Source organism: Psychromonas sp. (genome assembly GCF_983033635.1).
The window spans coordinates 1-51,947 of record NZ_CEZLMY010000006.1 but is presented as its reverse complement, the minus strand read 5'-3'; the positions used below and the strand labels follow the sequence as shown (position 1 = coordinate 51,947).

Here is a 51,947-nt window from a genome sequence, read left to right as displayed (position 1 = left end):
CTAGCATTCATTTTAACAAGCATAAATGAATAGAAAATTATTGGATTTGGTATTAGTACTATTTTTATAAAAAAAAAGCTGATTTTATTTGCATAGAATCAGCTTTAATACATTCAAAAATACAGCTTAATTATTCAGCTAGATGAACAACTTCTGTTGCAGCCAGCATCAATGCACCAGCTCCATAATCCATGTTATGTTCAAACTTAACATCTCGAGGATTAAAAGCAGGAAGTTGTACCCACCCCATCATGCCATTTTCATGGATTGCAGTTTGCAGTGCAGCCCAAGATGATTCAACAACGGGAAGATATGTCTCTTTATCTAAAATACCGTTATTAATTCCCCATGCAAGACCGTAACAGAACAGTGCTGTCGCACTACTTTCCGGTGCAGGGAAGTTATCAGGATCTAACAAGCTGGTACGCCAGAAACCATCTGCTTGTTGATACTTGATAACTTCTGCTGCCAATGCTGTAAACAGGTCGATATAAGGCTGGCGCTGCTCGAAATCCTCTGGCAGACGCGCCAGAATGCGCGGGCATGCTGCCAACATCCAGCCGATACCGCGCGACCAGAACACCTTCTCACCGTTAGCTTCACGTAGCTCTGCCCCACCGTCACCGAACTCATCACGGTACTTCTGGCCTAGCTCAGTTGGCATGTAACGGTAGTCACGGTAAAACAGGTTCGTTTCAGGATCATAAAGGTGATCAATCGAATCCCAGAACGCCGTATGCATGTAATCAACATACTTGCGCTCGCCGGTCACTTTCGACAAAGCCGCAAAGGCAGGTGGTGCCATAAACAGTGAGTCCACCCACCACCAGTCGCGATGGCCTGGTTTCGGCTCATCAAGCATAATATCGAACGCTTTAATGGTCGGTTCCAACGCTTCAGGGATGTTTATTGTTGGGTAGACGTCCAGATAAGCTTGGGCACAAACATGGTCATCCGCAAAACGCGGAAATGCACCGGTACGAAAACCTGTGTGTAATGTGTAGTTCATGACACCATTCAGATATTCCTGATCGTCAGTTGCCATCCACGCTGCAGAAGCACAAGACCAGAATACGCCACGCTCCCAGTCCGTATCCTTGATAAAGCGAGTCGCGCCACTGCTGCGAATCACAGAACGAGTCTGATTTTCAGACTGATAGCGGTAAACGCGTTTCATTGCCGTTAAAACATCTTGTTTCGTTGCGAATGCCATTTAGCTTGCTCCTTAACGTGCTAACCAACCGCCATCAACAGCGATTGTGTAACCGTTTACATAGTCACTTGCAGGTGAAGAAAGGAATACGATAGGACCGGCTAAATCTTCTGGTGTTCCCCAACGGTTAGCAGGAATACGCTCAAGGATTGCAGCATTACGCGCTTCATCAGCACGCAGTGCTTCTGTATTATCTGTTGCCATGTAACCCGGTGCAATTGCATTAACGTTAACGTTGTACTTCGCTAATTCATTTGCCAGTGCGCGTGTTAGGCCCATAACCGCAGATTTACTAGCTGTGTAAGAAGGTACACGAATACCACCTTGGAAAGATAACATAGATGCGATATTGATAATTTTGCCGCCGTTACCTTGCTTAACAAATTGTTTAGCAACCGCTTGAGATAGGAAAAATACCGTTTTTTGGTTAATGTTGATTACGTCATCCCAGTTTTTCTCAGAAAAGTCTAAGAAATCTTCACGACGAATGATACCTGCATTATTAACTAACACATCTACACGCCCCATCACTTCAACCGTTTCAGTAACGATATCTTGTAACTGATCTTGAACCATCAGGTTAGCTGTAATGTAGTGAAATTTACGGCCTAGCGCTTCGATTTTAGCTTGAGTTTCCGGAGCTGGCATATGACCGACACCCACGATATCGGCACCTGCTTCAGCTAGACCAACTGCAGAGCCTTGACCAAGACCCGTGTTACAACCTGTTACGATGGCTACTTTGCCAGTAAGATCAAAATTGTTCATTTTAATACCCTATAATTAGTTGATTGCAGTGTCACAAATTTGCGACACCGTAAGTTAAGGAGGTTAATAAGATTATTTCAGGTCGCTCATCGCAACATGATCCATATCGTGGAAAGTCTGGTTTTCACCAACCATTCCCCAAATAAAGGTATAAGATGATGTACCTACACCTGAGTGAATAGACCAGCTAGGGCTAATCACAGCTTGCTCATTACGTACAACAATATGACGAGTTTCTTGAGGCTCACCCATGTAATGGAAAGCAATGTTGTTATCTTTCATATCAAAGTATAAGTACACTTCCATACGACGTTCATGAGTGTGACACGGCATAGTGTTCCATAAGCTACCAGGAGCAAGCTCTGTCATCCCCATCAATAACTGACAAGTTGGCAATACAGCAGGGTGAAGATATTTGTAAATTGTACGAACGTTACAGTTTTCCTGGTTACCCAAAGTTTCCGGTGAAGCTTCATCACGTGTAATTTTACGTGTTGGGTAAGCATGATGTGCTGGTGCACAGTTTAAGTAGAAACGAGCAGGGTTACTTGCATCAACACTTTCAAAACGAATCTCTTTTGCGCCCATACCTACATATAGTGCTTCTCGAGCAGCAATTTCAAATGTTTCACCATCAATAATAACGAGACCGGCTTCACCAATATTAATTGCACCTAATTCACGGCGTTGCAGAAAGAAGTCAACACCGATCTCTTTACCGCCTTCAAAAGCAACGGCTTCAGTTGTCGGCACGACACCACCGACAATAATGCGGTCAATGTGGCTATAAGTCAGATTGATCTGACCTTCTTGAAACATATCTTCAATTAGAAACTGTTCACGTAGACCTGCAGTACCTAACTGTTTTGCATGTTCACTATGAATTGGTTGACGAATTTCCATTTTAAACCTCTTAATTTTTTAATTTATTTACACTATTTATTACAAAATACGTTTAAAGTATTGCTCAAAAGTTATACTTTTTTATATGCAAATTTACCTTTAATAACAGTACCTTGCACTTGCATTTCATTATTCATAATCGTAAAGCTTGCATCCATACCTTCAGCAATACTGCCAAGGCGATGCTCAACTCCAAGATATTTTGCAGGGACAGAAGATGCCATTTGCACCGCTTCCCACTCAGGTACCTGAGTCTTAAAGATCATGTTACGTAATGCCTGATCTAAGCTGCATGTACTCCCCGCTAAAGAACCGCAAGCAGTACGAGCTTCTCCATTAGTCACCGAGATAACTTGCGCACCAAGCGTGTAATCGCCATCGGCTAATCCACCTGCGCGCATGCAGTCTGTAATCAATGCGATGCCTTGATAGCCTTTCATTCGATAAGCAAGCTGCATCATTACCGGGTTGACATGAATTCCGTCTGCAATAAGTTCCGCTAACATGTCGTGATACAACACCGCACCGCAACAACCCGGCTCACGATGATGCAATCCACTCATGCCGTTAAACAGATGGACTCCGCAATCAGCCCCGAGATGAAACGCTTCTGTTACCTGCTCAAAAGTCGCATCAGTATGGGCAACAGAGGCTTTTATGCCATGCTCGGTTAGCCAACTGATAGCTTGCATCGCACCATCACCTTCCGGCGCTATCGCAGCACGAATTAAAGAGCCAGCAGCAGCTTCTTTTAGCTGCTCTAATTCAGCAATCGTAGGCGATTTCAAATAAGCAGTAGGATGCGAACCTCTCTGAGGTTCTGTGAAATATGGGCCTTCTAAAAAGCTACCAAATAATTCTGCACCTTGAGCTTGTGACTGTTCTGTATAAGTACGCACTTCAGCCAATGCATTTAGAATATCGTTCCACGGAGCGGTTACTGTGGTACCAACCCATCCGACAACGCCGGTTTCTGGTAAAGCATCAGCAATATTTTGCAATGCTTGCTGTGTTGCATCCATAACATCAGCGCCATGGCGCCCATGAATATGAATATCAATAAAACCAGGTAACAATGACTGACCTTCAAGACGAATGATTTCGCAGTCTGTCGGAATGGTTTTAGTCACAGAAGCTATCTGTCCATTTTCAACGACAACGGCAATATCCGTTTCAATTCCAGTTGCCGTAAATACTCTATCTGCAATTAAGGCATAGCGCATAATTAGAGTCCGTCCACACATTCAACTTCAGGCTCGCAAGCCATAGCAGCTTCAAGCTCTTTACGCATATCTTGTATGCAGGAAGTGCCAATATCTAAAAGAATATCAACAAGTTCCTTAAGGCTGACACCGTCTCGCTCAAAGGCGCCATTAGCGATCATTGGTAAGTTTGTACCAGCAATCACCTCAACATTCTCAGTATCCATAAGAATGGCTGACGCGCGGTTAGAAGGCGATCCCCCCGGAACATCCGTTAAGAACAGAACGCCTTCTCCTGAATCTACATCTTTAGCTGCTTGACGCAATTGCGCCTCTAATTCATCCGTTGACATTGATTCAACAAAATCAACATACTTCATCTGCTCTTGCTCACCAGTAATCGCTTGTACTGCCGATTGCATGCCGGTCGCAAAGTTAAGATGTCCTGAAACAACAATACCTATCATTGGTTTAATCCTCGAATATGAGGGGGAGGGCCCCCTCGAAAAATATTAAAGCTGCTAACTTAGAGAATACCTAAGAAGTGTCCTACGACACCTGCCGCGAGTGTTGCAAAAATCAATACCGGAGGCTTAGCCCAGAATCCTGTTCCTTTCACCATTTTCAGCATAAAGAACACCAATGCCAGAGGCAGTAAATTTGGCATTATTTTGTCAAATAACGTACTTTGCAGTTCAACTGCCTTGCCGCCCAGCTCGATTGTCGCCGTTGTCTGTATCTGAATAAAGGTGGCTGACAGCGCGCCGATAACAAAGATACCCATAATATTGGCGGCTTTTGCCACCTTCTCAGTCGCTTCCCCCAAGTTGACAATAGCAGCGGTGCCCGCTTTATAACCCATAAACATCAAGCCAAAATACACTGTCATATGTGCCAGTTGGTATAATATGAAGAATACAAATGGTCCAGCAATTGATCCGTCCAGTGCAATAGAAGCACCTAATGCAAGTGTTAATGGCATTAACGTCATATGGTCAATGGCATCACCAATCCCACCAGTTGGTCCCATCCCGGCAACTTTCATTACATTAACGGTCGACGGCTGTTCTTTATTTTCTTCCATTGCTACGGCAGTACCTAGCAAGAAAGTGAACAGTTTCGGACTCGCATTAAAAAATTGCAGATGGTTCTTTAATGCTTTAGCTAAATCAGCCTTATTATTGCCATGAATCTTCTTCAGTGCAGGAATAATAGAATAAGCAAATCCCCCTGCCTGCATACGTTCGAAGTTAAAATTACCTTCCATAAACAGACCACGAATTGCACAAATCCAAAGATCTTTTTTGGAGATCACCTGACGTACTGTGGTGTCTTCATATGAATCAATATCATCAACCAAACTTTCGTAAGTCTTAGTGTTTGTATCGGCTAAAGCGCCTACTTCAATATCAGATGCCATCTTCAAAGTCCTCTGCTTGTGTGTTATTCGAATTTCCATTGCTTCCACTAAAGAAGTAGTACAATGCAGCGATTGACGCGCCTATAACGGCAACAGCCATAATTGGAAGGTGAAGATACGTTGTCATAACAAAACCGATAAAGAAAACGCCCGCCACTTCTTTCGACCACATAATTTTAAGCAGCATTGCAAAACCGATGGCTGGAACCATTTTCGCACCAATACCAAGACCTTCGAGTAAGACTGTTGGTGCATTTTCATCAATCCAAGTTGCGCCCTTCTCACCAAAATAAACCGTCGCAAAAGCAACTACCGCATATAACAAGGAACGCAAAGTAATGGTGATATAAAGGAGTCGATCCAGACCGCCAGGATTTGCAGTTTCAGCATATTCGTCAGCTTTGCCCATTGTGAAAGAGGTCATTGCAAAGAAGCCGATTACTAACATCTGCATAATAACGGCAATCGGCATACCAACACCCATTGCCACTTCAGCTGACTGGCCGGTCATAACAGCAAAAGCAACAGCTGCAATCGTACCCATAGTAACATCCGGTGGCTGAGCACCAGCGTTAGGCACAAGGCCTAACCAAGCTAGTTCCAATGTAGCACCAGCCATTAAACCGATTTGCATATCACCCATAATAAACCCTACAACAGGGCCAGTAATAAGTGGACGGTGAATATTCAACGCGACATCGTATTTATCGATACCACAGAAGAATGCCCAGACAGCGACGAGTAGCGCTTCATAAACCATGATTTATTCCTTATATTAAATCTGTGTTTAGTTAATTGGCGGTATTTACACCGCCGCCTGTTCAAGTACGTGTAGTTCTTTTTGATCCGGTGTGTTTTGAATTGTGCATGTCACACCACGTTCAACCAGTCGCTCAAAAGCACTAATATCACTTGCATTTACAGACACTGTTTTAGTTATCTGTTTCTTACCTTCATGAAAATGCATATTGCCGACATTACAGTGAGTAATCGGCACGTTGCCCTCAACTAAACGCGCAACGTCATTCGGGTTATTACATAAAATAAAGATTTTTTGCTTCGGCGAAGCTTTGCTAATAACCTCAATCGTCTTATCGATAGAGAAAAAACGAACAGCATATTCACCACCTGCAGAGGCTTTCATGCCTGCTTGCATAAAAGCGGCATTCGGGCCTTCAGCCGCATCATCATTGGCAACTAAAATAAGATTAGCTTCAGTGTGTTTACCCCAGGTAATGCGAATTTGACCATGTAGCAGACGTTCGTCAATGCGGGTCCAAACAATATTAGGTGCAGTCATAATAGTTATCCCTAGTGTTAATAATTAAAGTTCATGTTGATGAATAGTTACGCCTTGTACAACTCGGTTTACCTCTCCAGTTGGACAAGGATTATCAGGCGTATTACCCAGCGCTAGTGCACGATGAAATGAATACATTTGCGCAAATAGCATATATGGAAATAAAAGCCCTACATCTGATGCTGTATCCATTTCAGGTACATAGATAAAATCACCAGAAATCACTTGCTCATCCTTTTGTGCCGTTATTGCAATTACCTTACTGGCGATCTTATCGCGACGTAATTCACTTAAAAGATCAAGATCATATTTTCGGGTGTATGGATTATTAGAAATAAACACCACGATTAATGTTTTCGAATTTACAATCGATTTTGGACCATGGCGGAAACCTAACGGTGAATCAAAACATGCCACAACTTTACCCGCAGTTAATTCAAGTAATTTCAATGCCGATTCTTGGGCTAAGCCCTGCAAACCACCACTACCTAAATAAATAACTCGTTCAAAATCAATATCAGCTATTTTACTTACATTTGTATTAATTTCTTTGATCAACCCCTCAGAACACTTACAAAGTCTTTCGATTTCTTTCGAATGCTCATTGGTAGTTGACAAAATCGAAAAGCAAGCCAGCATCATCGAAGAAAAACTTGAAGTCATCGCAAAAGATTTATCATTGGTTTCGGCTGGCATCAGTAATGACAACGATTTATTATCCGCCGCACTATTTTTATAAAGCTGACCTTCATTATTACAAGTTAATACCAGGTGATAGCAAGTTGTTAAACACTGGTTGGCCAGATCAACAGCAGCAACACTTTCAGGGCTATTACCTGAACGTGCAAATGACACAACTAGCGTTGGTAAGTCTTCCGCAAAATATTGGTAAGGATTTGACACGATATCAGTACTAGCAAGTGCTTCAACACGACGTCCGGTATCTTTTGACAGTTCAGCAGCTAATGCTTGACCAGCAAAAGCTGAAGTGCCCGCTCCAGTCAATACAATGCGCAGATCTTTATGAGAAAGTACTTTTGCCATAAATAAGTCAATGGCTTTTTTGTTTGCCTGGACAATGTCCTGTGTTTTGCGCCAGCACATTGGTTGCTGCTCAATTTCTTTTGCAGTCCAAAAACCACTGAAACCTTCTAACTCTTTTTCTGCGTAACCCAAATATTGATTCATAATATATTCCTTAACCTTTACTTTGTTTGCAAGCTACCGCGTAGCTGCGTAATACTTGCTGAATTTTATCTAACACTAAACTCTTCGGATCTGAAACTAACAGCCCTTCACGTACAGCTTTAAATTGCTCTGGTAAATATTGGCTTAATAATGGAAGTGGTATTCCAGTACGCGATAAGTTGCCGAATAACTTTTCTTGTGCAGTCTGGATACCCTGGTCTGGCCAGTAATAACGGATGCGGTCACTGAAACTGTAAGTACGAGCAAAACGTTGCTGTGCTTCAGTACCGTGATAATATTTTTCCCAATACCCAGGTGCATCACACATCTGCTGTTCAACTACATCTCTCAAGTTAGAACAATGTGCTTTAACAACAAACTGCTCTTCGATATCACATAGGCTAAAAAGTGCTTCGCGCATTGCGAAAGTAAGTTGAGGGCCTACTTTTAAGATTGCGAAATGTCCTTCAACCAATGCTTTATAAGCTTTATCTGTTTGATAATCGGTAGAATGAGCTTCAAAAGCAAGGTGGTCATAATCATTAACCACAGCACTCAATTGCTGAGCTTTTTCCGGGCAAAAATCAATAACGCCTGTGTGATCAAATTCAACACCAGGTTGAACAACTAAACCGATAACACGAGACCAGCAATCAGAAACGCCAGCTTTAGCAAATGCTTCTTTATGACAAGAGATTGTTTTGTGAGCAGCTTCAGGAGAAGTAACTTCAAGCTCTTCAAGCTCTTCAGCAGCACCGCCTGGAACGGGAACTTCTGTACCGACAACATAAACAAGATCGCTACTGCCAAAGGTTTTAAGTGCAGTGCTTTCGGCAATTTTTGCTAATCGAGCTGCACGTTCTGCAACCACTTCATCAGATAAAGGGGTTGGATCGTCAAGACAAGACATGCTGCAATCGAGGTGAATTTTTTTAAAACCAGCGGCTACGTAAGCTGCAATAAGATCATCAGCTTTGTCCATCGCTTCTTGAGAAGATAGGTCCTGCCAGCGGTTAGGTCCGAGATGGTCCCCGCCTAGAATAAGGTTTTCGGTTGGGAATTTAACTGACTCAGCCAGCTCTAATACGAAATTTCTAAAATCAACAGGTGTCATACCTGTATAGCCACCAAATTGATCAACTTGGTTGGAGGTCGCTTCAATCAATAATAAAGAATCATCATTTAACGCCTGTCTAAGAGCGGCTTCAATAACAAGCGGATGAGCTGAACAAACAGAATAAATACCGTTATTTCCGCCTGTTTTATTACGTTTAATGAGGTTTTGAAGGGTGTTCATATACTAACTCCACAGTTAACATTTAGAATGCAGCTATGGAGTTAATTAATCAGCGGTCTAGCGGTCTTTTTCTACTACAATAACTTCAACTTTCATATCGCGGAGACTTTGTAAGTATTCTTCCGGAATATCTGCATCGGTTACTAAGATATCAATATCTCCGAACTCACGAATCATATGACAGCTTCGTTTACCAAACTTGGTAGAATCGGCAACTGCAATAACTTGTTCAGAAATCTTACACATTAAGCGGTTAAGACTTGCTTCCTGCTCATTATGTGTAGTGATACCAGCTCTTAAATCAAAACCATCAACACCTAAAAAAACTTTGTCGAAACGATAATTTTTTAGACTGTTTTCGGCTTGCGAGCCAGAAAAAGAGAGTGCATTCTTACGAAGCACACCACCAGACATCAAAACCTCTATTCCCGAGGCCGATGCCAACTCCATTGCTACATCCAGACCATTAGTCATTACCACTACATTATTTAACGATTTTAAGTTAGATGCGATTTCTCGCGTAGTAGTACCTGAATCCAGAATAACTGTGTCACCATTCTTAACCAGTTTAGCTGCAGCCCTACCGATAAAAGATTTAACGCCAGCATTTTGACGACGTTTTTCATTTACGGTTAGCTCAGCTATTACACCTGAATTTGGAATTACGGCACCATGAGAACGAATCACATAGCCATTTCTTTCCAAAAAACTCAGATCACTGCGAATAGTGACACTTGAGACATTAAATTGAGCAGCAAGGTCCTCTACCCGGGCTTTACCATCTTGGTTAACCACATTGACGATTTCCGTGCGCCTTTCTATAGCACTTTTCACTTTGCCTTGTCTCCTTACAAAACCAGTGAAATCTCTTTCAGTTGGTTTCGGTATAGTTTACACTTAATTATAAAAGCAGCAAGGTGAAAATCAAAAAAACTTTCAATTTCTTTCAAACACCTTCAATTACCACTCTTGCTCTTGCGTAACATTACGCATTAACCACTATAATATACTTAGAACGCAATATTACCAAATTTAAAACTTACATTTTTGATACAGATTTCACTTTATAGTTATTTCCGAATATATTATAACCTACATTGTTCTTCACTTGCCTTCAAAAGTTTACTTTTACTTTCTTTTTTGTGATCAAAAAGCTAGTCAACAACGTTTCGATCGCTTACGATATGAAACATATTAGCAAGAACAACTACCGTTACAATTAAAAATGAAGAAGATATAAATTTTTTTCTTCATTTATTGTTAAATTTTCACATGTTTCATTTCCTGGAGTTGATTATGTCAATTACCCGTCGCGATATGCTTAAAGGAATGGCTGCTACAAGTGCCGTAGTAGCAACGACTTTAACCGCTGGATGCAGCACATCTACAGTCACAAGTAACACAGCTAAAAATACTGAAAAACCGGCTAAAAAACCTAATTTGTTAATTATATTTCCTGATGAATTGCGCACTCAGGCATTAGGGTTTATGAAGCAGGATCCATCACAAACACCTAATCTAAATAAATTTGCAAAACAAAGTGTTGTACTTAAACAAGCTGTTTCTAATTATCCGCTGTGTACCCCTTTCCGTGGCATGTTAATGACAGGGCAATATCCAACCCGTAATGGTATACAAGGTAATAGTCATACCCCAATGCCAGGTAAATTTGGTGGCAGTGATTTTGGTATTGAACTAAATAAAAATGCACTGACTTGGTCTGATATTATGAAAGATCAAGGATATAGCATGGGTTACATCGGCAAGTGGCATCTCGATGCACCGGAAGCGCCATTTGTACCAAGCTACAACAACCCGATGGAAGGACGTTACTGGAATGACTGGACCGCTCCGGATCGCCGTCATGGTTTTGATTTCTGGTATTCCTATGGTACCTATGACAAACATCTCAACCCGATCTACTGGACCAATGATACGCCACGCGACAAACCGCTAAAAATCAATCAATGGAGTCCTGAGCACGAAGCGGATATTGCAATTAAATATCTGCAAAACCAAGATGGTAAATATCGTGATAACGACAAGCCATTTAGTTTAGTCGTATCGATGAATCCCCCTCATTCACCTTACGACCAGGTTCCGCAAAAATACCTGGATAAGTTTGCAGGTGAAACTTCTGAAAGTCTCAATACGCGACCTAACATACAGTGGGATAAAGAATATACAGAAGGTTACGGGCCTAAATACTTTAAAGAATATATGGCCATGGTACACGGTGTTGATGAGCAGTTTGGTCGTATTATTGATGAACTGGATCGTCTGCAACTGGCTGAAGATACGCTGGTTGTGTTCTTCTCGGATCACGGTAGCTGTCTCGGCGCAAATGGTAAACCGACAAAAAACACCCATTATGAAGAAGCGATGCGCATACCTATGATCTTCCGTTGGCCTGGAACACTAACAGCACAAGAAAATGACATCTTATTTTCTGCCCCGGACATCTACCCGACAATGTTAGGTCTGATGGGGATGAGTGAGCTGATTCCGGATACTGTTGAAGGTACCAACTTCGCAAATACAGTAAAAGGGATCAAAGGTGATAAACAGCCAACTTCGCAATTCTATACATTTACACCATACGGTGCACAATCTTATGGCCGTCGCGGTGTAAGAACAGATCGTTATACGCTGGTTGTGGATCGTAAAATTGCGAAACCATTGAGTTACGTATTACATGACAATCAAACCGACCCTTATCAGATGAGTAACATTGCCGAAGCTAATGAACCACTAATCCACCAGCTGATTGAAGAAGAGTTAATGCCTTGGCTTGAACATACTGGCGATCCTTGGCGTCCGACTGAAGTACCTCAAAGCGTAATGAATGCTTATACCTAGTGCAGTCAGTCACTGCGCGCAGTACTTATTATTCATATAAGTACTGCGCCATGCGGGCGCCAAACAGAACACTGAAGTTAGTACCCACTTTCTACAATTACTAATCATACGAAGGTATTATGAAAAAATTAACTCCCCTTGCTCTGGTCTGTGCATTGGCATTATCCGGTTGTAATTTATTTGCCAGCAGCACAAGCAATTATCAGGATCTGGATCCGAATAAGCTGATCGCCGAACAAGGTACACTGCTTTACAGTGATGACTTTAGCCAAGATATGCAACAGTGGGTAATTGAAAAAACGGATAAAACGCAAGTAACTATTATCGATCAAGCCCTGGATATGGATGATGGCGCGGGTGTTACTGTGTGGTTTAAACATGCTATTAGCACCCCTTCGGTCATTGAATTTAACGGTACCGTTGTAGTAAATGGCGGAGCTAATGATCGTGGTACCGACTTTAACTTCTTCTGGATGGCGGAGGAGCCTGGTAGCAGCGATTTCTTTGCCAAGTCCAAATGGCGTGGCGGTGATATGCGCAAATATGATCCGATGCAGCTGTATTACATAGGTTACGGTGCCAACGAAAACTCCACCACACGTTACCGTCGCTATCCTGGCGATGGCACTCGCCCGCTACTGCCTGAATATGACGTTACAGACCCGCAATTTATGAATGTACCTAATCAGGCCACTAACATAAAAATTATCAGTTTAGATGATGTCACCCTGATCTATAGTAATGACAATCTGCTCTATCAGATCCGTGATGACGCACCGTTCAGATCGGGTATGTTTGGCTTCCGCACCTGGAAGAGCCACTTACGTGCCGATGATTTTAAAGTTTACCAGTTAAATTAATCCGTTATACCAAATGCATTAAAGATGTGAGCTTGTATTGCGCAGGAAAAATTAACACTAGCAAGGCATGAGTTGCAGGAAGTAGTTATTCTCCTTTCAAAACTCATAACGCAGATAGAGTAAATTTTAACCAGCAAGACTGTTCTCCTTTTTGATGCGTTTGCTATTGTTATTCCCCAATTAACATGAGGTTTGTATGTCCATTTCCAGACGTAATTTCATGAAAGGTTTTGCAGGCGCAGCTGCGACCACTGCTGCTTCTACATTACTTACCAGTAATGCAGCAAATGCGACACCTTCCATCCCGCCTAAGGGTAAAGTAAAAAATATTCTTATTATCACAGCCGATCAACTGTCTCGTCATGCGGTTGGTGGTTACGGTAATAAAGAAGTACAAACACCTTCTATTGACAGCATCATTAATAAAGGTACTAAATTCAATGCGGCTTATACAGCCTATCCATTATGCGGGCCGTCACGAGCGTCATTCTGGACAGGTCGTCTGCCTCACCAAAATGGTGTGCATGGCAATAACAGTCCAAATATCCCATCAACTATGCCGACGCTAGGCACGCTTTTTAGCGAAGCCGGTTATGAGGCTGTACACTTTGGTAAAAAGCATGATTTTGGTTCACTTAAAGGCTTTAATTGTGCAGAGCAGATTGAAATAGAGATCGATGCGCCTGATGCCTTCCCGGTTAACTATGACTCACGGGAAGATATTTATGCTGAGCAAAAAAGCGTTGAGTTTTTAAATAAAAAACATGATAAGCCATTTATTATGGCCGTTGATTTTAATAATCCACATAATATCTGTGGCTGGGTAGGTGCGTTTGAAAACCAACGCGGTGATATCCCGGGCATTGGCCCACTGCCGCCGTTGCGGGCAAATTTTGAAAACTTGGATCCGATCACCAATCGTCCAAAAGCAATTCAATACTTATGCTGCACGCACCACCGCATGCACCAAGCAGCCCATTGGAAGGATCTAAACTATCAGCAGTACCTTGCCGCTTATTACCACTATACTAAGGTAGCAGATGACAGCATTACCAAGGTACTGAATGCCTTAACTAAATCAGATGCTGCTGATAATACCCTAGTGGTCTTTTTCAGTGATCATGGCGATGCCATGGGCAGTCACAGACAGGTCACCAAGTATAACTTCTTCTACGAAGAAGCCACCAATGTGCCGTTTGTACTGGCAGGTCCGGGGATCCCAAGTGGCGGGAGCAACAGTGATCTGGTTTCCCTGTGCGATCTGGTGCCAACCCTGTGTGATTATGCCGACATTGCGCCGCCTGCTGATTTGTATGGCCGCAGTGTACTACCGTTATTGCGCGGAGAAACGCCGGCAGACTGGCGTGATGCCATTGTCAGTCAATGGTATACCAGCCGTGAAAAGACCGTACAACCTTCACGTATGTACCGCACCAAAACCCATAAATACACGGTATATCAGGAAGGCGGCGAAGAGTTATTTGACTTAATAGCCGATCCCGGTGAAAGGTTAAATCTGGCCAACGATCCTGCGCATAGCGCGTTATTGGCAGAATACCGAGAGAAATTCACAACTTATACTCATGAATATATCGACCCGTTCACCACTCAGGCGGTGCGCGTAGATCCAGAATGGCGCGATCATAAACCTGGTTACCAAAATCATGAAGGTGCCTGTTCCATCGATCAGTACCTTGCAGAGAAAAAAGCCAAATTGGCTGCTGAAGGTGCAACCGGCCATTAATTAATGGTAGCGCTTAAGATATAAATAAAACCCTGTCGGCTAACGCTGAGAGGGTTTTTTTATGCCTATAGCAGCAAGATATCAATTGCTCACAATAACGAGTCTCAAATGATAAAAAAAACGCTATTGCTCCCTTTTTTACTTTATCCGCCGGCGCCGTATGCGGCTACTTCTACAGTAAATAAAGATAACCTCGTGGAGATAAAGCAACGCTACAATATACAAACAGGTATCCGCGCCGGCGATCAGTTAATTGATAATATGCTTCCGGTCGGCAGTCAGGGAGAGGGGTATCAGATCTATAAAGATCTGCATAATCTTTATAAAGGCAAGCCCAGTTACCGCTTTACAATGCAGGATAATCAAAAAACCAGGGTGGAACTATCGGCCCTGTTTGTGACCGATAAAGATATTGCGGCGCTTTCTCCTAAGCAGGTAGAAGAGCTGATAAATGCCAAATCGCTTTATCATTACGGCCAGGGGAAATCGACCCGTAACGGGGATACCTGGGTTTATAAATACGGATTATTGCTCCCCAAAGAGACAAACAGTCAATCTCAAGGCATTATTTCACAATGGCACGGCATTCCCGATCGCACAAGCGTGTTATCTCCTGATGGAAAAATAACAAACTATTCGCTCAGCGAATTTAATTCCAGCATATTGACTAAGATGTATTTTAAAAAGGATAAAGGTATAGATATCGGTACAGGCAAAGCCAATGGTTATTTTGTGGACCAGGGGGGTTATCCACCTGTTGCATTAAAGATTGCTGATGGCTACCTGTATGTATCTATCCGTTCTGATAGTAAGCGTATTAGCGATAAAACAGATAGAGTCAATCTTAAGCCGGCAGATTCAGGGCCAAAACAAAGTCGCAAACAGAGCAAAACTGTCTCTATCCCCTACACTTTCCCTTTAGCTGAGATACCGAAAGAGCAGTGGCTCGATTTAAAATGGGAGATCACCTGGTCTGAGTTTTATCCTGGCAATGAAAATAATCACAAGGGAGAAAAGGCAACTGAAGGGACTGTTAAATTATGGATTGATAACAAGCAAGTACTTAATTGGCAAGGTATTGTAGGTAATAACGACTATTACCCTCCCTATTTTAAATATGGTATTTATAAAGCAGGGGAGCACGGATTAACTATACAGCTGGCAGGTTTTGAGCAGTATAAATTAACTCGCTAACTGCTCATATAAGATATATTGCAGCAGCCGTAAAACAAAAATGCCAGCCTGATAGGCTGGCATAAAACTTAATCTATTGCAGTATTAGCTAAGGTGAGAAATCGATGGCGCCACAGAAAGGCTGTATTCTTGTCGATACCACATAATGTAGCCGCTTTCCTAATGGTCAAACCGTCAATTAAAACTTGGGCGTACAGCAGCCATTTATCACGTTTACGCAACCTAGCGAGAGGAGATTTAGTGAATGAATTACATGTCTTTAGGCAGTAAGCACATCGATATCTTGGTAGGCCATGATTTCAGCCCCAAGGCCTTAAATGAGTAGATTCGCAATGTGGGCACTTGCGTAAAGTCGCCTTAATAGTTAACACCTCTTCAGTGGAAGTTTCACAAACCTCAAGCGTATGATGAAGACGTTGTCGCTGACTTGGGGATAACTGTTTAAGCTGTTGTAAGAACGGAATAAATTGTTGTTCATTCATGAGTGTAACCCTGCATCGCTATTTACACATGAATTAAGTATGGTCGATTTACAACAGTTTACTCAGACATAGCCAATAAAAACGTCATGAATCTTCATCTCAAACAAATATCGCAAGTAACTGAAAAAGGACGCCATGCTTTTGTCGTGATGGATGGTGCTGGGTGGCATACCGATGATGTAGCCGATGACTTTGGCAATGTCAGTGTCCTCAAACTTCCACCCTATTCTCCAGAGTTGAACCCAATCGAACAGGTATGGATCTGGATGAGACAACACTGTTTAGCGAATCAAGCTTTCAATGATTATAACTATATTGTTGATAAAGTTTGCGCTGCTTGGAATCAATTTTTAGAAAGTAGCCAAAGGGTAGCAAAATGTGTTCAAGAGATTGGATCCAACTAATCAGTTAATTTTACAGATTGGTATAATGCAAGCAGGGCCCCCGTGATAACGGTAAGTAACTCAGGTATCAGCTGAGATAGCTTTAGGCTCGTTAGGGATAGCAATGAATTCATCAGTCTCATTGACGGAAGTCGCTTGTTTACACCAATTATGGGAGGTTGAATCAGCAGTGTTTAATGCCGTTTTGATTTGCCTCGATGAATAATATTGAGATAGTTCAACTGTTTTATCTTTTTAGTGGTGAGGTGTTTTTTCTCTGGGATATTTACGGGTTAAGCGCCCATTGTTGAAATTCAGATGCAAGACTGCTGAGTTTATTTTGATTTGTCATATTGCTAACTTCAATTTGGAATTGGGTTAGTGCGGCCTTTTGCCCGAATTGATCAACAAGGCCGCAAATAAAACAAAAAATGCAGAGGCTGAATTGATTAAGTCAGAGCCATAACACCCAGCTATTTAGTGCCATCGGCTCGGTAATACGCATTTGGCCTCAGCCTTAGGCACGCACTCGTTGAACAATCAATCCTCGTTAAATTCAGCACTATGTAACGAGATATTAACCTTTTAAACTAAATTATCATCTAATTAAGATTACAATTCGAGATAAGATACAATCTTATTTTCTATGGCTTCTGCCCAAATTTGATAACCTTTTGCATTTGGATGCAAAAGATCTGGCATGATATCTTCGTGGAGCATACCGTCCCCATCAAGAAAAAGCGCGTAGATATTAATATATTCAACAAAAGGATACTTTGTTGCTAGTTTTTCGATAAGAATATTTGCTTGGTTATTATTAATACGCTTTTTATCATATCTATCTTTTCCGCGAGGAAAAATGCCATGCAGTAAAATATCAGTTTTAGGGGATTGTCTATGTATTGATTGGATAATTGCTTGAATTCCATTAGTAATTTCAACAGGGGAGTCTCCATGTCCAGTATTGTTGGTACCAGCCATAAGAATGACGAGTTTTGGTGATATTTCATTAAAAATACCATTTTCAATTCGCCATAATATATTTTCAGTAGCATCCCCGCCACTACCAATATTGATAGTTTTTCGGTGAGAATAGTACTTACGCCAAATTTCGGGAGCATACCCTTTCAATGGCCAATGCTCTGTAATTGAGTCCCCGATAAAAAGTAATTTACAATCAGGCATATTTCTGGTTGCTTGAATTTGCCGACCATATTTCTCTAACCACATAACAATATGGTCTTCGTAATTTGGATTGTCAGAACGAATAACCGGTATCGTTGATTTACTACGTACCATTCTTTCTTTTTTACTTTTAAAGGGTAGTTTCTGTGAGTTTTCACTCACAGACTTCACATCAAAATTTTCTACATTTAACTCTGCAGCTTGACTAAAAACAGAGACAAATAATAGGAAGGTGGCCAATAAAGCCAAAAGCCCAGTTAACCTCTTGATTATTAACATTTATTCTACCTTGATAAATTAAAACTTACTGATTAATAATAAATAGATGGTGGCAAAAAGATCTACTTAAACTGAATTCTAATAAATAGTATGCGTAATTTAATCGAAGAAATATTAACGTGACATTTCACGCCATATACTTTTCTTATATCACGGATTAAACAACCATACATTTATACATATAGTCACAGTTTCACATTAGCTAATGCTTCTCCCACTTGTCCGTTGTCGCAACGCAAGCTCAATTTGCCACTCAACAGTTGCTTGTATCTATTCAGCTGGCGGGTTTTGAGCAGTATAAGTTAACTCGCTAACTGCTCATATGGCGTTTCTGATTACAAACAAAAAAGCCCTAGCAGTTAACTGACAGGACTTATCTTAACTGCAACTTATACTATCGATTTACTCAACGGATTCATGGTTAACTTTATATCTAATTTATTAATATATTGTTTAAAAAAAGAATCCTAGAATAAGGTTAGCCAATGATGAACTTAAATTAATTTAAGCCCATCATTGATATAAATTGAACCTAACTCTGATTAATTAAGTCAACTTATTTTACACAGCTTACAAAAAGTGGACTATCTATAGCCGCATTACCAGTTGATGAGCCCACATTATACATACGGATTATATAAGTCTTATCAATATTGTTACCTGCTATGTACTTTGTCGCAGAAGCATAAGTAACACGAGGTGTAGTATCTGTTGCTCCTGTATCATCAGTACTGACCGGCCAACCGAATACCCGACTCATATAAATATCTTTAGCAAAGGCTGTGTTATCACTATCTTTACTATCATAAGTAGATGAAATAACGTTCTTCGTTAAATTATTTAAGCTGTCAGCACCGACTATTGGAGGGTTATTATCGTAGCCTTCATCAACTGAATACATATTATTCAGATAAGTCTCTAGGGCTGATGCACTTCTTGAAAGATATCCCTCTGGTAAGTGCCATTCTCCACTATCTGTATATAAGTTACGACAAACATTCAATGCATCTTTACTGCCAGAGTTATCATGTACAAACAAAGCCCATTCGATGCCATTGATTGGTGTTGAGTGTTGAGCGGTAGGAATACTCGCACCAAAACCTGCTTGTGCTTTTAACGTTGACTCAGCAACAGTTAATGAGCGGTGGTAAGTTGCATCACCAAATTGATATGTTCTAATAGGCTCAACTGCACGTTTACTTGCATCATTAGCATCGACATATAGACCGCCATCTACATCGCTGTAGTCTGCAGCATTAGCACACTTTTCACCATGCTCAGTAGTTAAACAATATTGAACATCTTTACCAATAAAGTTACGCGCATCAAGTCCATCACCGCGGTCTACCCAGTCAAAATCGTTAGCCGTACCTTCACGAACACCAATTTTGTAAGTAACGCCAGTAAATTGAACTGTCGGGTTATCATTAGCTCCAACTTCAGCACCGTTTTGATTGCTTACGTCAACCTTCCATTCACCTGTATCCGCAGCTTCAGTGTAACCGACAACAACCGCAGTCAGTGTTTGATCATATTCCAATACACCGCTTAGTTTAATGCCCATCGGCGTTACATCAGCAGAGCACTCTTTAAGGCCAGGTGTGCCTAATGCTGTTTTTGGTGTCACACAGAAGCTAATCGTTTGACCAACATCTGCTTGAGTAAGCGGGTACTCACAAGCCTGAGCCGGTGTACACTCTGGCTGTTCAACACCTGCTACAATCCAGTTGCCAGTTGAGTCACCTTCGGAAGCCGATTCAGACTGAGTGTAGGTATAGCTGCTTACAAGCACTTCGCCAGCTTCAGCGATACCGCCAACAGACTGAACAGTCGCAACTACATCAGAAGCAACAGGAGGAACTTCCACTTTCATGGTTATATTCATAGCAGCAGAACATGCTTCAATGCCATCGCTTGGATCACCGGTTGCGGCAACAGGCGTTACACAAAAAGTAAGATCGGTATCTTCATCTGCACCTACAGCCAGATAACTGCTATCTGTTGCAGCAGAAATAGCTTCAGAATCACGTTTCCAAACGACTGTTGTTGAGCCCTCAAGATCGCCATCAGCATCAACAAAGTCATAACTACCGGTTAATGTAGCACCGACAAACGGGTCACCCGTAATCGCGGTATTCTGCGCTTCAGGAGCAGATCCCTCTTTCGCTAAAACATTAGCGGTGGCAACAGAACAGCTCTCATCACCTCGTACAGGTTGTTCCTCACTGGTTACAGGACTAACACAAAATTTAACCGCTTTACCTTCGCTTTGGTTTGCTAATAATACTAATGTCTGGGCAGATGCATCAGCAATTAAGCTGTTATCAGCATACCAGGTAAATACTGTATTACCCTCACTGATACCATCGGCATGCGTATAATCATAACTACCCGTTAAGGTATCACCAACTGTTGGCGTGACATTATCTAACTGAACATTATCTGCCACAGGTTTTTCACCTAGCACATCATTAACTACACGTGCCGCACTACAGTCTTCTTCACCAACATTACTAATAGAACCTTGTGCCACTGGGATAACACAAAACTTAACATTTTCTCCCATTAGCTCATAAGTTAATTCAAGAGTTTGTTCTGTGCTAAGTTCAGTTTCATTTTCATCGCGCCAGCTGTAAAGGCTGACACCTTCTGGACGTGCAATTGGATTCGGATCAAAATACTGGTATGCACCTTTTGCCTCAAGCCCCACATGCAATGCAGGAATGGTCATCTCACCTTTAATAATCGGCGGGTAAATATTGTTATTATCATCATTAATATCTTTATTGTCTTCTGCACCGCAGCCAGCCAAAAGAGCTACAACGGCTAACGCCAGCGTACTTTTTTTATAGTTCATATTCATATTCATCTCTACTTTTGCATTGTTGTCTTTAAGCATCAAAACTAGGCATATACCCAGGCCACTTTCTTCTCGCCTGACTTACAGACGCTAAACGAAAATTCGTATCTGCAAGTGGTTTGGGTATCGATTAGCCACATTCAAAAATGTAAACACAAGGTTTCGAACCCTTTCGATACTAATATAAACCGCCCTAACAACCTTTGTAAGCTTTCGCTATTGATTTTGTGATCTAGCAAGCGAAAGAATACAAAAACAAGTCAGCGACCAAACGAAACCAAACAAAACGCCTCGAGTGAGGCGTTTTTATTCTGACGAATTATGCCGGGTCCATATCGATCTGCACCGGAATACCATCTATACAATTAACCGTCACAACAGTTCTGGCTCCCTTGCGCTTAACCGCTACATTATCCATTGGCGAAGCAAGCTTCCAGGCACCTTTCAAGGTAACAGAGACCGGCACAACCTGGCTTAAGGTGTGTTTTTCCATATTCAGATCTGGATTTGCCACACTCATCTCCAGCTTATCCGCACTGCCTTTAACCATCACCACAGAGGAGGTACTGATCGAACGTACCCATTGATCTGATGTTCTGACAAAGGTAAATGCGGTATAGCCGGTAACACCCGTTGTTTTATCACGCACGATATGTGCAGCACCATCTTGACGAATAATCTCATAGGGACGACTTTCCTCTTCCTGCATCTGCTCAGCAAGCTGCTGCATTTTTTCCGGTGTCGCATCTAACGTAATGATATATTCATACTCGCCGCCGCTTGGCGCATTACCGTGATCAATCCAGGCAGAAGCAAAGTTGCCAAAGGTTGGTTGTTTTTTCTGATTGTCGCGAGATTCCTGCTCCTGACGACGTACATTAACTTCGCCCCCTTTCACCACATAATAACCATTACCCATACCGTCAATAAGCCAGTCGCCCTTTTCCAACTGAGCTTCAAACGGGAACTCATTGATCAACTGACCATTTAGCCATAATGGCTGGGTTTTATCTGTTAGACCATACTGGAACAGGGTAGTTTCAGTCGGGAACTTACTATTACTGTTAGTAATATTAGAGCCAACCAAAACTAAACGATCCTCAAAACTAAAGACTGACTTCTTCGCAGTAAAGCTTGGATCAATAAAATCAGGCCATTTATCAGGATTCTCTAAAGTGAAACCGAATGCACCATATTTCCCTTTCAGATCCGTAGCACCACTGAAACGGGAGTCATTGAGTAACATCGTTGTATGTTTGCGCGGTGCCTCTAACTTTTCCCAAGGTAAATGAATGGTCGTAGCACCCGGCATACGGTTCCAATCCCAGCCGTTTTCATCATAACCAAACTCTTTTTCCGCACCCCATTTCTGGATCTGTACTGAACCATGGCTCTGATAACGACCATAACGGTTGGCATTATGATATATCTCAGATGACCAGACATAACGGTTAAACCCTTTCATGGTGACCATTTTATCGTTATGACGATAGATGCCCATTGCCGCATAGTTAAAGGTGTAAGCGCCCTGAGGGTGACTTTCTGCTGTAAATTGCTGACTTAAATCGCTTTTCGCCTTTTTAGGCTGCTCTTCAAGCAGACGTAAATAAGCCTCTGCCAACTCCTTATCCACGCCAGAACCATCAACACCCGCAAGGGCTAACCAGCGATAACCTTCAGTAACTTTTTTCAAGCTCACATTAAAGAAAGGACGACGACCATTGGTACCGACACCAGGGTTGGGATTACTGTAAACCCGCGCCGCAAGCATAACCTTTTTCAGGTACTGACGGGCAGGCTCACTCAACTCAAAAGAGCTGTCACTTAACAGATAAGCGATATTCGCAGCGGACTTAAATGCGGCAAACGAATAACCGGGGTAGTTACCTTTATGTCGGAACGCGGTACCATCCGGGCGGAAGCCGTCACCGTAACCTACAGGCGTCTGTTCCATATTACCTGAGATAAATTTAGCAAACTTATGCATCAAAGCAACCTGTCGGTCTTCCCCCTCCTCCGTTAATAACATAGCAATATGGGCAAGAGCCAGGGTATTATAGTAATCCATATCCGAACTCTTCGGGCCGACTCTCATATCAAAACCACGCTCTTTAAACTCACGTGCATACCAGAGTAATGATGCATGGATAGGTTTTAATAAACCTGCTTCATGTAGAGGCTTTTCCATCAGCAACATAGATGAGTACCAACTACGACCTGAATATCCCCAGTGATGGGTTGCCACTAATGAACTACCGTGAGTAAAGCCCTGGTCTAACAGATGCTCTGACATCAGCAGATACTTATCCAGCATCTCCTGGCGTATTTCTGCATCGTCACTGTTATTCCAAACCTGCGCTATTTTTTCCATCAGCTCAACGTATTTACGCAGATTCACATATTCATGGACTAAATGCTTATCTTGTTCGCTAAGTCTCTCTTTCTGATAGATGGTTAACTGTTTCTTGGTAACCAGATGCGCCCCGCTGATAACCCCATCTTCTTTTTTAAGGTTATAAGCCTGGTATTTTTTGCGAATACTTTTTACCATTTTTTTTGATGCTTTAAAATCTGCAAGATAATAATCCAACAGACCCTGTTTAACCTTAGCAAGAGAAGCTACCTCTTCAGCTGTCGCGGCTGGTAACTGCTCAGGCAGTTCATAATCAATTTCCGGCACAGTCTCCGCCGTTTTCACATGGTTATCAGACCATTGATAACGGTAATCATCAATACTGACCATCAGACGGTCAATATATATTTTGCCGGCTTCAGATGCATTCTCGACAGTAAGCGTCAGCCCGTCCATCTCAGCTGAAGTCATACCCTGCATATCACGATGGAAGGCCACTCCTGGTGAACGCCAGCCAGTGAAGTTCAACTTCATGGTAAATTCACTGCCTGAGCCGAACTCGAATTTCAACTCTCCATCACTGGCTTTTTCATTGTAGATCCAGCCAGAAAATACGGTCCATGATTTACGGCCATAAGCCTGAAAAGCTTCTTTAGGCGTGTAGTAATATAATTTTTTATCTAAGGTTAAGCTATCACCCGGCTGCCAGTCCCACTCCAGAGACTGTTTACCATTAATAAAACGTTTGTCTGTTAATTTAATTTGTGAGGTTTCTGACGCACTGATAAATTCAGGCAGCAGCTCTTCTTCAAAAGAGATGATCTGCGCCTGCATCGGATCACGCTGCTTAACTTCAACAACAGCTTCTTGAGCTGCGACTTCTACAACAGGCTCTTGAGCTGTGACTTCAATCGCATTTGCAACTGGAGCAGCTGCAGTTACAGCTTTTGTCTCTGCTAGCACATTATTAGTAAGTAACAGGGAAACTGCTACTGCGAGTGCTTTCTTTTTATTCATGCTTACATTATGAATCATGCCATTTTCCTTCTGAGTAGCCGATTAAGGTTTTATTAACCGACTTCTTCTTAATATAACGGGCCGCGGATAAGCGGCCCAATCGTTCAGTTATCAAGCCCGGATCAGTTCAAGCGCAACGCTCTCTGCTCGTACCGTGGTTACTTTAAGCAAGGTGCTGCCATTACTTTGCACCTTAAGCGTGGTTCCCTCTGGTAATTGCGTGCGGGCTTGCCACTTACCCTGCAGGATAAGTGTGCTAACCACTGGCTGAGACGGATTATCCTTCCATTTACGTGAGTAAATACTGACCTCTTTCTGCCCCCCATTATCATCATACTGGCTCAGATCTTTGCCCTGATAGAGATTAAGATCAGGGTTGACAATTACCATTGACAGCTGAGTATTCTCTTGCTGTGTCATCACCATAAGCGGCACATCGATCTCTTGAATCAGCGCATCCTTGCTCAGCTGCGTCGGCTCAAAAAATGCGTAGGCTTTGCTGTTGCTGGCACGATCCCAGACAATGTGGGCTTGATTATCAAATTTCTCCACCCGGTAAGGGCGCAGTTGATCCGATGCCAATTGCTGAGCATACTTTTCAGCCTGTTGCGCATTACTATCAACTAAAACAGCATATTCATAGCGGCCGGCTTGCGGCGCTTTACCGTGATCAATCACCGCAGTAACAAACTGCCCCGATGTCGCGTTGCTGTTTTTCTGATTGAGTGAGCTTTGTTGGCCAGCTGACAACTGCAGCACAGCATCTCCGGGAACAAAATAGGCGTTGTTATCCGGATCAAGCAGCATATTAATCTTGCGCTTTTCAGTTACCGTCAGGTTCTCACCATTAAGCAGCACAGTGCCGTTTAATAAAGCCTGATCTGTATCGGAACGAAGCGCATGCTGGAACAGAGTCGTCTGCGTCGGATAACGGCCATCTTGCGTTTTAATGCCGGAGCCTAACGCGATAATTCGATTATCAAAGAAGAACACCGATTTATTAGCTGCAAAGCTGGCATCGTATTTAGAATGCCCCTGCAGCTTGATCGCAAACATGCCGTTTCCGCCATCACTTAACGCGCCGGAATAGCTCTGCGCAGACATCAGCATCTCTTCTAAGCCACTGAAGGCATCGACATTTCTCAGCTTTGCCTGCAACTGCTCGAAAGGTAACTGCAGCGCAGTTGTACCCGGCCAGCGATTCCAATTCCAGCCATCATGACTGAAAGCACGCTGACTGCCGTCTTCTTTCATGATTTCTAACTGGCCATAATTGATATAACGGCCATAACGGTTAGCATTGGCATAGCTTTCATTACCCACTAAATAACGGCTGAAACCACGCGCTGCAGCAACCCAACCATCACGACGTTGAATGGACAGATTGGCAAAGTTCATCGCCCAGTTTCCGCTTGGTGACGCTTCCGCCTTAAAGCCATTTTTCTGTAAAAAACGACCAAACTTATCAAGTTTCGGCATCAAGCGAAGGTAACTGGCAGCCATATCTGTATCAATCGCCTGCTTACCATCGGGAGAACCAGCCATTGCCATATGCTGGAATGGCGATAAATCAATTTCCTGCTTTCCATCCGGATGACGCCCTGCAAGCGACATCAGGGTCAGGCGATCATTGCTGTACACCTCTGTCATTGCCACAGCCTGTTTAATTAGCTGATGGGCCGACGGAGAAACCGCATAAGGCGAGTGAGCCAGTACTTCAACTACTGGCGTTAAGCCTTTTACGGCCCCCTTCGCATAAGCAGGATAATGCTGTGCATGGTGAAAAATTGAACCATCGGGTTTAAAACCACCGCCCAGGCCGTGCGAAGTGGTAACCGATTTGGACAGCCAGAAACTGAACTGCTTGAGCCATGCAGCCTGTTTCTCTTCATCCGGTTGTAACAGGATACTGTACAGCATGCCGCGTAGCTGGGTATTCATTACATCAGCATTAAAGTTGGTCATTTCCGATTGCGGGCGATAAATCCGGCCGGTTGCAGAAAACCACGCCATCATGTCACTCACATCAGCCAGCAGCTCGTTTTCTTCGAGCAGATCCCGGCTAATGAAATGAGCCCGGGACAAGGCACGAACGCTATATCCCATATGGTGCGCAGTCCCTAAGCCACTGCCGGAGGTATACCCCTGATCCAGAGCATAACGAGTCAGCTTCAGATACATATCAGCCAGCTCTTGTTTATGCGCATCAGCAGGTGTTTGCTGCATCGCAATTGCCAGCTTTAACATAAACTCGCCATAACTACGCAATGTTACCCCATCAAAGAGAGTATCGAACGCTTGCTGATCCAGCAGCCCTTTATTCACCCCTTTATCAAGGAAGACTTTGAGTCTATTTTTATTTAACAGCGCTTTACCAGTGATCACATCACCCTGCTGCTTAAGTTCATAACTTGCATAGGTTTTAGCAATAGCAGTTAAATCAGCTTGCTGCTGATTGACCATAACTAAATCATCAAGCTGAGTCTTAATCGCTTTTATCGCACTGCTTTCTATCTGCTGATCCTGATAACTGCGATTAGGATCCTGTAAAAACTGATTATATCGATACAGGGCCAGCCAATGGCGGTTTGGAGCGGTGTCAGACGCCAAATTGACATAGGGAACCACTTCGTCTCGGGTCGGCCAGCGCGGATCAACCGGAATACTCAGCATCAGCTGATCAAAATAGAAGGTACCCGCCTTAATTGAAGGGGGAGCCTGAACCTGAAAGAAGTTCATTCCTTCAACAGCAATGCCCTGCATATCTTTAAATGGTATAAGCAGTTGACGCCAGCCGGTAAAGTCAAGGTTAATATCAAACCAGGCTTGCTCAGTGTTATCGGTACCAAAAACAAACTTCAGTTTTTGTTTCTGAGGCTGACTGTTATATATCCAGCCGGAAAACGTACTTTGTGACTGATCTTTTTCATTCGCAACAAATGGCTTGTAACCCACAGGCTGAGTGAATGTAAGGGTAGATTCCGGCTGATATTCCCAGGCCAGACTATGAGTGCCGTCTTTTCTGTATTGAGTTGCCAGAGAAGATCTGCTATTGAGCGAGGCTGCGATAGTATCAGGCATACCCTGCTCAAAAAGATAGATTTTCCCGCCAGGCTGCTGGTATGAATGAGTGTCATATTTTGCTGCGGAACTGCCTTTATCACTACAACCTACGGTCAATAATGCACAGAGAAGCAGCATATTAATAACAACGACTGTGTCGATAACGTTAGATGTTTTCATTTCGTTAAATCCATTAATAAAAAAAACACGACTTAAAATGAGTAAATGGCCTTGCCGTAAAACATATCATTTTCACTGCTATCATCCCATGTGCGCTGCACGCCGAGATTCCATGTGAAGCTGCCATTGGTTTCCCAAGCTAAATCCAAATAGGTTTCATAACTAACATCCTCGCCGTTATTGACCCCCACGGTAAAACTGTCGCCGCCACTTGCTAGGCGAGCTGTTGTGGTCAGGTTAGTATCTAAAACTTCAAAATTAGCATTTACACCTAAGCGGGTTTGAAATACACCGACTTTAGTATCAAGGCTGTAAGCCGTTTCGAATCCAGCGCCTAAATTAAGTTCATCATAATTTTGCTGATCATAAGCCAAAGCTGCCGGTGAACCGGAATCTTTCACTAACACGCCGTTATTATTGTATTCGCGCACATAATTTTCAGAGTAATCTTCTGTTCTCACATAGGTATAATTTGCTGATACTAAAGGTGATAGTGAGAAATTTTGCCAATAAAAGGCATGTGTCAACTCCAACTGCAGCGATAAGTTCTGGCTGTTAAAACGTGCTGTGGCATCAGTGTTTCCATCATAACCGGAACTTTCCCCGATCTGACGTGATGTCGTATTCGCATTCCAGCCAACCACACCACGACCGGTCAGGTAAAAATTATTCCACCCCTTAATCGCATATAATGAAGCCTGGTAAGACTCGATCTCCGTCCTGTTGTTATAGAGACGACCGCTGGCATCAACTTTTTGCTGGCTAAAAGCGATCCCCATCAAGAACTCGTTGGACAGAATTTTGTCATAACCAATCGCGAATCCAGAGCTGGTCGAATCAAAACCATCGTAGCGATTGGTGCCTTCACTATTAATAAAGGATCTATTATCAGAACCGAGATAAGTCACCCACAGTGATGAACGGGCTGAATCACCAAGCAAATAGTCAGAAGTACGTTTTTTAATTGCCTGAGTAAATTGATCCTGCGCAAGAATTGCACCGTACACATTAGCGCCACTGCGATCCGGGGTTAACTCACCCGCTAATTGCGCGCTAGCTTCATCAGATGGTGCAGATGCAAGTAAAGCCAGTAATTCTGTATTGCCGTCTGCAATTGCCTGTTCTTCCAAACGCTTTATCACATATGTTTCAGTTGAATCTGCACCGCCACTGGCGGCTCTCTCAGCCGCACTATCAGTTGCGCTTCGTTGGGCCGGTGAAGATTGCAATGGACTCGAAACAGATGCATTATCTGCCCCTAAAAACAAAAGGGGCATATCTTGTGCCATCGAGCCAGTTGCACTACATAACAAGCCAAGGGTAACTGCGACCGACAGTACAGTTCGGTGTGCCTTGTAACGGACATGGTTTATTGCCATTATTCTTACCTCATCTAATAACTAATCTGCTTGTTCGTTGAGTTCGGGCTTTCTCTATGAAATTTTGAATCAGCAAACAACCTTACGATAATTTTTTCATTATACTTACACTTACTTTCTTTTTAAGTGATCTACATTTTGTTTTTCGCTATTAAATTTATTTTTATTTTCGTGACGGGAATAACGAAAGCAAACGAAAAATTAAGTATAATAGCCATAGTTTAAGAATTTTGCTGTCGAATGGCACTGGGTTGTAGCTTGCTTACAAGGATAAATGGGGATGATTAATAAAATGTTAGAAAAACAGATACATAATGCACGCCATGGTGGAAAGATTATTTTTCCCGTAATGGTTGCAAGTCTGCTTGCTTTTTCAAATGGAGCTGCAGCAAACGGTATGGGAGAAGCCTTCGACACGGCCGCCTCCAGTCTCGGAGAAACCTACGGCGAATTAAGTAGTGGCTCGAAATTTACAATGGTGCTACTCAACCACGGTAAGACAACAGAAAAGTATTTTAAAGATAATACTAATGATATTGATGGCATGGATCGTCAATATGAGTGGGGGCAATCAGTCGGTTTATTTTTTCGCTCAGGCAAAACCCCGTTGTTTAACAGCCCGGTAAATATCAATTTTAATTTGGGTTATAGCTATATGTTTAAACTGGGTGCCTCTTACCCGGGCGATGTACACAACTGGAATGGGGGCGAAAAAATATTTATAAGTGAGGACTGTTTTTGGTCTGGTGGAGAGCCCTACAAAGGACAATATAAATGTAATGAATCTTCACCATACGGAAAAGTACCAGTTGCAAATATAAAACTTGATTGGGGTAAAAATAAGCAAAATCGTGGCTTTATGAAAATTGGTGACGGTTTTTATAATACCGGTATGATCACAACGGCAACCGATGATGATGCGCTATTATCCAGTTACCGCGGTATTACGGCCCAGCACAGTTATAATGGTTACATTATTGACGGTGCTTATGTGATCGGTTTTATGTCCGGTAATGAAGATAAAATGCAGGATCTCAGAGGTAATGCGAATTACTATGAGCCGGATCCGCTTAACTATGATTATCTCTACACTATGCGTTTGCGCAAGAAATTCAGTGATCAAGGGGGTTATCAAATCGCTTACGGTGAAGCCAAAGATTATCTTCGCCGCTCCCATGCTGCGGCTTATTACAACCTCAAGATAAATCCTCAAACTAAGCTGTTTATGCAGGCACAATATTACTATAACCATAAAGCCGGGGATTTATGGGATATCGATGTCGAAAAAGAGATTGCGGCATTCGATGAATATGCGTCCTTCATCGAGTATGAATTTATACTAAAATATGATGCGATGCAGTTCCTTTACGCGTTCAGCAAAACAAATGCCCCTCGTGAAAATGGCAGTGGTAACGGTGCATTCAGCTATGGCTTCGGTAAAGCGAAAGGCTATTTAAACCAGGCAACCAGTGGTAATTATCACGGTTTCAGACGTGATGGTGAAGAAGCTATGGTGCTGGGTGTCAAATATGATTTCCGTCATTTCGATCTTCGAGATATGAATATTCAGTACCGCTATCACTGGGGTAAGGCTCCGGTTAAGAATAAAACTTCAGGTGATATCGAATATGGTAAAGAATATGAACATGCAATCACCTTCAGCTATGAACCTAAATCCGGCATGCTTAAAGGATTTGTATTTAACCTGAAACAGGCATTCTATCGTCCGGATGAGACGCTAGGTCAGCTTCAACCAGGTGATATCAGCACAAAAGCGGATAAAACAGCCACCAAATTTATCGTAGCCTATATGTTTAGCCTTAAATAAGACTTACAGCTAACTCTACTGCGGCTCTTTAACAATAAGAGTCGCAGTAGTCAGGCATGTTTATGGACTTAGCTCAAGTTAATTATATTGGCCCATTAATAATGAGTAGATTTAACAAACTATTAGGTATACCTTTATTTATGAAGTGACATAGCTAGATAATTTATTGTGCCAATATTTATGGAAAGATAAATAAAATGAAATACCGCCATGTGGAAAAATCGGATGTTGAGTTGGGTCGCGTGCTTCAATACTCAGTTTACAATATTACTGGCAAGTTGTTACTGAAAAAACATAAGTTGATCACAACTGAACGTCAGAAAAAATTCATGTTAAATCATGGGGTGATTTGCAATATTGATACTATACCTTGCCGACAGTCAACTGATAAAATTAAACAGTACCCCTACTATAAAAGATGCAGCCCAGGCAGTGCTTTTAATAAAAAAAATGCCTGGCTTAGTGAACTCTATTTTTTATTCCTGCAGAACCAGCATACGAAGTTACCTGATTTTGTTCACTGTATTCTTAGCATCGGGCTAGAAATTCAATTACAAGTAAAAACGCAACATGATCCTCTATTAGCCTCATTGCAGCTGGATTTGGAAAACCATTATGGCTTAATTCATGCGTTACATGTCGCACTAAGCTGTGAAATTATCGGCAAGAGCATTGGATTGGGACAGGCAGAAAGACTGGTTATTGTCGCGGCGGCTTTAACCCATGATCTGGGGATAATTGCCGAGCAAGAAACGCTCAACAATCAAACTGAGCAGTTAACTGAATTTCAATGGGATAAAATTAAACAACACCCGATAAAAACTGAAGAAATATTACAGCAACTGGATGTTGATGATTCCCAATGGTTAGAAATAGTGAGACATCATCATGAAAGACTTGATGGCTCTGGTTATCCAGACGGTCTAGCAGGAGCACAGATATCACTCGGAGCAAGAATTATAGCCATAGCTGATATTTATTCGGCAATGGTGCATCCGACTGCATTCCGTAGCGAAAAATCAGGAAAACAGGTGTTAACTGAGTTGTATGAGATGCGCGGCAAAGAGTTAGATAGCAGCTTGGTCGAATGTTTTATTGATGAAATGGGTCGTTATCCTCCGGGTTCTTTGGTGCGACTGGAAAATAATGAAATTGCAGTGGTTTATACTGCGGGAAGTCAAGCACAGAGCAGCGAAGTGTATGCTTTGCTATCTCCGGAAAATGATATATACCTACAACCAATACTCAGGAATACACAAGAGGATAACCATACAATCGTTAAAGAAGAGATGCTGAACGAATATGAAATATTACTGGATACAATTGAAACTCTTTGGGACTGATTGATTTACATGCTCCTATATTTGACTCTACGATAATCTAAACTATACGGGTTATCCCTCAAAGTTTCGTATACCTAGAGAGGGCTTTTTTGAGGGTAATCAAGTAAATTAGTAAAGCACAAGATTTCATCAAGTGCTTAGATATGACTTTAAGCTCTACTGTCGGCGAATTTACTTTCACCATAAAAATGAGATTGAATTTTGTGAACATCGCCTTTTTTGCTTAATTCAACCTGCCAAATCTCACCATTATGTGCGATATCTTTAGGATAATCAGGCAGAGTATTAAGTAAAATTGACTTGATCATACGCAGTGTCACTGCATGGGTAATGATTAGAATATGCTCATGTTTTTCATCAAAAACCATATCAAAGAAAGGCTGCAGACGATTGGCAATCATTTCGTAAGATTCCCCCTCTCCTTCAGGTACCCACTTCCATCGTAAACTTCTGTCGTGACAATAGTCAGGTTCATCATCTAACTCGGCATATGTTTTACCTGCATATTTGCCAAGATCTTGTTCAATAACTCGATTATCCGTTATCGCTTGTAAATTAAATAGTTCTTCAAAAGGGGCTGCAGTTTGTTTTGCACGAAGAAGAGGAGACGTAATGATATGGTCTATTTGCTGGAATTCTTGTAACTCCTTAGCGATTTGCTCCGCATCTTTTTTTCCTTTTTCAGTTAAAGGGAAATCAAGTTGTGATGCCAATATATCAGCTAGGTTCGCTTCACTTTCAGCGTGGCGCATAAAATAGAGAGTTGTCATAAAATAACCTTATAGAATGACGTTAAAATTAAAACAGACTAAAGATTAAAAGCATTACCGACAGGCTATCTTTAATCTAAACAATAAGGCTAAATTATACAGGATATCAGCCGGCATGACTCTATTAACAGCCTATAAAAAGAGAAGTTTTTAAAAAATATAGCTACTTTCTAAATGCTACTTTTAATGCGAATCACCTTCATTTTATAAATAAACTCCGGTAGCAATTAAGTTCGAAAAACAGCATATTGCAAATCAACAAAGTGTCTACGATACTAGCGCTTATCCGTAAGCTGAACATTAACAATCAGCATGAAAATATCCGATAAAAAGAGCATAGAAATGATAGAGAAGCGAGCTTTGTTACTCTAATAAACCTAAATAATAGGGCCAATCAAACAAATCGCCGGGATCATTTTTTCGTCCCGGGGAAATATTACTATGCCCGGTTATGCGATCCGCTGTAATCGCAGGATAGCGTTGCTTAATCTCCAGCGTTAATTTAGCAAGCGCTTGATACTGCGCCTCTGTATAGGCCGATTTATCCGTACCTTCGAGCTCAATGCCAATCGAATAATCATTGCAGGCGTCGACGCCGTTAAATGATGATAACCCCGCATGCCAGGCTCGTTTTGCAAAAGGGACATATTGCTCAACTGTACCGTCTCGACGAATCACGCAATGAGCAGAAACTTGCAAACCGGCTAAATCGCTAAAGCTGGGGTGCGCATTACAATCTAAACAACCGCTAAACAGTTGCTCAATCTCTTTACCACCGTAAATACCTTCAGGCAAACTAATACAATGAATAACTAATAAACTCAGCTCGCAACCACTCGGTCGCTCACTAAAAAAAGGAGAGAAAATTTGTCTGGCACCCTGGTAAAAACCTAATTTATTGATCACCACTCACAGCCCTGTCAGGTACAAATTACGTGAAGCTATCATAACGTAAAATCAAGGCGAAAAAAAAGGCGCTAATTGCGCCCTTTCTCAATAATGAATAAATTTCTCGCGGTTATTCCCACTCGATAGTTGCAGGTGGTTTGCCTGAAACATCGTATACAACACGTGAGATACCATCAATTTCATTGATAATACGGTTTGATACATGACCGATTAAATCATATGGAAGATGTGACCAGCGCGCGGTCATAAAGTCGATAGTTTCAACACAACGAAGTGAAACAACCCAATCATATTTACGACAATCGCCCATTACACCAACAGAGCGTACAGGCAGGAAGACCACAAATGCCTGGCTTACTTTGTGGTAAAGCTCCGCTTTATGTAACTCTTCAATAAAGATTGCATCTGCACGGCGCAGTAGATCACAGTACTCTTTTTTCACTTCACCAAGAACACGCACACCTAGGCCAGGTCCAGGGAACGGATGGCGGTACAGCATATCGTAAGGTAAGCCTAACTCTAGGCCGATTTTACGCACTTCATCTTTAAACAGTTCACGCAGTGGTTCAACTAGTCCCATCTCCATATCATCGGGTAATCCGCCGACATTATGGTGAGATTTGATAACATGTGCTTTGCCCGTTTTAGAAGCAGCTGATTCAATTACATCAGGGTAGATAGTTCCTTGTGCCAACCATTTAGCATTATTTAATTTTTTCGATTCCTCATCAAAAATTTCAACAAATACACGGCCGATAATCTTACGTTTCGCTTCCGGATCAGCTTCACCTGCCATCTGCTCTAAGAAACGATGCTCAGCATTAACATGAATAATGTTTAATCCGAAATGATCGCCAAACATATCCATCACTTGCTGACCTTCGTTTAAACGCAGTAAGCCGTTATCAACAAACACGCAAGTCAGTTTATCACCAATGGCACGTTGCAGTAACATAGCAACAACAGAGGAATCAACACCACCAGAAAGACCTAAGATAACTTCATCGTCACCGACTTGCTCTTTCATACGTGCAACCGCATCATCAATAATTGAAGCGGGTGTCCACAAGGTTTCACAGCCGCAGATATCAACCACGAAGTTACGTAACATACGTTCGCCCTGGCGAGTATGTGTTACTTCAGGATGGAACTGTACGCCGTAAAAACGCTTCTCTTCATTGGCAATAGCAGCAAACTGGCAAGTTTCAGTATTGGCAATCGTGATGAAGTCGTCAGGAATTGCAGAAACTTTATCACCGTGGCTCATCCACACATCTAGTAATGCATTGCCATTTTCAGCAAGACCATCTTCAATTGCATGAAGGAATTTAGAAGCGGCTTGCACTTCAACTTGTGCGTAACCAAATTCACCTTCCCCCTCACCTTTGATAACAGCGCCACCGAGTTGCTCAGACATGGTCTGCATGCCGTAACAGATGCCTAAAACAGGTACACCCGCATTAAACACATATTCAGGTGCACGCGGAGAGCCTTCGGCAATTACACTTTCAGGGCCGCCCGCTAAAATAATACCGTTAGGGTTAAAATCTTTAATGTCTTGCTCATCAACATCCCAGCTCCAAAGCTCACAGTAAACACCTATTTCACGGATACGACGCGCGATTAATTGAGTGTATTGAGAGCCGAAATCTAAAATCAGAATTCGCTGTTCATGAATGTTCTTGATCATGGATTAATCCTTTTTATAAAGAATAGAAGACGGTAAAACCGTCTTCGTAATATTATTCAGCCGCCTGATTAACAGCAGCTTTTAACAATTTAGAAGCGCAGAAATTTCATTTAAATCTGCTAGCAGGCAGCATTCCCATACAGAGCGTGAGGAACGAAACCTGCATCTGGATTGTTATTAAGGCGACTAACTGCCAGAACGGTAGTTAGGTGCTTCCTTAGTAATTGCAACGTCATGCACATGGCTTTCGCCCATACCTGCACTGGTAATTTTCACAAACATTGCTTTGGTGTTCATCTCGTGGATTGTTGCACAACCCGTCAAGCCCATAGATGAACGCACGCCGCCCATCTGCTGATGAACGATCTCTTTAACTTTACCTTTGTAAGCAACGCGGCCTTCAATACCTTCAGGTACTAATTTGTCCGCAGCATTATCAGACTGGAAGTAACGATCAGATGAACCCGATGACATAGCGGCAAGCGAGCCCATACCACGGTAAGATTTGTACGAACGACCCTGGAATAAGATAATTTCACCAGGAGACTCTTCCGTTCCTGCGAACATGCTGCCCATCATTACACATGATGCGCCTGCGGCTAATGCTTTAGCGATATCACCTGAGAAACGAATTCCGCCATCGGCGATAACCGGAATACCAGTACCTTCAAGGGCAGCAACTGCATCAGAGATAGCAGTAATCTGCGGAACACCAACACCGGTAACGATACGGGTAGTACAGATTGAACCAGGGCCGATACCAACTTTAACCGCGCTACAACCAGCAGCGACGAGTGCTTTAGCACCTTCACCCGTTGCTACATTACCACCGACAATCTGCAGATCCGGGTATGAACTGCGTGTTGCTTTAATACGATCTAACACACCTTGAGAATGACCGTGTGAAGAATCAATTAATAAAACATCCACACCCGCTTCTACTAATGCATCAATACGCTCTTCATTACCCGCTCCAGCACCGACAGCGGCACCGACACGTAAGCGACCTAATTCATCTTTACATGCGTTTGGTTTACGCTCTGCTTTACGGAAATCTTTAACTGTGATCATGCCTTTTAGTTTAAAGTTATCATCAGTTAATAATACTTTTTCAATGCGGTGTGCGTGCATTAATGCTTCAACTTCATCACGCGGCGTGTTTGATTTAGCAGTAACAAGATCAGCTTTACCTGTCATAACAGCCGAAACGGGCTTTTCTAAATCTGTTTCAAATAAAACGTCACGGCCAGTGATAATACCCACTAATTCGCCAGTAGATTCAACAACCGGGTAACCAGCAAAACCGTGTTTTACTGTTAGTTGTTTAATTTGACCTAAAGTAGTGTCAGGAGATACAGTAACAGGGCTAGCAACAACACCACTTTCATGAATTTTAACCAGACGAACTTGTTCAGCCTGCAGTTCAATAGACATGTTTTTATGGATAAAACCGATACCACCTTCCTGCGCTAAAGCGATAGCAAAACGCGCTTCAGTCACAGTGTCCATAGCTGCAGAAACAACTGGAATATTTAATGATATGGTTGGAGTTAGTTGGGTTTTTAAGTCCGCAGTATTTGGAAGTACAGTCGAATGACTTGGCACTAATAATACATCATCAAATGTTAACGCATCTTTGGCAATTCGTAGCATTGCAATATCTCACTTATAGTTGGGAGGATTTTTCAGTATACCCAAATTTCTTGGGTATGATATTGCGCTGGGATTTTAATCGTTATGTGAGCGAACTACAATTAAAAATTAACTTGTTTAGCAACTCTTTTTAACATTTACCAGAAGATGCTAAGATTCAGCTCAATTTTCACTGCTAACAAATTGCGATAAACGATAATGAACTCACAAAATAAGAATATCTATAGTGTCAGCAGCCTTAATCGCGCTGCAAAATCTCTTTTAGAAACAGGTCTTGGAGTCATATGGTTATCCGGTGAGATTTCTAACCTAACCGTTGCCGTTTCCGGGCACTGGTATTTCACCCTGAAAGATCACAGCGCACAAGTACGCTGCGCCATGTTTAAGGGCAATAATCGACGTGCGGGTTTTACCCCAAAACATGGGCAACAGGTTTTAGTACGCGGCAAACTCAGCCTTTATGAAGCTCGTGGTGATTACCAGCTGATTGTTGAAAGCATGGCACCCGAAGGTGATGGTTTATTAAAACAGCAATTTGAAGCATTAAAGTGCCAACTGGCCGCTGAAGGTCTGTTTTCTGAAAGTAATAAGAAACCCTTGCCGCAAATTATCAAACGTATTGGTATTATCACCTCATCCACAGGTGCTGCACTGCACGATATTTTAAGTATATTAAAACGTCGCGATCCGCGCTTGCAGGTGATTATCTACCCAAGCCAAGTCCAAGGTGCAGGCAGCGCGCAGTCGGTTGCCGCGCAAATTCAACTGGCCAATGCACGTAATGAATGTGATTTGTTAATCATTGGCCGCGGTGGCGGTTCATTAGAAGATCTCTGGTGTTTTAATGAAGCAGTTGTTGCTTATGCTATTTTTAATAGCCAATTACCTATTATCAGCGCTGTTGGCCATGAAATTGATGTCACCATTAGTGATTTTGTGGCGGATCTACGTGCTGCCACCCCTTCTGCAGCCGCAGAGCTTGTCAGTCAGAACAAGGTATTTGTGGAAACGCAATTACAGACATTATTGAATCGTCTCAAACAAGCAATGTCCGCGCGCTTGCAGCTAAAATCACACCAACATGCTTTATTAAAGGAAAAATTACTCAAACAAGATCCTAAACATAAATTACAACAGCAAAGCCTGCAGCTCGATGAACTTTCATTACGCCTGTCACATGCAATGAAGCAAACACTGAGCAGACAAACTCAAAAGCAGCAACAGTTACAAAGCAAGTTATCGCATTTCAGCCCCGAGCAGAGCATTCACCTTGAACTGCAGAAACAATCACAACTTAAGGCTCGCCTGCAAACAGCTATGTTAAACAAACTTAAGCAAAGCGAGATGGACCTGCAGAGTAATATTGCGCAGTTAAATACTGTCAGCCCACTCGCCACCTTGGCGCGCGGTTATGCGATTGTAAAAGATCAGAAAGGCAAAGTGACCACAGATGCATCCACTTTAGCTGCGGGAGATAAAATAACGGTGCGCTTAGATAAGGGTGAGATAAAAGCGCAGGTACTGTAGTTGCTCTGCGAACATTGCAGGCGAGACTTCAATCCCGCCTGCCATTTAGCGCGGCTGAAGCCGCACTTCCAAATTATTCAAAGGTCTGCAAACGGTAGATAATGCGGTCATTACCTCGGAATAATCCAAATGAGACCTCCCCGGAGATACAATCTTTCTTTGTTCCTGTAGCACTCGGGCAAGCAACCGCATTGCCGCTGTCTAATAGCCAAGGCGCATCTAATACTGCTGATGTATTAGATTTTAAATTAATAAAATAATCGAGTTTACCGCGAGTTGATGGCGACGGAGCGGAGAAATCGAAAAAGCTTTGACCATTAATTAAGGGGGTATTTAATATTCTCACTTTAGTTTTCCCCTTGCTACCTGTTTGCGGATCTGTTATCTCAATTTTATCCGTAGTTGCATTTTTTACGGGGATAGCGCTAACTTGTGACATATCGGTAGTGCTGCATATATCTCGAATCATCGGCACAAAATGACTACCATCATAATAGGTGGCTTGCACTGTGGTGCGAACCGGTTGAAATTCACTGCCATGACCATTTCCAGCCTGTAAACGCCCGTAAGCTAAATCACCAAAGCTACTTAGATTAATATCAGCGGGTAATCGACATTGATTGGTGGTTGTACAGGGTGTTGATGCATTGGTCTGTAATTTTTCACCATCTATGCCAGATAACGTTATGAAATACTCAATTTGATTGTCAGTACCATCAGGCATTACCGAAAAATAGGGGCCATCCGCGGCGGTTAACGATTTTTGCAAACCCATTGCAAGCCCAGTAATAGTGTAAACACCGGCTTCCCATTGTGTTTCATCATAATAATCAACGGGTAATATCCGTTCACTCACATTTGTTGAATCATTTGTTGCATACGCCACATCAGAAAAATTAGCCGTTGCAGCAACAGGGTAGCCATTGTTAACATCATAATGATAATTCTCCGTTGTTTTTTCAGTCGCACTCGCACTGGCTTGCGCTTTTGCTTGCATCACATAATTTACTGATACCGCAGAAGTTAACAACGGGGTATCCGTTGCTAGCCCTTCTGTCATATAAGTAAAATCATTGCTGTTACAACCTCCTTGATAATGATAATTATCGTAAGCTAAATAATTGGGGTAAAAGCGCCCTATCTCTTTAACATCAGAAACAGTAATATCATTGCCTGTTTGAATATAATTAACACTGGTTGCCTGTAAACCAAGTACCCCCACTTCATCATAGGAAAGGTCGGAATAGATTAACTCACCTCCACTCATCATGGCAGTTAAAGCATTACTCCCATCTTCTGAATGAACAGTACCAATAGATGCTGAAGCGTGCGTTGGGAAAACTAACGTCGGTAACAGTGTCACACTATTACTAAAGCTTGGCGTAACCGTGCTTGTACCGTTTGTACAATGATTCAAAGGGTCATCACTACAATCAATGACCGCTTTTACTGTGATATCAAATGTATCAACATCAACGACTGTGCTATGGCTACGCACTGCAGCACGTTTAAAACCAGTGCCAGTGATAGGATCATAATCACTCAGCTCAGCAGGATTATCGCTAACTGGAGTAATTATTAATTGCAAAGGATTAACAATGGTAATGGCGCTGCCTTGTAATTCATCATCTTGGCCCGGATCCGCAGGCGGAGCGCCAATACCTTGATCATCCCGCGCATGAATTTGTATTTGCCCAGCATCGGGGTAATTAACCGAAACCGTTGCCACGCCATTTAAAAAGGTAACGCTTTGCTCCGTAGCATCCGTTGCATTTTTTTCAATCACAGTTTGATTAACTTCAACATTGAGACCAACAGGAACCTCTGGCTCTACATAACTCGACCAGAACTTTAAGTTTTTATCACCCGTATACTCCTCGATAACCTCACAACCATCCGCATCTGGATCTTTACCTACAGCTGTCAATGTTAAAGCAAACGGAAGATTAGCCGTTGTAAAACAGGGTGATGCGTCTATACCATTGTTACAACTGAGTTCCGATTTTAACTGGAAAGGTCGAAAGCTAATTAAATTTGAAACGTTACTTACCGCCCCGCTACTCACACTAACCGTTAAGTCACTGGCGATATTATTAAATAAACCCAGTTCAATAATCCCTTGATCGGAAGCTACAAATTGATAACTGGCTTGACCATTATCAGCGCTACCGACATCAGTCAGTGTTCCATCTGCATTTAGCTTATTCCAAACACCTTTATCCGTGCTGGTTGAAAGATTAATCAATCCCACATAATCGGTTGCGGGATTGCCATCTAACAACACCTGAATAAAAACAGGATGTGGTTCACAGGTCAGCGCATCAGCGGAAGTGGTTATCTCAAAAACATAATCATTAACAGGAGGGACGCCACATTCAAGCTCATTTTCAATTATCGTATTATCTGTCATTTGTAAATTTGCAGATGCTACACGCCCTTCAATGTAGGTATTACCGTTTAACTCTACATTACCATTGGCATAGAGCGATCCGCTAAAACGAGCATTACCATTGAAAGCTACCGTTTCCCCTGTTACAAAAACAAACTGTCCAGGGAGAGCGGTATTACTCCTTTCAATACTGCCCTGAACACTATCGCTCTTACTAACAAACAGATAAACATCCCCCTCCCCCACCTCTATCCGCGAGCTTTCGTTAGTAACTCCCAAGCCTCTTATCGCATAAACCCCTGCATTTAAATAAACAACACCACCGTCGTAAACATTAAGCCTATTAATACGATATACATGCTCAGGTATCTGTGAAGCAAACGTTAATGTACCACCATTATGTACAGTAATATCTCCAAAGGCTGTGCCCTTGAATTTATCCGTTGCAGAATCGGGATCGCCGAGCGTAATATTCAGACCATCCGCTCCCGACCATGAGGCGACTGTAATGTCAGGAGCGTCAATAGTTGGGATAGTAAAAGAAGAAAGCTCAGCAGATTGCTCTCCTGTACTCGTACACTGTACACCTACCCCACAGCCATTAGCATTGCCGTAAGGCTCATGAGAGTAAAAATCAAATGCATTGGTATCATCAATAATTTGCGAGCTGCCCCACATGGTTAAATGACCACTGCTGCTGTAGCTCTGCGCTGCATCTTGAAAGATAGCACTACACTGCTCGGTTAATTCATCCACAGGTAGATCGATTGAGGGGATAGGCTCCCCGCCCGAACAGGTGCCTTCTACTATTATAATATTACCCTGATTATGCAGGGTGATCTGTTGTTCGCTATATACAAACCCCGTTACAGTTACCTTCTTGCCAATATAAACATTACCTGTGGCATAAATACTGCCATCATAAGTTGTTCTTCTATTACTATTAGCCCCATTAATACTCACTTCACCTAGCACGTAAATATCCCCGCTACGATTATCTCCAGCTGCAATATCCAAATCGCCACTCACAATTTCAAAACCACTGAGATCTAGGTCAGACTCACAAATATCAGCAGTGCCCCTAGCAGCTGCATTAGCAGAAATAAAAAATAAAGCAGTTAAGATAAGTTTCACTATCAATTTCATAAATTAGTCGCCTCGACTGTTATTTGACGGCGCGTGTTGATTTGACTGCTTTGACATGTGGCCGTACTGACGACTTTATAGCGCGTCGCCAAACCTGCGGAGGCTAATGTTGAGCTACAAATCACCTTGATGTCGGTGCAGCCATGAAATCCAGCATTATTATCTGGTAAGGTGGGCTCCACAGTGACAGCAGCACAGGTTGCGAGACCAGCAGAGGCCGCATTCAGCGGGAACAGCTGAGCTAATGCAATTTCACTAGCCGAATAGGCCGACAGATAAGCGCGTGCTGCATACACTTCATAACTTGTACCCTCAGCGCTGTCTCGCTGTAATGAGATTAAACTCGCACCTAATAATGAGATAACAATAATCACAAAGATGGCAATAACAATCGCACTGCCCGACTGTTTTTTTACTGAGTAGCAGTTTTGTTTACGGGACCTTGTTTTATGGTACATTGCTGATATGTAACGTTTGCTCAATCGAAACCTCCTGCCCGTCAAAGTCGAGAGTAAAAATTGCCTGTACTAGACCATTGCGCTGCAGCGTCGCGTCACTCACTGAAAAACTGCCCGATATATTATTGGCCATTAATACACCATCGACGCACTCACTGCCACGCAATAAATTACCAGCACTAAAATAGTAAGTTATATTATCGCGAATAATATAAACACGTTTAGCGGGAGAGGCTAAAGAAAAACTAACATCTCCGCCAAAATTAAGTGTATCTTTACCTGCATTAATAGCACTAATCGGATGAACTTTACTGTTGCCGTTCAATTCATTCTGCGCTAACAGATAAACAACGGCTCTATCGCCAGTCTGATGGCTATAATCATTAATCGGCGCAATCGTACCGACACTGGCGCTTAATGGCGCGATAGGAAAGTCATTATAAAGCGAACTGGCAATAATCGGTGTAAAGGTTAAACAGCCATTAGTGACTATGGCGCTATTAGGTAGCGCACTTGAGACTTCTCTACGCAGGCGTTCCATTACAAAACGCACACTGTTCAGTGATTTATCACGCTCTGTAATATCGGTATAGATATCCACCCCAGTGGCGATATAACTGCTTGTCGCGATGCCCAACGCAGAGAGGATGATGATTACAATCACCAGTTCAACTAAAGTAAAGCCCTTTTGTAAAACGACCTTAGCAGCTCGCATTAATAGTTCCCCTTTAAAGCAGAGAATAAAATCTGTTCATCACTTGGCGTTCTGATAGTGACATCAATGCGTTTCATTGTTGCGCCACCGAGCGTAGTGGTATCTGCAACCACCTCTATCTTTACTGCATAGTTATTGTATTGCGAGGGCAAAGGGGTCCCTAATACATCACCATAAGTGACTGCACTGACAAAATCATTTTCGATAAAATCATCAACGTCATTAAAGTTCTGGTGTTCACCTGCGCTTTCACCTGTATCTATGCCAAAAGTAGCAGAACAAGCCACTGCGGTTGGCGTTCCACCTGTTTGCCAATTTGTACCATCAAACCATAAACTGACATCTCCCCATATTTCACCTCAGCGGTAATAACCACCGTTATGATCGGAGTTCTGATCATACGCGCGTGACAAAATATTCTGCAAAATGCTCTGTCCAAGCTGTGAAGCGCGTAAACGGTAAAGCGGTTCAAGCGCATCTTTGCTTTGTGAAATCAGCATAGTATTCATGACCATCATCGCTACCCCTAATACGACAATGCCGACCACAAGTTCAACAAGGCTAAAACCTCGGCTAACTCCTTTATTGACGGTTTTTTTATTCATGCCTATTTTATTCATGAACATAGCCCTCAGACTCAATGGTTACACTTAAACTGTTATCACCTGTAATAGTAATGGGGCTAGCGCCTGTTGCTAATCTCCCCTGCAGATCAAAACGGTAATTATTCGGAGCTAACATGCCCGTTGGAAAGGTTACGCTATTATATTGATTATAATCATCGCTTGCACAAACATCAGCGGCAGATGGTAAGTTACAGTCGTTACCATTTTTAGTCGTATGCTCATGATAAAAGCAGTTACTTTTTACCACCAGCCAATAACAGGCATTCTCAGTCACATCGGTAGTAGGATCTGCATTCATCGCTTGCAGTTGTACTAAACGTAAACGGGCAATTAATTGGTCCTGCACGGTATAATCTTCAAACCCTGATTTGCTGGAAAATTTTGGAATGGCCACTGCAGCTAATACAGAAATCACAATAATCACCACCACCAGCTCAATCAGCGTGAAACCAGCTATTTTAGAGGTTGAGTTTTTACCTACGGCTGACGACATTTAATATCCATTTAAGTTGTAGTTTAACAGCGAGTTTAACAGCCTGTTTCGTTAATAATAATTTGCGGGCGAAATCCACTGTCCAAAGCCCCCTGATAACTAATATTACAACGAGAAATCGATCCGGGTCCCTGTTTTGTCCACAAATAAACCGACGCGGGTTGGTTTATTGTGCCTGACTGCTGATTACTATAAAGCCAGTCAATTTCATCTAATTCAATGATTTTTATTATCTCAGACCAAACTCCCTGCGGGTAACCATAACGGGTAAAAACCACAAACGGATCATTCGCATCAAGTACACGTCCGGATTTTATTGCCACTAACGCGCTTGGCTGTGTTTCTTTCCCCGCCAACACAGCTTTATTATAGGTAAAACCGGCGGCATCTTCGAGCGACGACTGCATTCCCTGCAATACCGACAGGTGCGCATCGGCTGTTAAAGGGATAAATTTCTGCAGCGCAACTGCACTTAATATTCCGATCACCGTCACCACTAAAATCAACTCCAGTAGAGAAAAAGCAGATTGTGCATGGCGATATTTAATTTGCCGCATTTTATTCCTGTTTTTTATCGTAAACATGCCAGGTTAAGAATGCTTCAATAATAGAAAATAACAGCATAAAGCGCGAGTTAATAATCATCTCTGTCGCAAATAGAAACCGTTTTTGTGAGGCAAAAAAAATCCCACGCTAAAGGTGGGATTTTCAATTAACTATGCATTACCACGCAGAGCGTGGGAACGATTAAATAATAGAAAATAATAACAAGATGGGCGAGCCATCAAGGCAATATATACAAGATAGAAAAGTTTTTTGGCAAGCAGATAAAAAAATCCCACGATAAACGTGGGATTTAGAGGTTCTTATTCGAGTTGCTTAAGAATTAACAGTCAGTAACCGTCGCTGTAATAACCGGACGTGCGTCAGCAGCTGCTTCATTATATACCACTGTACAAGTTGTTGTTTGCGTCGCACCTGATGCAACTAAAGCTGTAATAGTTGTAGTAGTAGTACCGTGTGCGACAGTCCAATCATCTACACTTAATTCAACAGCGTCTTCGATACCAGTCGAAGATGAATCAGGGTAACCGTTTACAAGGGTAACATTACGATCAGTCGCGGCGGCAGAGGATGCATTTTCAACACCGTCAATGGCAGCGCGAGAATAAGCTAAGCTTGCCGCACCTTCCAATGCTGCTTTAACTCCTTTTATTGCAGATTCACGTGCATCACCTTGCAGATCCACAAATTTTGGCACGGCTGTAGCTGCCAGAATACCAAGAATAATAATAACGATAACTAATTCAATTAACGTAAAACCCGACTGTTTTTTCATAATAAAAAGATCCTGTATTTTGAATATTGTTTAACTATTGTGTTAAACAATAAATAATTTAATAAATTTGTGCAATTTAAACTTCCGTGTAGATAGTGGAAGTTTAACCTAAAAAAAAGGCTCGCTGTACGATAAAAGTTTATCTTGTATCACGTTATAAATTTATAATTCAAATTAAGAGGCTAAAGCCTAAACCTTATATCAACAAGTGCTGACATTGAAATCAACTCAAACCAAATGACGCGATTTATAACAAATATCAGCAAGCATACTGTATGCCAACTACCCTCTAACCAGATAATCGCCAATACCAATCCACTTGTAAGTGGTTAACTCTTGTAACCCCATCGGGCCGCGTGCATGTAACTTTTGCGTGGAAACGGCAACTTCAGCGCCTAAGCCGAATTGGCTGCCATCAGTAAAACGGGTACTGGCATTAACATATACAGCGGCTGAGTTTACTGCATTAATAAATTTATTGGCAACGGTGAAATCATTAGTCAAAATACCGTCAGAGTGCTCTGAGCTATGCTCACGAATATGTGCTAAGGCTTCGTTTAAACCCGTGACCACTTTGACACCTAAATGAAGCGATAACCATTCACGGGAAAAATCCCCCTCCTGAGCGACTGTCGCTTTATCACCTAAAATTGCTTTTGCTTTGCTTTCACCAACTAAGGTTACAGCAAGTGGTAACAGATGCGCGGCTAATTTTGGTAAAAACTCAGCGGCAATTTTTTCATCGACCAATAAGGTATCAAGGGCATTACAAACACTCGGACGCTGCACTTTGGCATTTTCAATAATCGCTAATGCTTTATCAAAATCGGCACTTTGCTCGACAAACAGATGACAGATACCGATACCGCCAATAATCACAGGGATAGTGCTGTTTTCTTTACAGAAAAGTTGCAGACCTGCATTACCGCGCGGAATAATCATATCCACATATTGATCCATTTTCAGCAACTCGCCGACTAAAGCGCGATCTGTACTTTCAATATATTGCACTGCAGTTTTAGGTAAGCCCGCTTTTTGTAAAGCGCTCTGAATCACTTTAACCAACACCATATTAGAGCGAATCGTTTCTTTACCGCCGCGTAAAATACTGGCATTACCTGTTTTTAAACAAAGAGCGGCAATATCAATAGTTACATTGGGACGTGCTTCGTAAATAACACCAATCACTCCCACCGGCACTCGGCGTTTACTCAGCTTCAGACCATTTTCAAGTAACTTACTGTCAAACTCTTCACCAACTGGATCGGCTAAATTAATCACACTGCGCAGATCAGCGATAATGCCCGCTAAACGTGTTTCATCAAGTAATAACCTATCTAATAACGCATCGGTTAATCCCGCATCGATGCCCGCTTGTATATCTTGTTTATTAGCTGCAACAATCTCACTTTCGTTTGCTTCCAGCGCTAATGCAATCGTTTCTAACGCAGCATTTTTTTGTTTGCTGTCCGCTATCGCAAGTTCATAACTTGCTTCTTTTGCGAGCTTTCCTATCGCTTGTAAATCCATTATTTTTTTCCTTATTGCATTGCCAGCTGGCGCACGGCAATTAAAATATTTTTTATAACAACACTAAATCATCGCGGTGAATGGCCACTCGACCATGTTCAAACCCTAAACAGGCTTCGATTTGATCTGAATGTAACCCTTTAATTTTTTCAATATCAATACTTTTATATCTTACAACACCTCGCGCGAGCTCATTGCCTGCCAGGTTGCTAATAACAACCACGTCACCACGTAAAAAATGTTCTGTTGTGCCTCTTATGCCTTTAGGTAATAAACTGCTGCCAGAATCAACAATCGCCTGCTCGGCACCATCATCGACAATAATAGTTCCGGCAATAGTAGAGCCTGCAAAAATCCAATTTTTGCGTGCTTCTAAGCGACTATTATCATTAACAAAACGTGTTCCAACCGCTTTATTGTTAACCGCATCAATAATGACATTGTTTTTATGACCAGAAGCAATCACCACCTCAATTCCGCCACGATGTGCAACAGTTGCTGATTCAATCTTAGTTGCCATACCGCCAGTGCCTAAACCGCCGACACTGCCACCCGCTAATGCATGAATTTCATCGGTAATGATTGCAATTTCAGGAAGCAGCTGTGCATCGGGATTGCTGCGTGGATCTGCGGTGAATAACCCTTTCTGGTCAGTTAACAGCAATAACTGATCCGCATCTGCGAGTAATGCAACTAACGCAGAAAGATTATCATTATCGCCCACTTTTATTTCGCTGGTTGCAACCGCATCATTTTCATTTACTACCGGTATAATTCGATGTTTGAGCAGCGTTTTGATGGTATCCCGCGCATTTAAAAAACGTACGTGATCATCTAAATCGGCGCGAGTTAAGAGCATTTGCCCAACATGCAGGCCATAAATTTTAAAGAGATTTTCCCACTCACGTACCAGTTGACCTTGTCCTACAGCAGCGAGCATCTGTTTATTGGCAAAGGTCGGAGCAATATCGGGCATATTTAGATGTTCTTTACCGGCAGCGATTGCGCCAGAGGTGACCACGATAATTTGATGGCCCTGCTTTTGTAACTGCGCGCATTGACGCACAATTTCAACCATATGGGAGCGGTCTAATTTTGCGGTGCCACTCGTCAGAACACTGGTTCCTAGCTTAACTACAATTGTTTTTGTATTGGTTTTCATGCTTCCTTCATTTTTAATTAGGAGTTTAAAAAAATACGTTGTCTAAAATAAAAAAACAGCAACGAAGTTATCGTTACTGTTTTTTAGTATACCATTATTACTTCCTAGTTCACATGCTGAGCATAGTAACTAAGTGCTAACAAAGTTAAACCTCAGTTAAAACAACTTGTTGCAATGCCTCAAGCTTCAGGCCGGTTTCAATATCAATTAATGTTGCAAGACGTTTCAGAAATAGCTCAAATGACTTATCAAGCTGTTGCTGATCATTTTTGCTGATACTCTCAACAACCCAATCACCCGCTAAATTATAAATACCATCAAATCGCTGGTAATGACAACCGTCTTCATCTTTTGTTACCAGCAACCACCAGCCATAAAATTCTCTTTCTTCCGGTTCTTTTTCCGCATCAATGCAAATTTCTAAACAATCAAAAAAGAACGAACACTCCGTTGAGTGTAGTTTACGAAAATAAGGGCCTAAATCAGTAAATAATTTAAACAGTCGACCGCGAGAGGGGCCTGTATTAAGCGCTAATGTCATAAAAATATATTCCTGATAAGAGGTGGTTTATAAAGCTTAATTTAACACTCACTCTGCCAGATGTCTTGTTAACCACTGGGCAGAATAACTTAAAGAGTTTAAATATGATTCAAAAATGGGAGGTTTATCAATAATATGTGATTCTCCTTCGCGGCTTGCACGTGCAATCAACCGTAAATCTTGCTCGTTACAAATGATATCGTCTTTGTGACCAATGCTCAGTAGCGGTGTATCAATACGTTTGCGTGCAAGCAAACCTTGTTTGATTAAGGAGAATGGCACGCAATGCTGATATAATCTTTCAACACTGGAATTGTTCACCTGCATACGTGATGCGATACAATCCAGCAGCATAGGTGGCAGCTTTTTAAAATTATCTAGCTTATCAAATATGCTGCCGACCGCCGCGCCAACACAAACCACTGATTTTACAGTTTTTGGCTCCAAAAAAGCTAAACGCGTAGCTACATTGCCACCAAAACGCATACCCATTAAGGAGATCCTGTCATGATCCACCCATGGCACATTTTTTAAATAATGAATAATTGCTTGATGCAGATTCGAGGAGTTTTGCTCTAATTTAACATGCGATGAAAAACCAATACCGGGCAGATCAACGGTCAACATGGCAATCCCCGCGGGAGCAAGATCTTTTTCAAACAGTGGTAACAGTTCGCATTGCAGTGTATCAATTCCACCACTAACAATAACCACAGGATGGATTGTCTCGGTATGAGGGAGATGTAAATAACAGGTTACCTCTTTACCTTGAAAAGGCACTTTTATCTCTTTCAACAGGTAATGGTCATTAAACTTAAATGACTCACGGTAACTATTAAACGCCAAAACCTGCGCTTGGATACTTAGTTCATCGCCTTTTAAATTTGGGTAACTCGCGACACTGTAAAATTGCGACGCACAATAATAAGCTTGTTTTGCTTTTTCCCGTTGTCCCTGTTTGGCAAACTCATTAGCTTGTTTCTGGTAAAGCATCCCTTGCTGGGTCCATTCATAGGACCAGTTACCAGGGCGGAAACCAATGACACTGTCTAATATATCTTCATCACTGCGTTTATTAGTTGAAGCTGAAATATGAGAAAGGACATCGTAACAGTCGATAAGATCTAACCCTTGCCACGACCAAAGCATAAACTTTAATAAACGATACCAACCATTCTGCTCTTCGCCATCCATAATAACATCATCTAAATTGAGGTTTTTTTTTGTTAATGAATTAGGGATAATCGTTGAAGTTTCTTGCACATTAAATTTATGAGCAAAAAGTGTTTTAGATAAGTTTTCTGACATAAGTTACTCGTCTTATAAAATCCGCGCTAAATCAAGCGTAATACAAAATAGGAATTAATAATGCTACAGATTACCGACAATGCAAAAGAACAGCAATTATTGCCGCTGTTTCGTCTTGGTTTTCGTCCATTCTTTTTAGCTGGCTCTACTTTTGCGCTATTGAGCATAATAGTTTGGGGATTATTACTTTCGGCAAAAATCACACTTCCCTCTCTACTACCGGCAACCCTCTGGCATGCTCATGAAATGTTATTTGGTTTTGCTGGCGCAATTATTTTAGGTTTTTTACTCACAGCGGTACAAAACTGGACCGGTTATCCCGGGCTCAAAGGAAAAAAACTGGCCGCGTTACTGTTAATTTGGTTAGTTGGGCGAATCGCTATGTTTGCCTTTCCGCCTAACTTATACTGGTTAACCTTTATTTTTGAGTTAAGCTGGATGCCGTTAGCGGCTTTCGTGCTAGGCAAAGCGGTGATCCATGCTAAACAGTGGCGCAACCTGTTTTTTGTGCCGCTTTTGCTGCTTATGTCCGTTTTAAACGCACTGAGCCTTTACGGTTTTAAAAGTTATGATTATATCATGGCCCAACACGCTATCTGGAGCATGTTATTTTTAGTCTTCTTTATTATCGCGGTGATGGGCGGACGGGTTATCCCTTTTTTCACCAGCAAAGGCACCGGCACTGAAAAAGTCCAGCCTCTCAATTACTTGGAGTATTTAGCTGTTGCGCCTCTGTTATTATTGGCAATCTTTATCTGGCTGCCAGATTTATCTGTTATTTCAGGCGCGATTGCACTGCTTGCTGGTTTTGCCAATTTAATCCGCGTGATCCGCTGGAAACCGTTAATTACACTGCCGGTGCCATTGCTCTGGTCATTACATTTAAGTTATCTGCTGCTTTCACTTGGTTTGATTTTTTATTCAATCGCTCTGTTTATTCCTGCTATCAATGCCACAACCATGATCCACCTTGCGGCAATTGCAGGTATTGGCGGGATTATTTTAGCTATGATTAGCCGCGTTTCATTAGGCCATACAGGCCGTCCATTAAATCCTTCCAAGTGGATGAATATCGCTTTTTTAGCCACTGCAATTTCAGGTTTAGTGAGACTTATTTTCCCTTATTTAATGCCGGATCTAATCTTAATGAGTTATTGGATTAGCATCCTGTTTTGGTGTTGTGCTTTTATTCTATTTATTTTGTTTTACGCTAAAATGTTACTTTCAGTGCGTCTCGACAAACGCCCTGGTTAAAAATTTTACAGGCGGAGCTCTATTTTCAGCTCCGCCTGAACTGAGGATTTATACCAAATCCACTAATTATCTATTCATTTACGCTTGTTAAAATGAATGCTAGCTAGACATAAAACTATGTTTTAGTCTTTGTTATT

41 protein-coding genes and 1 pseudogene are annotated in these 51,947 nt (G+C 42.1%); 9 read left to right on the top strand and 33 right to left on the bottom strand.

What is annotated here, in order from left to right; genetic code table 11:
• Window positions 1–130: 130 nt before the first annotated feature.
• The 11 genes from AC4GME_RS01740 to agaR form a co-directional block, all read right to left on the bottom strand.
• Window positions 131–1,213 (bottom strand): glycoside hydrolase family 88/105 protein, encoded by a 1,083-nt coding sequence (locus tag AC4GME_RS01740; protein ID WP_490377470.1) that lies wholly within the window; start codon window positions 1,211–1,213, stop codon window positions 131–133.
• Window positions 1,214–1,225: 12 nt separating this feature from the next.
• Entirely contained in the window at window positions 1,226–1,987 is a 762-nt protein-coding gene (gene kduD, locus AC4GME_RS01735; protein ID WP_490377480.1) for a 2-dehydro-3-deoxy-D-gluconate 5-dehydrogenase KduD, read from the bottom strand.
• Window positions 1,988–2,053: 66 nt separating this feature from the next.
• Complete coding sequence (gene kduI, locus AC4GME_RS01730) at window positions 2,054–2,884, bottom strand: 5-dehydro-4-deoxy-D-glucuronate isomerase (RefSeq protein ID WP_490378935.1); 831 nt, start codon at window positions 2,882–2,884, stop codon at window positions 2,054–2,056.
• Between the two features lie 71 nt (window positions 2,885–2,955).
• Window positions 2,956–4,107 (bottom strand): N-acetylglucosamine-6-phosphate deacetylase, encoded by a 1,152-nt coding sequence (nagA, locus tag AC4GME_RS01725; RefSeq protein ID WP_490377472.1) that lies wholly within the window; start codon window positions 4,105–4,107, stop codon window positions 2,956–2,958.
• A gap of 2 nt (window positions 4,108–4,109) precedes the next feature.
• A complete protein-coding gene (agaF, locus tag AC4GME_RS01720; protein ID WP_490377473.1) occupies window positions 4,110–4,553 on the bottom strand; it encodes a PTS galactosamine/N-acetylgalactosamine transporter subunit IIA in 444 nt (147 codons plus the stop codon).
• Window positions 4,554–4,612: 59 nt separating this feature from the next.
• Window positions 4,613–5,506, bottom strand: a complete 894-nt coding sequence (locus AC4GME_RS01715; RefSeq protein ID WP_490377474.1) for a PTS system mannose/fructose/sorbose family transporter subunit IID — start codon at window positions 5,504–5,506, stop codon at window positions 4,613–4,615.
• On the bottom strand, window positions 5,496–6,266 hold the full coding sequence (gene agaW, locus AC4GME_RS01710; RefSeq protein ID WP_490377475.1) for a PTS N-acetylgalactosamine transporter subunit IIC: 771 nt from the start codon (window positions 6,264–6,266) through the stop codon (window positions 5,496–5,498). The genes AC4GME_RS01715 and agaW overlap by 11 nt, the downstream gene beginning before the upstream one ends.
• Window positions 6,267–6,311: 45 nt before the next feature.
• The gene (locus AC4GME_RS01705) at window positions 6,312–6,806 is read right to left on the bottom strand and encodes a PTS sugar transporter subunit IIB (RefSeq protein WP_490377476.1); all 495 of its coding nucleotides are present in this window, start codon (window positions 6,804–6,806) and stop codon (window positions 6,312–6,314) included.
• Window positions 6,807–6,830: 24 nt separating this feature from the next.
• Window positions 6,831–7,994 (bottom strand): SIS domain-containing protein, encoded by a 1,164-nt coding sequence (locus tag AC4GME_RS01700; RefSeq protein ID WP_490377477.1) that lies wholly within the window; start codon window positions 7,992–7,994, stop codon window positions 6,831–6,833.
• Between the two features lie 10 nt (window positions 7,995–8,004).
• Window positions 8,005–9,291, bottom strand: a complete 1,287-nt coding sequence (kbaZ, locus tag AC4GME_RS01695; protein WP_490377478.1) for a tagatose-bisphosphate aldolase subunit KbaZ — start codon at window positions 9,289–9,291, stop codon at window positions 8,005–8,007.
• Window positions 9,292–9,348: 57 nt separating this feature from the next.
• Complete coding sequence (gene agaR, locus AC4GME_RS01690; RefSeq protein ID WP_490377479.1) at window positions 9,349–10,125, bottom strand: transcriptional repressor AgaR; 777 nt, start codon at window positions 10,123–10,125, stop codon at window positions 9,349–9,351.
• Between the two features lie 462 nt (window positions 10,126–10,587).
• Between agaR and AC4GME_RS01685 the strand changes: the two genes are divergently transcribed.
• The 4 genes from AC4GME_RS01685 to AC4GME_RS01670 all read left to right on the top strand — a co-directional run bounded on the left by AC4GME_RS01685 (window position 10,588) and on the right by AC4GME_RS01670 (window position 15,948).
• Complete coding sequence (locus AC4GME_RS01685) at window positions 10,588–12,150, top strand: sulfatase-like hydrolase/transferase (RefSeq protein ID WP_490376439.1); 1,563 nt, start codon at window positions 10,588–10,590, stop codon at window positions 12,148–12,150.
• Between the two features lie 119 nt (window positions 12,151–12,269).
• Window positions 12,270–13,010 carry a DUF6250 domain-containing protein gene (locus AC4GME_RS01680; protein ID WP_490376440.1) on the top strand — a complete coding sequence of 247 codons (741 nt, stop codon included), beginning with the start codon at window positions 12,270–12,272 and terminating at the stop codon, window positions 13,008–13,010.
• 196 nt (window positions 13,011–13,206) lie between these two features.
• Complete coding sequence (locus tag AC4GME_RS01675) at window positions 13,207–14,754, top strand: sulfatase family protein (RefSeq protein ID WP_490376441.1); 1,548 nt, start codon at window positions 13,207–13,209, stop codon at window positions 14,752–14,754.
• A gap of 108 nt (window positions 14,755–14,862) precedes the next feature.
• Window positions 14,863–15,948 (top strand): heparin lyase I family protein, encoded by a 1,086-nt coding sequence (locus AC4GME_RS01670; protein WP_490376442.1) that lies wholly within the window; start codon window positions 14,863–14,865, stop codon window positions 15,946–15,948.
• 80 nt (window positions 15,949–16,028) lie between these two features.
• Here the strand turns inward: AC4GME_RS01670 and AC4GME_RS01665 are convergent.
• A pseudogene (locus AC4GME_RS01665) lies at window positions 16,029–16,430 on the bottom strand (transposase); the annotation flags it as partial.
• A gap of 32 nt (window positions 16,431–16,462) precedes the next feature.
• Here AC4GME_RS01665 and AC4GME_RS01660 point away from each other — a divergent pair.
• Window positions 16,463–16,834, top strand: coding sequence for a transposase (locus AC4GME_RS01660; RefSeq protein ID WP_490376447.1), 372 nt, complete (start codon window positions 16,463–16,465; stop codon window positions 16,832–16,834).
• 591 nt (window positions 16,835–17,425) lie between these two features.
• Here the strand turns inward: AC4GME_RS01660 and AC4GME_RS01655 are convergent.
• From AC4GME_RS01655 to AC4GME_RS01635, 5 genes are all read right to left on the bottom strand, one after another.
• The gene (locus tag AC4GME_RS01655) at window positions 17,426–17,944 is read right to left on the bottom strand and encodes a GDSL-type esterase/lipase family protein (RefSeq protein WP_490376448.1); all 519 of its coding nucleotides are present in this window, start codon (window positions 17,942–17,944) and stop codon (window positions 17,426–17,428) included.
• Between the two features lie 889 nt (window positions 17,945–18,833).
• On the bottom strand, window positions 18,834–21,134 hold the full coding sequence (locus tag AC4GME_RS01650; protein ID WP_490376443.1) for a hypothetical protein: 2,301 nt from the start codon (window positions 21,132–21,134) through the stop codon (window positions 18,834–18,836).
• 322 nt (window positions 21,135–21,456) lie between these two features.
• Window positions 21,457–24,525, bottom strand: coding sequence for a chondroitinase family polysaccharide lyase (locus AC4GME_RS01645; protein ID WP_490376444.1), 3,069 nt, complete (start codon window positions 24,523–24,525; stop codon window positions 21,457–21,459).
• A gap of 93 nt (window positions 24,526–24,618) precedes the next feature.
• Window positions 24,619–27,750: a chondroitinase family polysaccharide lyase gene (locus AC4GME_RS01640; protein WP_490376445.1), complete on the bottom strand. Its 3,132-nt coding sequence runs from the start codon at window positions 27,748–27,750 to the stop codon at window positions 24,619–24,621.
• Window positions 27,751–27,782: 32 nt separating this feature from the next.
• Entirely contained in the window at window positions 27,783–29,129 is a 1,347-nt protein-coding gene (locus tag AC4GME_RS01635; protein WP_490376446.1) for an autotransporter outer membrane beta-barrel domain-containing protein, read from the bottom strand.
• A 280-nt stretch (window positions 29,130–29,409) separates the two neighbouring features.
• Between AC4GME_RS01635 and AC4GME_RS01630 the strand changes: the two genes are divergently transcribed.
• Window positions 29,410–30,957, top strand: coding sequence for an OprD family outer membrane porin (locus AC4GME_RS01630; RefSeq protein WP_490378934.1), 1,548 nt, complete (start codon window positions 29,410–29,412; stop codon window positions 30,955–30,957).
• A gap of 197 nt (window positions 30,958–31,154) precedes the next feature.
• On the top strand, window positions 31,155–32,300 hold the full coding sequence (locus tag AC4GME_RS01625) for an HD-GYP domain-containing protein (protein ID WP_490378933.1): 1,146 nt from the start codon (window positions 31,155–31,157) through the stop codon (window positions 32,298–32,300).
• A gap of 149 nt (window positions 32,301–32,449) precedes the next feature.
• On the opposite strand, the gene AC4GME_RS01620 is transcribed toward AC4GME_RS01625, so the two are convergent.
• The 4 genes from AC4GME_RS01620 to guaB all read right to left on the bottom strand — a co-directional run bounded on the left by AC4GME_RS01620 (window position 32,450) and on the right by guaB (window position 37,322).
• Window positions 32,450–33,070 (bottom strand): histidine phosphatase family protein, encoded by a 621-nt coding sequence (locus AC4GME_RS01620; protein ID WP_490376282.1) that lies wholly within the window; start codon window positions 33,068–33,070, stop codon window positions 32,450–32,452.
• A 363-nt stretch (window positions 33,071–33,433) separates the two neighbouring features.
• On the bottom strand, window positions 33,434–33,979 hold the full coding sequence (ampD, locus tag AC4GME_RS01615) for a 1,6-anhydro-N-acetylmuramyl-L-alanine amidase AmpD (protein ID WP_490376283.1): 546 nt from the start codon (window positions 33,977–33,979) through the stop codon (window positions 33,434–33,436).
• 109 nt (window positions 33,980–34,088) lie between these two features.
• Window positions 34,089–35,666, bottom strand: coding sequence for a glutamine-hydrolyzing GMP synthase (guaA, locus tag AC4GME_RS01610; protein ID WP_490376298.1), 1,578 nt, complete (start codon window positions 35,664–35,666; stop codon window positions 34,089–34,091).
• Between the two features lie 189 nt (window positions 35,667–35,855).
• The gene (gene guaB, locus AC4GME_RS01605) at window positions 35,856–37,322 is read right to left on the bottom strand and encodes an IMP dehydrogenase (RefSeq protein ID WP_490376284.1); all 1,467 of its coding nucleotides are present in this window, start codon (window positions 37,320–37,322) and stop codon (window positions 35,856–35,858) included.
• Window positions 37,323–37,520: 198 nt separating this feature from the next.
• On the opposite strand from guaB, the gene xseA reads away from it, so the two are divergent.
• Window positions 37,521–38,849 (top strand): exodeoxyribonuclease VII large subunit, encoded by a 1,329-nt coding sequence (xseA, locus tag AC4GME_RS01600; RefSeq protein WP_490376285.1) that lies wholly within the window; start codon window positions 37,521–37,523, stop codon window positions 38,847–38,849.
• A gap of 73 nt (window positions 38,850–38,922) precedes the next feature.
• Here the strand turns inward: xseA and AC4GME_RS01595 are convergent, their stop codons facing one another.
• The 12 genes from AC4GME_RS01595 to frsA form a co-directional block, all read right to left on the bottom strand.
• A complete protein-coding gene (locus AC4GME_RS01595) occupies window positions 38,923–42,384 on the bottom strand; it encodes a DUF6701 domain-containing protein (RefSeq protein ID WP_490376286.1) in 3,462 nt (1,153 codons plus the stop codon).
• Entirely contained in the window at window positions 42,381–42,866 is a 486-nt protein-coding gene (locus AC4GME_RS01590; protein ID WP_490378932.1) for an MSHA biogenesis protein MshP, read from the bottom strand. The genes AC4GME_RS01595 and AC4GME_RS01590 overlap by 4 nt, the downstream gene beginning before the upstream one ends.
• Window positions 42,832–43,557 carry a prepilin-type N-terminal cleavage/methylation domain-containing protein gene (locus tag AC4GME_RS01585; protein ID WP_490378931.1) on the bottom strand — a complete coding sequence of 242 codons (726 nt, stop codon included), beginning with the start codon at window positions 43,555–43,557 and terminating at the stop codon, window positions 42,832–42,834. Before AC4GME_RS01585 ends, AC4GME_RS01590 begins: the two co-directional genes overlap by 35 nt.
• A complete protein-coding gene (locus AC4GME_RS01580) occupies window positions 43,557–43,844 on the bottom strand; it encodes a hypothetical protein (protein ID WP_490378930.1) in 288 nt (95 codons plus the stop codon). Before AC4GME_RS01580 ends, AC4GME_RS01585 begins: the two co-directional genes overlap by 1 nt.
• Before the next feature lie 72 nt (window positions 43,845–43,916).
• Window positions 43,917–44,177 (bottom strand): prepilin-type N-terminal cleavage/methylation domain-containing protein, encoded by a 261-nt coding sequence (locus AC4GME_RS01575; RefSeq protein WP_490378929.1) that lies wholly within the window; start codon window positions 44,175–44,177, stop codon window positions 43,917–43,919.
• A complete protein-coding gene (locus tag AC4GME_RS01570; RefSeq protein ID WP_490376290.1) occupies window positions 44,170–44,676 on the bottom strand; it encodes a prepilin-type N-terminal cleavage/methylation domain-containing protein in 507 nt (168 codons plus the stop codon). The genes AC4GME_RS01575 and AC4GME_RS01570 overlap by 8 nt, the downstream gene beginning before the upstream one ends.
• Window positions 44,677–44,711: 35 nt before the next feature.
• Window positions 44,712–45,233 carry a type II secretion system protein gene (locus AC4GME_RS01565; protein ID WP_490376291.1) on the bottom strand — a complete coding sequence of 174 codons (522 nt, stop codon included), beginning with the start codon at window positions 45,231–45,233 and terminating at the stop codon, window positions 44,712–44,714.
• Between the two features lie 329 nt (window positions 45,234–45,562).
• Window positions 45,563–46,015, bottom strand: a complete 453-nt coding sequence (locus AC4GME_RS01560; protein WP_490376292.1) for a prepilin-type N-terminal cleavage/methylation domain-containing protein — start codon at window positions 46,013–46,015, stop codon at window positions 45,563–45,565.
• A 282-nt stretch (window positions 46,016–46,297) separates the two neighbouring features.
• A complete protein-coding gene (locus AC4GME_RS01555) occupies window positions 46,298–47,545 on the bottom strand; it encodes a glutamate-5-semialdehyde dehydrogenase (protein WP_490376293.1) in 1,248 nt (415 codons plus the stop codon).
• Window positions 47,546–47,597: 52 nt separating this feature from the next.
• On the bottom strand, window positions 47,598–48,707 hold the full coding sequence (proB, locus tag AC4GME_RS01550) for a glutamate 5-kinase (protein ID WP_490376294.1): 1,110 nt from the start codon (window positions 48,705–48,707) through the stop codon (window positions 47,598–47,600).
• A gap of 145 nt (window positions 48,708–48,852) precedes the next feature.
• On the bottom strand, window positions 48,853–49,248 hold the full coding sequence (gene crl / locus AC4GME_RS01545) for a sigma factor-binding protein Crl (protein WP_490376295.1): 396 nt from the start codon (window positions 49,246–49,248) through the stop codon (window positions 48,853–48,855).
• 48 nt (window positions 49,249–49,296) lie between these two features.
• Window positions 49,297–50,556: an esterase FrsA gene (frsA, locus tag AC4GME_RS01540; RefSeq protein ID WP_490376296.1), complete on the bottom strand. Its 1,260-nt coding sequence runs from the start codon at window positions 50,554–50,556 to the stop codon at window positions 49,297–49,299.
• Window positions 50,557–50,616: 60 nt separating this feature from the next.
• On the opposite strand from frsA, the gene AC4GME_RS01535 reads away from it, so the two are divergent.
• Window positions 50,617–51,810, top strand: a complete 1,194-nt coding sequence (locus tag AC4GME_RS01535; protein ID WP_490376297.1) for an NnrS family protein — start codon at window positions 50,617–50,619, stop codon at window positions 51,808–51,810.
• Window positions 51,811–51,947 lie beyond the last annotated feature (137 nt).

Bases quoted from the DNA above. Each gene is read 5' to 3' on its own strand.
- AC4GME_RS01650 (WP_490376443.1), bottom strand. From the start codon at position 21,134: ATGAACTATAAAAAAAGTACGCTGGCGTTAGCCGTTGTAGCTCTTTTG.
- AC4GME_RS01675 (WP_490376441.1), top strand. From the start codon at position 13,207: ATGTCCATTTCCAGACGTAATTTCATGAAAGGTTTTGCAGGCGCAGCT.
- AC4GME_RS01595 (WP_490376286.1), bottom strand. From the start codon at position 42,384: ATGAAATTGATAGTGAAACTTATCTTAACTGCTTTATTTTTTATTTCT.
- AC4GME_RS01705 (WP_490377476.1), bottom strand. From the start codon at position 6,806: ATGACTGCACCTAATATTGTTTGGACCCGCATTGACGAACGTCTGCTA.
- AC4GME_RS01570 (WP_490376290.1), bottom strand. From the start codon at position 44,676: ATGTCGTCAGCCGTAGGTAAAAACTCAACCTCTAAAATAGCTGGTTTC.
- AC4GME_RS01565 (WP_490376291.1), bottom strand. From the start codon at position 45,233: ATGCGGCAAATTAAATATCGCCATGCACAATCTGCTTTTTCTCTACTG.
- proB (WP_490376294.1), bottom strand. From the start codon at position 48,707: ATGAAAACCAATACAAAAACAATTGTAGTTAAGCTAGGAACCAGTGTT.
- AC4GME_RS01560 (WP_490376292.1), bottom strand. From the start codon at position 46,015: ATGAAAAAACAGTCGGGTTTTACGTTAATTGAATTAGTTATCGTTATT.
- AC4GME_RS01700 (WP_490377477.1), bottom strand. From the start codon at position 7,994: ATGAATCAATATTTGGGTTACGCAGAAAAAGAGTTAGAAGGTTTCAGT.
- AC4GME_RS01685 (WP_490376439.1), top strand. From the start codon at position 10,588: ATGTCAATTACCCGTCGCGATATGCTTAAAGGAATGGCTGCTACAAGT.
- kduI (WP_490378935.1), bottom strand. From the start codon at position 2,884: ATGGAAATTCGTCAACCAATTCATAGTGAACATGCAAAACAGTTAGGT.
- guaB (WP_490376284.1), bottom strand. From the start codon at position 37,322: ATGCTACGAATTGCCAAAGATGCGTTAACATTTGATGATGTATTATTA.
- AC4GME_RS01620 (WP_490376282.1), bottom strand. From the start codon at position 33,070: ATGACAACTCTCTATTTTATGCGCCACGCTGAAAGTGAAGCGAACCTA.
- agaW (WP_490377475.1), bottom strand. From the start codon at position 6,266: ATGGTTTATGAAGCGCTACTCGTCGCTGTCTGGGCATTCTTCTGTGGT.
- AC4GME_RS01535 (WP_490376297.1), top strand. From the start codon at position 50,617: ATGCTACAGATTACCGACAATGCAAAAGAACAGCAATTATTGCCGCTG.
- AC4GME_RS01585 (WP_490378931.1), bottom strand. From the start codon at position 43,557: ATGCGAGCTGCTAAGGTCGTTTTACAAAAGGGCTTTACTTTAGTTGAA.
- kbaZ (WP_490377478.1), bottom strand. From the start codon at position 9,291: ATGAACACCCTTCAAAACCTCATTAAACGTAATAAAACAGGCGGAAAT.
- xseA (WP_490376285.1), top strand. From the start codon at position 37,521: ATGAACTCACAAAATAAGAATATCTATAGTGTCAGCAGCCTTAATCGC.
- agaF (WP_490377473.1), bottom strand. From the start codon at position 4,553: ATGATAGGTATTGTTGTTTCAGGACATCTTAACTTTGCGACCGGCATG.
- AC4GME_RS01630 (WP_490378934.1), top strand. From the start codon at position 29,410: ATGATTAATAAAATGTTAGAAAAACAGATACATAATGCACGCCATGGT.
- AC4GME_RS01640 (WP_490376445.1), bottom strand. From the start codon at position 27,750: ATGAAAACATCTAACGTTATCGACACAGTCGTTGTTATTAATATGCTG.
- AC4GME_RS01635 (WP_490376446.1), bottom strand. From the start codon at position 29,129: ATGGCAATAAACCATGTCCGTTACAAGGCACACCGAACTGTACTGTCG.
- AC4GME_RS01670 (WP_490376442.1), top strand. From the start codon at position 14,863: ATGATAAAAAAAACGCTATTGCTCCCTTTTTTACTTTATCCGCCGGCG.
- AC4GME_RS01555 (WP_490376293.1), bottom strand. From the start codon at position 47,545: ATGGATTTACAAGCGATAGGAAAGCTCGCAAAAGAAGCAAGTTATGAA.
- AC4GME_RS01740 (WP_490377470.1), bottom strand. From the start codon at position 1,213: ATGGCATTCGCAACGAAACAAGATGTTTTAACGGCAATGAAACGCGTT.
- AC4GME_RS01715 (WP_490377474.1), bottom strand. From the start codon at position 5,506: ATGGCATCTGATATTGAAGTAGGCGCTTTAGCCGATACAAACACTAAG.
- AC4GME_RS01625 (WP_490378933.1), top strand. From the start codon at position 31,155: ATGAAATACCGCCATGTGGAAAAATCGGATGTTGAGTTGGGTCGCGTG.
- AC4GME_RS01575 (WP_490378929.1), bottom strand. From the start codon at position 44,177: ATGAATAAAATAGGCATGAATAAAAAAACCGTCAATAAAGGAGTTAGC.
- AC4GME_RS01645 (WP_490376444.1), bottom strand. From the start codon at position 24,525: ATGATTCATAATGTAAGCATGAATAAAAAGAAAGCACTCGCAGTAGCA.
- AC4GME_RS01680 (WP_490376440.1), top strand. From the start codon at position 12,270: ATGAAAAAATTAACTCCCCTTGCTCTGGTCTGTGCATTGGCATTATCC.
- crl (WP_490376295.1), bottom strand. From the start codon at position 49,248: ATGACATTAGCGCTTAATACAGGCCCCTCTCGCGGTCGACTGTTTAAA.
- frsA (WP_490376296.1), bottom strand. From the start codon at position 50,556: ATGTCAGAAAACTTATCTAAAACACTTTTTGCTCATAAATTTAATGTG.
- nagA (WP_490377472.1), bottom strand. From the start codon at position 4,107: ATGCGCTATGCCTTAATTGCAGATAGAGTATTTACGGCAACTGGAATT.